The organism is Streptomyces sp. NPDC053432 (assembly GCF_055585365.1).
Genome location: NZ_JBVJKF010000025.1, coordinates 56296 through 113966, shown reverse-complemented (window position 1 = coordinate 113966; position 57671 = coordinate 56296). Strand labels below are relative to the sequence as shown.

Annotated in this window: 29 protein-coding genes (2 of these 29 only partly in view); 24 read left to right on the top strand and 5 right to left on the bottom strand. The window is 73.4% G+C overall.

Going from position 1 to position 57671, the window contains the following annotated elements; translation table 11 throughout:
* Window positions 1-1033, bottom strand: the 5' portion of a protein-coding gene (locus tag ACZ6Y1_RS31680) for a DHA2 family efflux MFS transporter permease subunit (protein WP_469637820.1). It extends 440 nt beyond the left edge of the window; only the first 1033 of its 1473 coding nucleotides appear in the window; its start codon is at window positions 1031-1033; its stop codon lies beyond the left edge, outside the window.
* 214 nt (window positions 1034-1247) lie between these two features.
* Between ACZ6Y1_RS31680 and ACZ6Y1_RS31675 the strand changes: the two genes are divergently transcribed.
* Entirely contained in the window at window positions 1248-2600 is a 1353-nt protein-coding gene (locus ACZ6Y1_RS31675) for an AMP-binding protein (protein ID WP_469637817.1), read from the top strand.
* A 338-nt stretch (window positions 2601-2938) separates the two neighbouring features.
* On the opposite strand, the gene ACZ6Y1_RS31670 is transcribed toward ACZ6Y1_RS31675, so the two are convergent.
* The 4 genes from ACZ6Y1_RS31670 to ACZ6Y1_RS31655 all read right to left on the bottom strand — a co-directional run bounded on the left by ACZ6Y1_RS31670 (window position 2939) and on the right by ACZ6Y1_RS31655 (window position 7937).
* Window positions 2939-3346, bottom strand: coding sequence for a nuclear transport factor 2 family protein (locus tag ACZ6Y1_RS31670; protein WP_469637814.1), 408 nt, complete (start codon window positions 3344-3346; stop codon window positions 2939-2941).
* A gap of 17 nt (window positions 3347-3363) precedes the next feature.
* On the bottom strand, window positions 3364-4287 hold the full coding sequence (locus ACZ6Y1_RS31665; protein WP_469637854.1) for an NAD-dependent epimerase/dehydratase family protein: 924 nt from the start codon (window positions 4285-4287) through the stop codon (window positions 3364-3366).
* A 35-nt stretch (window positions 4288-4322) separates the two neighbouring features.
* Window positions 4323-7094 carry an AMP-binding protein gene (locus tag ACZ6Y1_RS31660; RefSeq protein WP_469637811.1) on the bottom strand — a complete coding sequence of 924 codons (2772 nt, stop codon included), beginning with the start codon at window positions 7092-7094 and terminating at the stop codon, window positions 4323-4325.
* A 246-nt stretch (window positions 7095-7340) separates the two neighbouring features.
* Window positions 7341-7937: a 4'-phosphopantetheinyl transferase family protein gene (locus ACZ6Y1_RS31655; protein ID WP_469637808.1), complete on the bottom strand. Its 597-nt coding sequence runs from the start codon at window positions 7935-7937 to the stop codon at window positions 7341-7343.
* A 607-nt stretch (window positions 7938-8544) separates the two neighbouring features.
* Here ACZ6Y1_RS31655 and ACZ6Y1_RS31650 point away from each other — a divergent pair.
* The 23 genes from ACZ6Y1_RS31650 to ACZ6Y1_RS31540 form a co-directional block, all read left to right on the top strand.
* On the top strand, window positions 8545-9270 hold the full coding sequence (locus tag ACZ6Y1_RS31650) for a DNA-binding response regulator (protein WP_469637805.1): 726 nt from the start codon (window positions 8545-8547) through the stop codon (window positions 9268-9270).
* Window positions 9271-9362: 92 nt separating this feature from the next.
* Window positions 9363-10160, top strand: a complete 798-nt coding sequence (locus ACZ6Y1_RS31645; RefSeq protein WP_469637802.1) for a LuxR family transcriptional regulator — start codon at window positions 9363-9365, stop codon at window positions 10158-10160.
* 240 nt (window positions 10161-10400) lie between these two features.
* Complete coding sequence (locus tag ACZ6Y1_RS31640; RefSeq protein ID WP_469637799.1) at window positions 10401-11342, top strand: ACP S-malonyltransferase; 942 nt, start codon at window positions 10401-10403, stop codon at window positions 11340-11342.
* 36 nt (window positions 11343-11378) lie between these two features.
* A complete protein-coding gene (locus tag ACZ6Y1_RS31635; RefSeq protein ID WP_469637796.1) occupies window positions 11379-12131 on the top strand; it encodes a thioesterase II family protein in 753 nt (250 codons plus the stop codon).
* Window positions 12128-12895, top strand: a complete 768-nt coding sequence (locus tag ACZ6Y1_RS31630; RefSeq protein ID WP_469637793.1) for an IclR family transcriptional regulator — start codon at window positions 12128-12130, stop codon at window positions 12893-12895. The genes ACZ6Y1_RS31635 and ACZ6Y1_RS31630 overlap by 4 nt, the downstream gene beginning before the upstream one ends.
* Window positions 12896-13019: 124 nt before the next feature.
* A complete protein-coding gene (locus ACZ6Y1_RS31625) occupies window positions 13020-13274 on the top strand; it encodes an acyl carrier protein (RefSeq protein WP_469637790.1) in 255 nt (84 codons plus the stop codon).
* A gap of 29 nt (window positions 13275-13303) precedes the next feature.
* Window positions 13304-14569 carry a beta-ketoacyl-[acyl-carrier-protein] synthase family protein gene (locus tag ACZ6Y1_RS31620; RefSeq protein ID WP_469637787.1) on the top strand — a complete coding sequence of 422 codons (1266 nt, stop codon included), beginning with the start codon at window positions 13304-13306 and terminating at the stop codon, window positions 14567-14569.
* Window positions 14566-15717, top strand: a complete 1152-nt coding sequence (locus tag ACZ6Y1_RS31615) for a beta-ketoacyl-[acyl-carrier-protein] synthase family protein (protein WP_469637784.1) — start codon at window positions 14566-14568, stop codon at window positions 15715-15717. The genes ACZ6Y1_RS31620 and ACZ6Y1_RS31615 overlap by 4 nt, the downstream gene beginning before the upstream one ends.
* Complete coding sequence (locus ACZ6Y1_RS31610; RefSeq protein WP_469637781.1) at window positions 15714-16625, top strand: beta-ketoacyl synthase N-terminal-like domain-containing protein; 912 nt, start codon at window positions 15714-15716, stop codon at window positions 16623-16625. The genes ACZ6Y1_RS31615 and ACZ6Y1_RS31610 overlap by 4 nt, the downstream gene beginning before the upstream one ends.
* A 23-nt stretch (window positions 16626-16648) precedes the next feature.
* A complete protein-coding gene (locus ACZ6Y1_RS31605) occupies window positions 16649-17497 on the top strand; it encodes an alpha/beta fold hydrolase (protein ID WP_469637778.1) in 849 nt (282 codons plus the stop codon).
* Window positions 17494-18462, top strand: a complete 969-nt coding sequence (locus ACZ6Y1_RS31600) for an acyl-CoA thioesterase family protein (protein ID WP_469637775.1) — start codon at window positions 17494-17496, stop codon at window positions 18460-18462. Before ACZ6Y1_RS31605 ends, ACZ6Y1_RS31600 begins: the two co-directional genes overlap by 4 nt.
* Window positions 18459-18803: a hypothetical protein gene (locus ACZ6Y1_RS31595; protein ID WP_469637772.1), complete on the top strand. Its 345-nt coding sequence runs from the start codon at window positions 18459-18461 to the stop codon at window positions 18801-18803. The genes ACZ6Y1_RS31600 and ACZ6Y1_RS31595 overlap by 4 nt, the downstream gene beginning before the upstream one ends.
* Window positions 18804-19211, top strand: coding sequence for a hypothetical protein (locus tag ACZ6Y1_RS31590; protein ID WP_469637769.1), 408 nt, complete (start codon window positions 18804-18806; stop codon window positions 19209-19211).
* On the top strand, window positions 19211-19594 hold the full coding sequence (locus tag ACZ6Y1_RS31585; protein ID WP_469637766.1) for a hypothetical protein: 384 nt from the start codon (window positions 19211-19213) through the stop codon (window positions 19592-19594). The genes ACZ6Y1_RS31590 and ACZ6Y1_RS31585 overlap by 1 nt, the downstream gene beginning before the upstream one ends.
* Window positions 19595-19625: 31 nt before the next feature.
* The gene (locus ACZ6Y1_RS31580; RefSeq protein ID WP_469637763.1) at window positions 19626-20729 is read left to right on the top strand and encodes a beta-ketoacyl synthase N-terminal-like domain-containing protein; all 1104 of its coding nucleotides are present in this window, start codon (window positions 19626-19628) and stop codon (window positions 20727-20729) included.
* Between the two features lie 32 nt (window positions 20730-20761).
* Window positions 20762-21010 carry an acyl carrier protein gene (locus ACZ6Y1_RS31575; protein WP_469637760.1) on the top strand — a complete coding sequence of 83 codons (249 nt, stop codon included), beginning with the start codon at window positions 20762-20764 and terminating at the stop codon, window positions 21008-21010.
* The gene (locus ACZ6Y1_RS31570; protein WP_469637757.1) at window positions 21010-21411 is read left to right on the top strand and encodes a 3-hydroxyacyl-ACP dehydratase FabZ family protein; all 402 of its coding nucleotides are present in this window, start codon (window positions 21010-21012) and stop codon (window positions 21409-21411) included. Before ACZ6Y1_RS31575 ends, ACZ6Y1_RS31570 begins: the two co-directional genes overlap by 1 nt.
* Window positions 21408-21890, top strand: coding sequence for a 3-hydroxyacyl-ACP dehydratase FabZ family protein (locus ACZ6Y1_RS31565; protein WP_469637754.1), 483 nt, complete (start codon window positions 21408-21410; stop codon window positions 21888-21890). The genes ACZ6Y1_RS31570 and ACZ6Y1_RS31565 overlap by 4 nt, the downstream gene beginning before the upstream one ends.
* Before the next feature lie 25 nt (window positions 21891-21915).
* Window positions 21916-22662 (top strand): 3-oxoacyl-[acyl-carrier-protein] reductase, encoded by a 747-nt coding sequence (gene fabG / locus ACZ6Y1_RS31560; RefSeq protein WP_469637751.1) that lies wholly within the window; start codon window positions 21916-21918, stop codon window positions 22660-22662.
* A 56-nt stretch (window positions 22663-22718) separates the two neighbouring features.
* Window positions 22719-23360 (top strand): DsbA family protein, encoded by a 642-nt coding sequence (locus ACZ6Y1_RS31555; RefSeq protein ID WP_469637746.1) that lies wholly within the window; start codon window positions 22719-22721, stop codon window positions 23358-23360.
* Between the two features lie 3 nt (window positions 23361-23363).
* Window positions 23364-23576: an MbtH family protein gene (locus tag ACZ6Y1_RS31550; RefSeq protein ID WP_469637743.1), complete on the top strand. Its 213-nt coding sequence runs from the start codon at window positions 23364-23366 to the stop codon at window positions 23574-23576.
* A gap of 365 nt (window positions 23577-23941) precedes the next feature.
* Entirely contained in the window at window positions 23942-45436 is a 21495-nt protein-coding gene (locus ACZ6Y1_RS31545) for a non-ribosomal peptide synthase/polyketide synthase (protein ID WP_469637740.1), read from the top strand.
* Window positions 45436-57671, top strand: the 5' portion of a protein-coding gene (locus tag ACZ6Y1_RS31540; RefSeq protein WP_469637737.1) for an amino acid adenylation domain-containing protein. The gene runs 1897 nt beyond the window's last position; 12236 of the gene's 14133 nt are visible here — the first part of the coding sequence; the start codon lies at window positions 45436-45438; its stop codon lies off the right edge, out of view. The genes ACZ6Y1_RS31545 and ACZ6Y1_RS31540 overlap by 1 nt, the downstream gene beginning before the upstream one ends.

Sequence of the window (57671 nt, the reverse complement as noted above, 5' to 3'; positions counted from 1 at the left end):
CCACCATGCCGGCCGCGTACAGGGTCAGACCCGCCATCAGCAGGTACTTGCCGCCGATCCGGTCGGACAGCCGGCCCGCGAACGGTCCCACCGCCATCGACACCAGGGAGGACGGGGCCAGCACCAGGCCCGCCTTGACCGCGCTCAGGCCGAGCACGGACTGCAGGTAGAGGTTGAAGGGGAGGACCAGTCCGATCATCGCCATCGACACGAGGGCCACCATCACCGTCAGCACGGCGAAGTTGCGGTCCTTGAACAGCGCGAACGGGACGAGGGGTTCGCGGTCCTGACGGCCGCGCTGGTGGAAGAGGAACCCGGCGGCCAGCGCCGCACCCGCGGCCAGCAGCCCCCAGATCCCGCTGCCCCAGTGGTAGTGCTCGCCCTCCTGGAGCGCGAAGGTCAGGCAGAACAGCGCGCCGGTGGCCAGCAGGACGCCGGGGACGTCGAAGGTGCGGGTCCGGCCGGACCGTACGTCGGGCACCACCAGGAAGGTCAGCACCAGCGCGGCGATCCCGATCGGCACGTTCACCAGGAAGATCCAGCGCCATCCGACGGTGGAGACCAGCACGCCTCCCAGGGTCGGACCCGACAGCGTGGCCAGCCCCGCCACCATGCCCCAGACGCCCATCGCCGTACCGCGCCGCGCAGCCGGGAAGACCGACATGATCAGCGCCATCGTCTGCGGCGTGAGCAGTGCGGCGCCGAGGCCCTGTACCCCGCGGGCGGCGATCAGCATCACCGGGCCGGTGGCCAGCCCGCAGGCGATGCTGGCGGCCGTGAACACCACCACGCCGGTGACGAAGAGGTTGCGCGGCCCCCACAGATCGCCGAGCCGGCCCGCCGTGATCAGCAGGACGGCCAGGACGAGGGCGTAGCCGCTGACCACCCACAGGGTCTGGTCCAGGGTCGCCCCCAGCGCGTCGATCATCTCCGGGATCGCGATGTTCACGATCGTCAGGTCCAGCAAGGTCATGAAGAACCCCAGTGACATGGTCACCAGTACCGCCCAGGGATTTCCGGCCCACTTCCGCATGTGTCCACTCCTCTCGCGCCGTCCGCCGGGAGCAACCGTAATGCATCTTTTTTGATGCATCAAGAGGGATGGATATTGGGAGTGGTAGGAGTGGTATCCGGGGCGGGGCGCGCCCCGGCCGGGCTGGCGCGGGCCCCCGGCTTCCGGCAGCCTGTGCCGGGGACCGCCCGGGACCTCCGGGACCGTCCGGGACGACAGACAGGGGAGTGCCATCGTGCTCACGGCACTTGAAGGCGCGTACGGCGACCGCGCGGACGCCGTCACCGTCGCCGGCCGCACCACCTCGTACGAGGAACTGCTCGGCGCCGCCGGAGCGGTGGCCGCGGACGTCGCGGGGGCCCCGGCCTTCGCCGTCACGGCGACGGCCTCGCTGGAGACCGTCGCCGCGGTGGTCGGCGGGCTGCTCGCCGGAGTGCCCTGCGTACCGCTGCCGCCCGACGCCGGACCCGCCGAACGGGAGCACATCCTGCGCGACTCGGGGGCCGCGGAGATCGCGGTCGACTTCGCGCGGCGCGCGGACACCCCCTCCCCGAAGGCCGCCGATGCCGGGGACCCCGCACTGATCCTGTACACCTCCGGCACCACCGGGCCGCCCAAGGGAGTGGTGCTCAGCGCCGCCGCCGTCGCCGCCGACCTCGACGCGCTCGCCGAGGCCTGGCAGTGGAGCGCCGGCGACACCCTCGTGCACGGGCTGCCGCTGTTCCACGTGCACGGCCTCGTCCTCGGCGTGCTCGGCGCCCTGCGCACCGGCAGCCGCCTCGTGCACACCGGCCGGCCGACGCCCGGCGCCTACGCCGCGGCCGGCGGCAGCCTGTACTTCGGCGTGCCGACCGTGTGGTCCCGTATCGCCGCCGAACCCGACGCCGCCTCCGCCCTGTCCGGGTCCCGGCTCCTCGTCTCCGGCAGCGCGGCCCTGCCCGCGCCCGTCTTCCGCGACCTCGAACGCCTCACCGGCCACCGCCCCGTGGAGCGCTACGGCATGACCGAGACACTGATCACCATCAGCGGCCGGGCGGGCGGCGAGGTCCGCCCCGGCACGGTGGGCACCCCGCTCACCGGCATCCGCACACGCATCGCCGCCGAGCCGGGCGCGGGGATCGGGGAACTGCAGCTGACCGGCCCCACCCTGTTCTCCGGGTACCTGGGCCGGCCGGAGGCCACCGCCGCCGCCCACACCGAGGACGGCTGGTTCCGTACCGGAGACATCGCGGCCGTCGACCCGTCGGACGGCGTGCACCGGATCGTGGGCCGCGCCTCCACCGACATGATCAAGTCCGGGGGGTACCGGATCGGCGCGGGCGAGATCGAGAACGCCCTGCTCGACCACCCCAAGGTGCGCGAGGCGGCCGTCGTCGGCGTCCCCGACGCGGACCTCGGGCAGCGGATCGTCGCCTACGTCGTCGCCGACGGGGTCACCGGCGCCGAGCTCACCGACTTCGTCGCCGCGCACCTGTCGGTGCACAAGCGCCCGCGCGAGGTCCGCTTCGTCACGGCGGTGCCGCGCAACGCCATGGGCAAGCCGCAGAAGAAGCTGCTGCTGGAGGGCGACCACGGCGACCGGCCCTGACGGAGCAGCAGAAGGCGGGCGCGTCGCGGCGTGAGTACGCGTGCGGGGGTTCGCCTCCGCGTGGTCGCGCCGAACCGGGGCGAGCAGGGCGTGGATGCGGGCACCGCGGCCGTGATCGTGAACATCGGCCCGATCGTCATCGCCCTGCCCGGCGCCGAGATCTGCCCGGCCGGCGTCGCCGTCTCCCGCGGGCGCGTCTCCCGCGGGCGCGGCCCCTGCAGGTCGGCCCCCGCGGGCGCGGCTCCCGCAGGCGCGGCACCCGCCCGGCCGCGGCGGTCCGGGCCTTCGCCGGATGACCGCCGCCCGCCGGACGGGCCACGCGCCGGGTCGGCTTTCGATCAGCTTTCGATCAGCCGCTGGAAGACCACCGTGTCGAAGATGTCCTCCATCCGGACGGCGATCCCGTCCCGCAGGGTCCACGAGTGGATGAAGGGAAGCGTCTCCGTCGTGCCGCGGACCGAGGTCACCTGCCGGACCCCGAAGACCACGATCCGGTCGTCGGCGGCCACGAATTCCTGGGGCTCCAGGCGCATCCCGCCCAGCACAGCAGGCACGCGCGAGAGGAACTCCCGCACGCCCGCGTGACCGTGCTTGGTGCCGCCCAGGCCGTAGTCGGCCATCCCGTCGGGGTGCACCCACTCCACCTGCGGGTCCAGCGTGTCGAGCAGACCCGCCACGTCACGGTCGTGGAAGGCACGGTAGGCGCGCCGGACCAGGGCCAGGTTCTCGTCGATGCTCGTCGTCATGTCGTCCGTGTCCCTTCTCAGCGGCTCATGTGCTGCGGGTGCAGGGCCCGCAGGGTGCTCTCGATGCCGTCCCGCCAGTCGACCCGGCACGGGCCGGTCAGCCGGCGGCGCAGGGTGGGGTCGAACCGGTACGTCTCCCGGGTGACCTCCTGCGGTACGAGCAGCGCCTCCACGCCCGTCAGCGCCTCGATGTGGCGCAGGCAGTCGGTGATGCCGACCGACTGGTCACCGCCCCAGTTGACCAGCGTCGCCGGGACCGACGCGGCCCCCCACAGCGGCGGGACCTGCGCGACCAGGTCGTCGGTGTGCAGGAGGGAGCACCAGTTCTGCCCCTCCAGCGGCACGGCGATCGGATTCCCGGCCAGCATCTGCTTGAAGTACAGCATCGGGACCCCGCCGTAACTCCCCGGCCCGTACGCGATGTTGAGGCGCGCGATGGTGGTGGGCAGGCCCAGCACCCGGGCGAAGGCGCGCACCGCCCCCTCGGTCGCGAGCTTGCCCATCGGGTAGGCCGGCAGCCAGGCGGCGCTGCCGTCGACCGGGTCGTCCTCGGTGTACGCGTGGTCCAGGGTCTGGCGCGCGTACAGGGCACCCGTCGAGACGAACAGGAACGCCTCGGCGGTCCGGGCGTGGACCATCAGGCGGCCGGTGGCCACCGCGTTGATCTCGGCGGTGGCGTTGAAGTCCCCGTCCTCGCCCCGGTGCACCGCGGAGTGCAGTACGTGGGTGAAGTCCTCGGGTATGTCCTTCAGGGCGTGCTCCGAGGGGTCGCCCATGTCCCAGTGCCGTGTGGTGACGCCCCGTTCGTTCAGCTCGCGCTCCACGCCCGGCGTGCCGAAGCGGCCGATGCACCAGACGTCGTTGTGCTCGGCCAGTGCCTCGGCGACCGGCCGGGCGACCTGCCCGGTCCCGCCGGTGATCAGGATCTTCTTTCCCCGCATGGTGTAGTCCCCCGTCATTTCTGTCATTTCCGGTGTTACCGCCGGGCCGCGATGGCGTCGGCCTCGGCCAGGGTGCGGTCCAGCTCCTGCCGCAGGATCGCCTGGAAGGCCGCCACGTGGCGCGGGCCCATCAGGGTGTAGTGCTCGCCCGGCACCTCCAGGTACCGGTTCGGCTCGGTGCTGTGCTCGTCCCAGCGCCGCAGCTCGTTGTCCAGCCAGTCCTCCTTCGTGCCGCGCAGCGGTATCGCGTGGAAGACGCTCATCGAGCGCACCGTGCCGCTCGGCTCGTAGCCGCGCCCCAGGTCGGTCAGCGTGTTGGCCAGGTCGGCCCACGCGCCGAACTTGTCGGCGTCCAGGTCGAGTTCGGAGAGCCGCTCCCGGGGGGAGATCGCGATGAGGCGGGCCACCTGCTCCTCGCGCGGCAGCCCGCGCAGCGCGTCCGGCAGCTCGATCGACTGCTTCTTGTCGATCAGGTCCAGGAAGAACGCCAGGTTCGCCGCGGTGTCCACGAAGTCCAGCTCGTTCATGCGGTACTTGATGTGCGGCGGCAGGTTGAAGCTGCCGACGAAGTCGACGCGCTCGCCCTCCGATTCGAGGATCTTGGCGATCTCGAACGCCACGGCGGCGCCGTACGAGTACCCGGCCACCGCGTACGGGCCGTGCGGCTGCCGGGCCCGGATCGCCTCCACGTAGCAGTCGACCATCTGCTCGAAGGAGACGAAGGGCTTCTCGCCCTCGTTGAAGCCGCGGGCGCGCAGCGCGTAGAAGGGCCGGTCGCCCGTGAAGTACCGGGCGAGGTTGACGAAGACGAGGACCTCGCCGACACCGGGGTGCACGCAGAACAGCGGGGTCTTCGTGCCACTGGTCTGCATGGGCACCAGCGGGTCGTACGGGCGGGCGCCCGGGCCGTCACCGTCGTCCGCGGTCAGCCGGGCGGCCAGCGCGCGCACGCTCGGCGCGGTCAGCACGGTGACGACCTCCAGGGCCGGGACGCCCAGGCGCTGCGCCACCTTGCCGCGCAGCCGCAGGATGTCGAGCGAGGTGCCGCCGAGGTCGAAGAAGCTGGCGGTGGCGCTGATCGTCGCCGGGTCGGCGCCGAACAGCTCGCCGTAGATCTCCGCGAGCACCCGCTCGGTGGGGCCCTCGGGCGCGGTGTGTCCGCCGAGCATGCGCAGCGTCAGGTCGGCGGCGGCCCGCGCCTGCTCCTCGTACGCGCCCGCCTCCAGCCGGCCGCGCATCAGGGAGCGCTGGATCTTGCCGAGGCTGGTCTTCGGGAAGGCCTCGGCGGGCAGCGGCAGCACCAGGGCCGGACGGAACCCCCAGTGGATGACCACGGTACTGCGGACGGCGCTCAGCGCCTGGTACAGGGCGGCCTCGTCGCCCTCGGGCACCTCGGGGCAGAACGCGATGACCAGCTGCTCGGTGTCGCTGCCGGCCGGCCGGGTGGGGAAGGCCGCGACGAAGCTGCGGGCGACGCCGTCGAGCTGTTCGAGAGCGGCCTCGACGTCGTGGCTGAAGTAGTTGACGCCGTTGACGATGACGCTGTCCTTGCTGCGCCCGACGAGGGTCAGCCGCCCGTCGTCGATGCGGCCGAGGTCGCCGCTGCGGAACCAGCCGTCGGCGGTGAAGGCCTCGGCGGTGGCCTCCGGGTTGTTGTAGTAGCCGGAGGTGATCATGGGCCCGGTGAACTGGACCTCGCCCACCCCGCCCTCGGGCAGCGTCCGGTCCTGCCCGTCCACGACCCGCATTCCCAGCCCCTCGACGGCGGTGCCGAGGTTCGCGAACTCGCGGCCGCGGTCGGCTTCGGGGAAGGCCTTGCGGGAGTAGACGCTCCCGGCGCAGGTCTCGGTCATCCCGAAGGCCGGCCACAGCGCGTCCCGGGCCAGACCGTACGGTGCCCAGTGCTCCAGGAACGCCTCCCCGGTGGCCACCACCACGGCCTCGCCGCCGCTGATGATGTGCCGCAGCCGGCTGAGGTCGAGCGGCTCCCCGGATCCGGCGAACCGCTCCGCGGCCGCGTTGACCAGCCCCAGCAGGAAGTTGGGCGTGAACGTCATCGTCACCCCGTGCCGGGAGACCAGCCGCAGGAACTCCAGCGGGTCGTCGAGCACCACCGGCGCCTCGGCGTGGACCTGCCTGCTGCCCGTCGACAGTGGCAGCAGGTGGCACTCCAGCAGCGCCGCCACATGGTCGAACGAGACCCAGTTCAGCGTGGTGTCCTCGGGGCCGAGGCGGTGGTGGCCGTTCTTGGCGGCCAGGGAGGCGAGCAGGTTGGCGTGGCTCAGCATGACCGCCTTGGCGCTGCTGGTCGAACCAGAGGTCAGCATCAGCACGGCCGTGTCGTCCGGCGCCGCCCGGTGCAGTTCGGCGGCCGGCTCACCGTACAGCTCGTCCAGCGGCGCCACCCGCAGGCCGTCGACCTCGGGCAGGCGCGCGGCGAGGGCGCTGCCGGTGACGACGAGCGGACCGTCGAGCAGGGCGTGGACATGGCGGAGCCGGTCGGCCCAGCGCTCCAGGTCGCCGCTCGGCGGTGCCACCGGGCAGGGCACGAAGCCGCCCAGAACGGCTGCCCAGAATGTGGTCACGAACTCCTGGGAGCCTTCCAGCACCAGTACGATCTTGTCCTGAGGGCGCAGTCCCCGGGCCCGCAGCCCGGTCAGGACCTGGCGGGCCCGGTCCAGGAGTTCGGGGTGGCTCTGGTCGAGGAAGCCGGCGTCCGCGCCGCCCGTGCAGTGGCGCAGGCCCGACTCGGGGAACCGCTCGGCGGCGGTCAGCAGCAAGTCGGTGAGGTTGTTCGACGAATTCACGGTCTCTGTCTCCTGGCCTCGAAAGGCGCGCCGGTGGCCGCGGGGTTGCCGCGTCCCGGTGCGTGCCGGGGAAGGGGAAAGGGGGAAGGGCGGGACGTGATCCCGTCACGCCGGGGCCGCGTGGGGCGCGGCCCCGGGCTTGTGTGGGCGGGGCCCTGGGGGGCTTGTGTGAGGCGGAGCCCCGGAGGGCCTGTGTGGGGGCGGAGCCCCGGCCCCGCGCGGCGGGGAGCCGTGCCGGGCCGGCGCTCAGAGCATGCGCACCGACGGCGGCCGGTCGGCGCCTTCGGGCAGCGCAAGGGCGGCCACCCAGCCTGCCGGGGCGGGGACGGTCGCCATCCGCCAGGTGCTGGGGGAGCCGAGCGCGGAGGTGGTGACCTGGGCCGGGCCCTCGGCCCAGGCCCGGGACTCCAGCGTGGTCAGGTCGGTGGTGATGCCGATCCCGAGGGCCTTGAGCACGGCCTCTTTCCGGGTCCAGCAGCGGAGGAACGCGGTGGTGCGGGCGGTGCCTTCGGGCAGGGCCAGCACGGCCTCGCGCTCGGCCGGTGTGAGGGCGGGCGCCTCCACCTCGGCGACGTCGAGCGGGCGGACCTGCTCGACGTCGACGCCCACGGGGAAGGGCGACAGGGCGAGCATGCCCAGCCCCCGGGTGTGCGCGATGCTCAGCTTCCAGGGAGTGCCCGGACGGACCACGGCGGGAGGGCCGTGCTCGGCACTGCCGCAGCCGGGACACGGGGTCCGGCCGAGGGACACTTCCGCGGCCGGTACTTCCAGGGCTTCCGAAAGCGCTCTCTTCACCGCCGCGCGGCAGGTGATGAACTCCACCCGCGCCTGCGCCGATTTCATTTTCTGAATCCGAGTCAGTTCTGTCTCGTCGAGCAGTTCCAGGTCGCTGTTCAAGTACCGCTCGGTCGGTACCGTCCACCACCAGACAACGGCGTCGGTGGATTCGAAGAGTGGTGCCATTGCGCGTTCAGTGGTCCCCGTGTGGCTTGTGGTCACCGGCTCACCGTAGGCTTGAGGGCCGCTCGAGTGGTCCTGGAGCCGGTCAGGGTTGGCCGGAACCGGACAGGGGTGCCACGGACGGTGAATGCACCGGCGCATCCGGTGACACAAGCGGAAGTGGCGGGTTTCGTTCCGGGGGGCGGGTGCAGCTTGCTGCCAGCGTGGCGGGAAATATTCGCTCAAAGTGGCGGAAAAAAATGAGGGGTTGACATATGCCGGGCTTGTCTTGCGCCCGCCCGGATCTTGTTGACGGGCCCTGGGCAGCGAACTAGGGTCGGCACGCTGGAGAACTGCTCGAATGGCGGCGCAGAGACTTTATCCGCCGAAAAGTTGAAACTCGTTGTACCGCCGGGTTTCCGTGCAGCAGATTCTGGTCAGTCAAGGGGGACATATGACCGGTGCCGCGATTGATTCGCATGGCGTAGAAGGGGTCGAGGACAGGACACCCGTGGACCACGCGACACATGTGGAAGAGGCCCTTTTGAAGGCCCGGGCCCTCATCGAATCCACCGTCTCCCTCCACCGCCAGAGACCCGATCAGGGCCCCGCCGCCCCGCACACGGACGTCGCCGTCCTCGGCGAGGCGCTCGACGACCTCGTACGCGGCGCACGCCACTCCGTCTGCGTCGCGATGACCGGCGACGGCGCCTTCCACCACCTCGCCCACCAGGCCCTGGCCGCGCTGGAATCCGGGCTCGTCGTACGGCTGCTGTGCGCGCCCCAGGTGGCCGACGGCAGCCTCGCCGCCCTCACCCGGGTGCCCGGCGCCCGGTTCGAGATCCGGGTCTCCGAGGCCGAGCTGCGCGACATCGTCGTGGTCGACGGCGCGGCGGCGCTCGTACGGTCGACCACGGCCCACGCCAAGTGCCACGCGACGCAGGTCAACGACCCTGCGGCGGTCCGCGCCCTGGAACTCCTGTTCGCCGGCGCCTGGTCCCGCGGCCGCAAGCTCGACGACCACCTGGCGCTGAGCCCCAAGCTGCGCAGCGAGCTCACCCGCCGGATCCTGGAGCGGCTGCGCGACGGCTTCACCGACGACGCGGCCTCCCGCGACCTCAACGTGTCCCTGCGCACCTACCGGCGCCACGTCGCCGAGATCATGCGTGAGCTCGGCGCCAACTCCCGCTTCCAGGCGGGTGTGCGCGCGGTGGAACTGGGGCTGCTCTCGGAGTAGTACAGCAGTGTGAACGGGGAGACGCGCGGTCCGCGCACGAGCACGGACCGCGTGGAGTTAAGAAACACCAACGGGGAAATGGTGAGTTTGACGTGTCCAACGGACCGGAAGACGAGCTGGAACAAGCACTACTGGAAGTCCGGGCCCTGATCGAATCGACGGTGGCCATCCACCGCGAGCGCAGCCACCGGTCGCAGCAGATATCCACGGTCGAGGGGGGCTACATGCCCGTTCTCCGGTCCGCGGCGGGCCTGATCCGAGGCGCCGTACGGACGATCGACATCGTGGACGCCCGGGCACCGGGACCGGGAGGCGAGGAAGAGCCCGCACGCAGCAGCCGGGCCGAACGCAAACTGCTCTACTCGGCCGGCGAAGGGGTATCGATCCGGCTGCTGGCCAGCCCGGGCCTGGTCGACGAGGAATTCATCCGGGAACAGCTGGCGCTGGAACGCCCGGTGGCCATCCGGGTGGCCCGGGTACCGCCGCTCCAGGCGCTGCTCGTCGACGGCAGCGGCGCCCTCGTGGTGGCCGAGTCGGCGGCCGGCGTGCGGGCCTCGACGATCCGGGCACCCGAAGTCCTGCACACCCTCGGCACCCTCTTCGAGAGCATCTGGCGCAACGCCGTGCCCGCCGGAGAGCGCATCGTCTTCGGCGACCGCGACCGGGCGGCTCTGGCCCGGCAGATCCTCGGCGCGCTGCGCGCGGGCGTCACCGACGAGGTGGCCGCCCGGGAACTCACCGTCTCGGTGCGCACCTACCGGCGCCACGTCGCGGAGATCATGGCGCTGCTCGGCGCCCAATCCCGCTTCCAGGCCGGGGTCAGAGCCGCCGAACTGGGGCTGCTGCCCACGTCCGGGACGGCCGGAGCGGTCAGCGGGACACGGGCCTGACGGTCCGGTCACCAGGGCGCTGGCAGCTTCCTGAAACCTGGGTTGCCGCCCGTCCGGCGCACGCAGTTGTATGGCGCCGGGAAAGGGATTCGGGGCTCCCGGCGAGCCCCTGGAATCCGTCCTGGTGGCATGGAGAAACCCCCGACCTGCATGCCACCGGCGCGCGGGGATCCGTACGTCGCGAAAGTCGGCGACGACGGGTCCCCGTGCCCCCGGTGAATACGTGCGGAAGGCGGATCCATGGATCGAAGGCCGATTGGTCTGGTGTTCCCGGGACAGGGAACGCAGAAGGAAGGAATGGGCGCGCCGTGGCGGAACACCCCGTCATGGAAACTCACCGAGGAAATCTCCGACGTCACCGGGGAGGACCTCGCCGCGCTGCTGCTCGACACGCCCGGTGAGCAGCTCAGGCGTACCGACCTGGCCCAGCTGACCGTGTTCACGGTCGCGGTCGTCGCCCACGCCGAAGCGGTGCGCCGCGGCACGCTGGACGTCCTCGGCGACGTGGTCGCCTGCGCCGGGCACAGCCTCGGCGAGTACGCCGCCCTGACCGCGGCCGGAGCACTGCCCCTGAGCGCCGCGGCGAGACTGGTCGCGGCCCGGGGCCGGGCCATGCGACAGGCCGCGGAGGAACGCCCCGGCACCATGGGGGTACTGGTCGCGGCCCCCCTCGACCTGGTCGGAGAGCTGGCCGAGCGGGTGCGCGCGGAAGGCTTCGACGTCTGGGTCGCCAACGTCAACGCGCCCGGCCAGACCGTGGTCTCCGGATCCGCCGAGGGCATCGACCGCATCGAGGCCGAAGCCCCCTCCATCGGCGCCAAGATGATCCGCCTCAGCGTGGGAGGGGCCTTCCACAGCCCCTACATGGCCCCCGCCGCGGACAGCCTGCGCGCCGCCCTGGAGGGCACCGCCTTCGCCCCCGCGCACCTGCCGGTGGTCGCCAACGCCGACGCCCGGACCTACAGCGGCGACTGCGACTGGCCCGGCCTCGCGACCCGGCAGCTCACCTCGCCGGTGCTCTGGGAGCCCGGCGTGCGCACCCTCGTAGACGGCCTCGGCTGCCGAAGCCTGGTCGAGATCGGCCCCGGCCGCACCCTCTCCGGCCTGATCCGGCGGATCGCCCCCGGCACCGGGGCCGTGGCCCTGGACAGCCCGGCGGCCCTCGACGCCGTCGGCGCCTGAGCACCGCACGCCCCGCCCACAAGGAGACCATCCACCATGCCACTTGGCACCGAGAGCGTCTGGCTGCGCCGGTACGCCACTACGCGGACGCCGCGGCTCCGGCTGCTCTGCCTGCCGCACGCCGGCGGTTCGGCCAGCTTCTTCCACAGCTGGGGCCACGCCTTCGGAGACGACGTCGAAGTGCTCGCCGTACGCTACCCGGGCCGCCAGGAGCGGATCGGCGAGGAGCCCCTGACCGTACTGGAGGACCTGGCCGCCGCCATCACCGGCGAGCTGGAGCCCTACCTGGACCTGCCGCTGGCCGTCTTCGGCCACAGCATGGGAGCCAGCGTCGGCTACGAGATCACCCTGCGCCTCGCGGAACGCCACGCCGCCGCCCCCGCGCTGCTGATGTTCTCCGGCCGCAAGCCCCCGCACCTGCTCACCCCGCGGACCGCCGCCTTCGGCAGCGAGGACGACCTCGTCGAGGAGGTCAAGCGGCTCGGCGGCACCGACTCGGCGCTGCTCGACGACCCGGACCTGCGCGAGCTGGTGCTCCCCGCCATCCGGGCCGACTTCACCGCCGTCTCCGGCTACACGGCGCGCCCCGGCGTCCCGCTGCCCTGCCCGGTCGTCGGGTACGTCGGCGACAGCGACCCCGACGTGCCCGCGTCCGAGGTCGCCGCCTGGGCGGACCTCGCCCCCCAGGGCTTCGAGCTGCGGGTCCTGCCCGGCGGCCACTTCTACCTTGTGGACCGCCATGCCGAACTCGTCGGGGACATCCGCGCACGGCTGGCCGCGCAGCGGTGAGTACGACCACCACCGTCCGGCCGCGGCCGATGTGCGGCGTGGGCGTCCTGGACAAGGCGGCGGTGCTGCTGGAGATCGTCGAGAGCGGGCCGGCCCCCCTGGTCGACCTGGTCGCCCACAGCGGGATGTCCCGCCCCACCACCCACCGCATCGCCGTCGCCATGGAGCGCCTCGGCCTGCTCACCCGCGACGGCCAGGGCCGCTTCGTCCTCGGCCCCCGGCTCGGCACGCTGGCCGTCGAGGTCCGGCACGACCGCCTCGCCGAGGCGGCCGGCCCCGTGCTGGCCGAGCTGGCCACCCGGACCGGACTGGCCGCCCGGCTCTACCGCCGGCGCGGCGCCCTGCAGATCTGCGTCGGATCCTCCGTCGACGCCCTGGCCGACCCCGCCGCCATCGGAACCGCCCGGCCGGCCTCGGCGGGGCCCGGCGCCCAGGTGCTCTACGCCTGGGCCGAGCCGGAGGAACTGTACGAGGGACTGCGGCGCGCCCGGTTCACGCCGGCCCAGCTGGCCGTCGTACGCCGCCGGGGCTGGGCGTACGGCCCCGACCCGGTCGAGCCCCGCGCCGTCTCCTACGCCGTACCGGTGCGCGCCGCGTCCGGCGTGGTGGCCGAGGCCCTGGTGCTGACCGGGACGAGCACCCGCATGCCCGGGGGCCCCGACCGGCAGCTGAGCCGAGCCGCCGCGGACGCCGCCGCGTCGCTCAGTGACGCATTGCTGCGAGGTACCGGGAAGCCGCACCCGGCGGGCCGGGCCGGAAGCTGAATTCACCGGCGGCCGTGGCAGGTTGTTGCAGCCGTCGTTGTGAGAAATTGACCGCGACCGCACCATTTCCAGTGCGAGTAACTCTGCCGCGCTTGTGGCGGCGAATCCGAAAAGGGGAAAAAGCGTGACCACTGCTACGCGCGACGAGCGTCTCGAGACCATCAAGGAAATTGTCTGCGACATTCTCGAGATCGAGGAGGACGAGGTCACCGAGGTCAGCCTTTTCAAGGAGGACCACAACGCCGACTCGCTCCGCGCCATCGAGATCCTCGCGGCCCTCGAGAAGGAATTCAAGGTCGTCATCAACCAGAGCGAGCTGCCCCGCATGGTGAACCTCAAGGGCGTCTACGAGGTCGTGTCGGAGCCGGCCAACTGGTAGTCGCACCGGCGGCGGATGGGGAGGTTGCCATGACGGCGGCAGAGCGCGGCACCGGCCACACCCGGCCGGAGCGGCACCGGGTGGTTCTCACCGGACTAGGAGTGGTGTCCAGCATCGGACTCGGCGCGAAGGAGTTCCTCGAGGGACTGCGTGAAGGCCGCAGCGGTGCCCGGCCCATCTCGGTGTTCGACACGGAGGGTTTCGCCCACGCGAACGGGTGCGAGATCACGGATTTCGACCCGCACGACTGGATCAGCACGCTCGACGTGGAACAGCTCGGCAGGGCCGCGCAGTTCTCGACGGCGGCCGCCCGGATGGCCCTGGAGGACTCGGGACTGGATCTGGCGCAGCTGCGCACCCGGCGCGGCCTGATCTCCATCGGCACCACCGACGGCGAGAGCCACGACCTCGACCAGCTCGTGGAGAGCGAGCTGGCCGGCGGCACCGGAGCCTTCGACCCCACGGCCGCCCGGCGCGTGCCGGCCGGGCGGCTGTCGGTCGCCATCGCCCAGGAACTGGGCCTGACCGACGTGGAGGCCCTCACCATCCCGACCGCCTGCTCGGCCGGCAACTACGCCATCGGCTACGGCTTCGACGCCGTCAGCTCCGGCGAGGCCGACTTCGCCTTCTGCGGCGGGGCGGACGCGATGTGCCGCAAGACCTTCACGGGCTTCTACCGCCTGGGCACCATCGCCCCGGACCGCTGCCAGCCCTTCGACGTCGACCGCAAGGGCATCCTCACCGGCGAGGGCGCGGGCGTGCTCGTCCTGGAGCGGCTGGACTCCGCCCTGGCCCGGGGCGCCACCATCTACGCCGAGGTGCTCGGCTACGGGCTCAACTGCGACGCCCACCACCAGGTCGCCCCCGACCGGGACAGCGTCGCCGAACTGATGCGCCTCGCCCTGGACAACGCCGGGGTCAAGCCGCACGAGGTGGACCTCATCTCGGCGCACGGCACCGGCACCAAGGCCAACGACATCACCGAGGCGGGTGCGATCCGCCAGGTCTTCGGGGACACCCCTCCCCGCACCGTCTCCATGAAGTCGATGCTCGGGCACAGCATGGGCGCCGCCAGCGCCCTGGGAGCGATCGGATGCGCCCTGGCCATCCAGAACCGCTTCATCCCCCCCACCATCAACCACGTCACCACCGACCCCGAGTGCGACGTCGACTGCGTACCGAACCAGGCGGTCGAGGCCGACCTGCGGATCGTCCAGAACAACGGGCTGGCGTTCGGCGGCAACAACGCGGCGGTGCTGCTCGGCCGGTACGACGCGATCAAGGAGGCGTCATGACGATCCGCCCCATCATCGGGATGGGCGCCGTCGCCGCCACCGGCTCCGGTGTCGGTGAACTCTTCGAGAACCTGTGCCGGGGTGTCAGCGGGCGGGCGGAGCTGCGCGGCTTCGACCGCACCAGGTTCCGGGCGCAGCACGCCTACGAGGTCGACGACCGACCAGCCGTCGGCGAGGACGTCCCCGGACGCGCGAGCCGGCTCCTGCACGAGGCGATCGCCCAGGCCGCCGCCGACGCGGGCCTGGGCGAGGACCTGTCCGGCATCCCGATCCTGGTCGGCACCGGACTGCGCGAACTGCGGTCGATGGAGCTGTGGTGGGGTGACGGCACCCCGTTCGCCGACTCCGGGCTGCACTTCGGCACGGGCCTGCGGGAACGTTTCAACGCCGACGTCACGCACACCTTCTCCAACGCCTGCTCCGCCTCGCTGTACGCGCTCGCGCTCGGCAGCGACCTGCTCGACCAGGAGGGCGAGGACGCGCCCGACACCGTCATCATCGCCGGTGTCGACGTCCTGACCGAGTCGATGTACGGGCTCCTGGAGCGCGTCCACCCGACCCCGCCCGACCGGGTACGCCCCTTCGACCGCAACCGCACGGGCGTCCTGATGGGGGACGGCGCCGCCGCGATCGTGCTGCGCCGCACCGAGGAGGGTGCCCCGCAGGTGTACGGCCGGCTGCGCGGCGTCGCCGTCAACTGCGACGCGTACCACGTCACCGCGCCCTCCCCGGAGGGCATCGCCGAGGCCATGCGCACCGCCCACGGGCTGGCCGGCGTCAAGCCGTCCGACGTGGACCTGGTGATGCTGCACGGCACCGGCACCCTGCTCAACGACGAGGCGGAGGCCACCGCCCTGGCCGACGTCCTCGGCGACGACGCCGGCGTGCCCCTGATGACCGCCGTGAAGTCCATGACCGGGCACACCTCCGGGGCGTCCGGACTGATCAACCTGATCGTGGGCGTCCAGGCCCTCAACGAGGGGCGGGTGCCGCCGACCGTCGGTCTGGACGAGCCGGTCGAGGAGGCCGCCCCGTTCCGCTTCGTCACCGGCACCGCGGCAGCCGGCCAGCAGCTGAAGGTGGCGCAGCTCAACGCCTTCGGATTCGGCGGCATCAACGCCGTGGCCATAGTGGAGGGTCCCCGATGACCACGCAAGCCCCGCTGACCGCCCCGCGTACCGGGAGCACCGCCGCCACCGTGGTGGTCACCGGCGCCGCCGTCCTGCTGCCGGGCGCCGACTCCGTACGCGCCCTCGCCGACGGACCCGCCGCCGGCGGCGCCCCCGTCGAACCGGCCGCCCACGTCGGGAAGAAGGGACTGCGCTACAAGGACCGCGCCACCCAGCTCGGCTACGCCCTGACCGCCGCCGCCCTGCGCGACGCGGGCCTGCTCGGCGCCGACGAGAAGGAGGGCGTCAACGTGCCCGCCGCCAGCGTCGGCGTGGTCGCCAGCTCCAACTTCGGCAACCTCGACACCGTCGCCCGGGCCCTGGAGACCATCCGCGCCGAGACCGTCACGGCCACCTCGCCGATGGACCTGCCCAACGCCTCCAGCAACGTCATCGCCTCCTCGGCGGCCATCCGCTACGGGCTGCGCGGCCCCAACCTGATGGTCTGCAACGGGGAGACCTCCGGCCTCGACGCCCTCCACTGGGCGGCCACGATCATCGCGGCCGGGCGCGCCCAGCGGGTCCTGGTGCTCGGCGTCGAGCCCGACAACGAGGTGGTGCGCCGCCTCCTCGGCGGCGGCCACGCGGTCGACGGCGGCGCGGCCCTGGTCGTCGAGGACCGGGCCGCCGCCGCCGAGCGCTCCGCGACGGTGCGCGCCGTGCTCGGCCCGTACCGCAGGGGCGCCGTCCCGGCCGGCCCGGTGGGCCGCCGCTGGGAGCTTCCCGAGCACCTCGGCAAGGCCTCCGGAGCCCTCGGCCTGCTCCAGGTCGCCGCAGCAGTCGGCTGGTTCGACGCCGGCGAGCGCGGCCCCGTCCAGGCCGTCACCGGCACCGCGGCCGACGACGCGAGCGCGGACCTCCTGCTGCTCGCCCCCGAAGCAGCGTGAGCGGCGAGGAGAAGGAGTCAGTCATGAACACCAATGTGGACCTGCGCCCGGTGTCGGTCGAACGGCGGACCGAGGGCACCGGCCCCCGCGTCCTGCTCCTCCACGGACTCGCGGCCAACGACACCGTCTGGGACCGGGTCCTGCCCGAGCTGCCCCCCTCGTACCAGGTGTGGACGGCGCGGCTGCCGTGGCGCACCGAGACCATTGCCGACTGGAACGAGCAGCCCAACCTGCGCGGCTGGCTCGCCAAGGCGCTGGAGGCGGTACCGGGCGGCGCCGAGGTCGTGGTCGCCCACTCCATGGCGGCCAACGTCCTGCTCGACCTGCTCGACCAGAAGAACCGGGGCGGCGTCGACGCGCTGCGCCAGTTCGGTATCCGGGCCCTGGTGCTGGTCTCCACCTTCTACCGGGGCAGCACCGACGAGTTCGACTGGGGCACCATCAGCTACTACCTCAACGACTTCCACCTGATCATGGAGGAGGGGATCCGGGCCCACTCGGGCGGCCGCATCCCCGACGACATCAAGCAGGCGATGGGGGAGCGGGTCCGCGACCGCGTCGGCCCCTACGGCTGGCTGCGCTTCTTCGACCTGTACCTGCGCACCCCCGCCCTGCAGACCGGCCGGATCACCGCCCCCGCCCTGGTGCTGGCCGGCGCCACGGACTTCGCCGCCCGCCCCGAGGAGAGCGCGGCGCTGGCCGAGGCGCTCCCCGACGCGATCGGCTGCGTCCTGCCCGGCAGCGGCCACTTCCCGATGCTCGACGAGCCCGCGGAGTTCGCGACCGCCGTCAGCACGTTCGTCAACTCGACCATGGGCCTGACTCCGCAGCGCGGGGCCGCCCTCCTCAACGCTCTGGAGCCCCTCGCATGACCCTCGTCACGGACACCGCCGTCAAGGCGCTGCTGAACACCGCCACCGCCACCCGGGTCCGGCCCCGCTACGAGGGGTCCAACATCTGCACGTGGATCGGCTTCAAGCACGTCAACTACCTCGTCGAGGAAGCCGTCCTGGAGCACTTCCGCCAGTCCGGGCTGCCCGCCCGCGCGCTGTACGAGGAGCACGGCCTGGGTCTGGACCTGGTCTCCATCGACACCCGCATCCTGCACGCCTTCCACATGGACGACATCGCCGATGCCGAGGTGGTGCCCTGGACGAAGGACGACGACGGGACCATCGGCTTCAAGGTCACCATCCAGTTCGAGCGCGACCACGAGATCCACAAGGCCGTCACCTCCAAGGTCCGCGTCGCCCTGCGGGTCGACACCTACCTGGAGGCGGCCGGCGAGGTCCCGGAGCAGCTCGCCCGCTTCGCCGTTGCCACCCTCGGCGACGACCTCGAACGCGAGCCGGCCACCGCCGCCCCCGCCGAGGAGGAGATCCTCGCCTCCCTGACGGCCGGGCAGAACGCCTACGCCTGGAAGTGGAACATCCCGTACCCGTACTGCCACTTCACCGAGCGCATCCAGATGTCGGGCTACCTGCGCCTGATGGAGGAGGGCAAGGACCGCTTCGTCGCCGACCGCGGCATCTCCATCAAGACGCTGCTGGACGACCGCCGCTGGATCCCGGTCGTGCCCCGCTCCGACATCCGCATCCTCGACGAGGCGCTGATGGAGGAGGACCTCTACACGGTCTACACCGTCGAGGAGGTCTTCAAGGACTTCACCTACACCTCCCGCATGGACTTCTACGTCCTGCGCGACGGCAACCTCGTCAAGACCGCCACCGGCCGCATCGTGCACGGCTACGCCGTCATCGAGAACCGCCGCGACTGGAGCCTGGTCAACTTCGACCAGCGGGTGCTCGACGCGATCAACGGAGTGCCGGCGGCGTGAGCGAGATCTGGGAGAGCGGCACCCCACGGCTGCTGCTCATCGAGAGCCAGGGCCGCGTCGCGCAGGACGCCGGATTCCGGCGTGACGCGGTCACCCAGGTGATCACCGGCCAGTCGGCGCTTCTCTTCCTGGTCCAGGACGGTGTCGTCCTCGCCGTGCCCGGCAGCGACACCGAACTGGACCGGTTCCAGAAGGAGGGCGGCGTGCTCGCCGCCGACAGCTTCTCGCTCGCCCAGCACGGCCTCGACACCGCGGCCCTGCGGCCCGAACTGCGCATCGTCGGCATGGACGTGGTGGCGGGCTGGATCCTCGATCCGGCCGTCAAGGTGGTGTGGCACTAAGTGGCCAGGCAGATCCCGCACACGGACGTGCTCATCACCCTCATGGGCGGCCCCCACACGTCGGACCAGGTCACCACCGCGCTGCGCCTGACCCAGGCCCTCCTGGACCAGAACGCGACCGTGGCGGTGTGGACCTGCGGGTACGCCACGCTGCTCACCCAGCGGGCGCTCGGCTCCACCAAGCCGCGCAACCTGGCGGACTGGAACCGGGAGTACCCCACGACTTCCGGCCTGATCGAGGGCCTGCTGACCACCTACGAAGGCCGGCTCCACTGGTACGGCTGCCGGTTCTGCAGCGACGACCGGGGGGCGGTGGACCACCTGCCCCAGGTGGTGCTCCGCCCGCCCGGCGGCTACGCCGCCAACGTCGCCGCCGCCGACAAGACCCTGCACCTGGGAGGGATCTGATGGACGACCGGGTGCTGGCCATCGTGGAGAAGGGCTACCGGGGAGCGCTGGAGAAGCAGTTCTTCGACGAGCTCTACCTGGCCGTCGAGCTGCACCGGCAGCTCGCGGGCCTCGACATCCTGCTGCGCGGCTCGGCCGTGTCCTACGCCCTGGACGCGGGCCCCGTGCCCGCCCTGCGCATCGGCACGGTGACGGTGGACACCCTCACCGATCCCCGCGAGGGGCTGCGCACCCTCCTCGGCGCGGGAGTCCGCGTCCTGGTGGAGGAACCCGACATCGCGGCACTGCGCTCCCCGTACCCGCTGATCGAGGGCGTCGAGCTCGTCGGCGCGGGCGCGACGGCCGAGCAGTGGAGCGACTACCGGATGGTCTTCTTCCTGTGACCACCATGAACGGAAGGAACACGTGACGGTCATGACCACCCTCACCACGGGCGCCGGACGCCCGGTGATCACCGCCTGGTCGGCCGTGTCGCCGTACGGCATCGGCAGGGCGGCGTTCACCGAGGGCCTGCGCGAACGGCGCGGCACCGTCACCGAACTCGGCCCCGAGCACGGCACCACGCCCGGCGGCGTCGGCCACGTCGTGCCCGGCTTCTCCATCCGCGAGGTGCTCGGCAAGAAGGGGACCCGGTCGATGGACCGGGTCACCGGCCTCGCCGTCGCCGCCGTCGGCTCGCTGCTCGACGACGGGGAGCGCAACCGCGCGGTCGGCACCGGCGAGGGAGCGGCGTTCGCGCTCGGCACCACCACCGGCAGCGCCCAGTCGATGATGGACTTCACCCGCGACTCCCTCACCGGGGAGCAGCCCTTCTTCGTCGACCCGGCCCGGTTCCCCAACACCGTCATGAACTGCGCGGCCGGCCAGAGCGCCATCTGGTACCAGCTCAAGGGCCCCAACGCCACCATCGCGGGCGGCCGCACCGCCGGCCTGCACGCCCTGAACTACTCCCGCCGCCTGCTCGGCGCGGGCCGCGCCCGCACCGTGCTGTGCGGGGCGGCCGAGGAGTTCAGCCAGGCCCGCGCCTGGCTGGAGCACCACACCGGCGACCAGGGCCCCGCCCCGGCGCTGGGCGAGGGCTGCGCGATGCTCCTCGTCGAACCGCACGACCCCGGCGACCCCGGCCAGCCCGTGCTCGCCGAACTCCTCGCCGTGGAGCTCGGTGTCGTCCTCGACGGGGACGTCCGGCCCGCCCTGGTCTCCGCACTGCGCTCGGCGCTGCGCCGGGCCGGCGTCGAGCCCGGCCGGGTGGCCGCCGTCGCCCGCTCCGGCGCACCCGGCCGCGAGGGCCTGGGCGAGGCCGAGGCGGTGCGGGAGGTGTTCGGGACGGGCGAGCACGCCGACCTCACGCCGACCGCCCTGATCGGCGACACCGGCGCCGCCGCGGCCGCCTTCCAGACGGCCGCCCTGCTCTCGTACGCCGAGGACCGGCCCGCCGAGGCGGCCGGCCGGATCGGCGTGATCACCTCCGTGGACCGCACCGGAACCGTCGGCTGCGCCCTGCTGGCCCTGCGCTGATCCCCCGCCCCCACCGAAAGGACCGAAGAACCGTGCTGGACAAGGAAGAACTGCGCGCCGTCGTGGCCCAGGTGCTCGACGTCGACGTGACCGAGGTGACCGACGACGTGCGGTTCGTCGACGACCTCGAGGTCGACTCGCTCATGGCGCTGGAGATCGTCGTCGTCCTGGAGAAGAAGTACGGCGTGAAGCTGCCGGAGTCCGAGCTCAAGCAGATCGTGACCCTGCAGAGCGCCTACGACCTGCTGCTCACCAGGCTCGCCACGGCGCAGGCCGCGTGATGACCGGTGCCAGCCCACTCGGCGGCGCGGTCGAGATCCTGCCCGCCGACGGCGAGCTGACGGGCGCGGCCCGCTTCACCGTCGCGGACACCGAGACCGTGCTGCCCGGCCACTACCCGGGCTTCCCCATCTTCCCCGGCGTCTGCCTGGTGGAGTGCGCCCGGCTGAGCGCCGAGGCGACTCTGCCCGACGAGGCCAAGGGCACCGCGCTGGCCGCCGTGGAGTCCACCCGGTTCACCGGGCCGGTCTTCCCCGGCGACCTCGTCGACATCGACCTGGCGTGGAAGCGGACCCCGGCCGGCGACTGGCAGTGCCGGGCCAAGCTCAGCACCGGGCGCGGCCCCGCGGCCGGCGTCCGGCTGCGCTTCGCCCACCCGTCGGGAGAGGCGGCCGCCGCATGACCGGCCAGCGCGACATCAGGGCCCGGTTGCCGCACCGCTTCCCGATGCTCCTCGTCGACCGCCTCGTCGACGTGGTCCCCGGCGAGCGCCTGATCGCCCTCAAGGCGGTCACCTGCAACGAACCCTGGTACGAGACGCTCGGCCCGGACACCCCGGAGGAGGACTTCGCCTACCCGGCGACCCTGCTCGTGGAGTCCTGGTGCCAGTCCGCCGGTGTCCTCGCCACCTGGGACGACCCCAACCCGGACGTGCTCGACGGACAGGTGATGCTCTTCGGCGGCATGACCGGAGTCGAGTTCCACCGCCCGGTGCTGCCCGGCGAGGTCCTGGAGCACCGGGTCCGCCTGGACCGCAAGGTCGACGACACCCTGCTGTTCGAGGGCGAGACCCGCTCCGCCGGCGAGACGGTGATGACCGTCGGCCGCATCGTCATGGCCTTCCGCCCCGCCGCGGCCCTGCGCCCCGAACCCGCCGCCTGACCGCCCGCCCGAGGAGAAGAGGACCATGTCAGACATCACGAGCCGGGTCGCCCTGGTCACCGGCGGATCCCGGGGCATCGGCCGTGCCACGGTGAAGGCGTTGGCCCGCGACGGGTTCGACGTCGCGTTCTGCTACCGCTCGGACGACGACGCGGCGCGCACCCTGGAGAAGGCGGGCCAGGAGCTCGGCGTCCGCATCGCCGGCACGCGGGTCGACGTCGCCGACGGCGCCGCGGTGCGGGCCTGGATCGAGGCCACCGAGGAGCAGCTGGGCCCGATCGACGCCGCCGTCACCGCAGCCGGCATCACCCGCGACAACCCGCTGGTCCTCATGGAGGACGCGCAGTGGCGCCAGGTGATCGACACCAACCTGGACGGCGTCTACCACACCTGCCGCGCCGTGGTCTTCGGCATGATGAAGCGCCGCGGCGGCGCCATCGTCAACATCTCCTCGGTCGCCGGGGTCTACGGCCACGGCACCCAGACCAACTACTCGGCGTCCAAGGCCGGGATCATCGGCTTCACCCGCGCCCTCGCCAAGGAGACCGGCCGCTCCGGCATCCGCGTCAACGCGGTCGCCCCCGGCTTCATCGAGACCGACATGGTCGCCGAGATGAACGACAAGGCCCGCAAGGAAGCGCTGTCCTCCATCCCGCTGCGCCGCATGGGCACCGCGGAGGAGGTCGCCGACCTGGTCGCCTACCTGGTGTCGGAGAAGGCCGCCTACATCACCGGTGCGGTGCTCCAGATCGACGGCGGCATCACCATCTGAACCCCCGCACCACTCGCTACCACTCGTACCACTCGTACCAACCGTTGGAGGCGGTGATGGCACGTCGAGGACCGCGCTGGTACTTCTCCTTCCGCAGCCCGTACTCCTGGATGGCGTACCGGGACCTGATGGACAGGCACCGGGACGTGGCGGACCGGATCGAATGGCTGCCCTTCTGGGAGCCGGACCAGGTGGCGCAGGACCACCTCGAACGCAGCAACATCCGGCTCCCGTACGTCCGCATGTCCAAGGAGAAGCACCTCTACATCCTCCAGGACGTGCGCCGCCTGGCCCGGGCCCGCGGCCTGGAGATGGTCTGGCCGGTGGACACCGAGCCCCGCTGGGAGGTGTCGCACCTGGCCTACCTGGCCGCGGCCGGCCACGGCGCGGGACCGGAGTTCATCGCCGAGACCTACCGGCGCCGCTGGGAGCTCGGCGAGGACATCTCCCTGCCGGAGACCATGGCCTCCATCGGCAAGGAGATCGGGCTCGAACCCGATGTGACCCGGTACGCCCACGAGGACCCGGAAATCCGCGAGAAGGGCCTGGAGATGCTGGGCTCACTGCATCGGGACGGGGTGTTCGGCGTCCCTTACTTCATCGACGGCTTCGACAGGTTCTGGGGCGTGGACCGCCTCCCCGGATTCGTCGAGGCGGTACGCATCCGCATCAGGAAACAACAAAAGCAGGAAGGCTGAATCATGGCGACGAATCCCTTCGAGGACGACAACGCGAACTACTACGCCCTCGTCAACGACGAGGGGCAGTACTCGCTCTGGCCCGCTTTCGCGGAGGTGCCGGCCGGCTGGACCGTCGCGCACGGCGAGGCGAGCCGGCAGGAATGCCTGGACCACATCAACGAGAACTGGACGGACATGCGGCCGAAGAGCCTCGTCGAGGCGATGGCCGCCTGACCGGACGGATCAGACGTACTCGTACGTACTCATACGTACTCATACGTCCCAGGCGTACCGGCAGGGAGCGACGGGCGTCCGTGTCATCCGCGGACGCCCGTTCCGCATGTCCGGGCGCCGCCGGCGGGTTTCCCGTTGGCAGGAGTCTGTCGGCCCGGCCGGAGGCGGCCGGGTGCCCCGAGCACGCCGCCGACGGTGCTTGGCAGCATGATGCAGGGTCCGTTGTCGGGTTTCCGGGGCGGTGCGAGAGTAGCCGGAAATACGGAGCGGGGGGAGCGCGAAAGGCCTCCGGATATCCCTCTCCGGGTTTTCTCCGCCGTCGTGGCGGAATCCGTGGCGGTCGATCTGCTCAAGGTGGATGAAGAATGATGCTCGGTGGGCACGGGATACCTCTGACCGCAGCGCAGTCGGGAATCTGGTTCGCCCAGCAGCTCGACGCGGATAACCCGGTCTACAACGCCGGTGAATACCTCGAAATCCACGGACCGGTCGACCGGGACCTCTTCGAAGCCGCACTGCGCCGGGTCGTGGCCGAGATGGAGAACCTGCGCGCCACGTTCACCGAGACGCCCGCGGGCCCCCGCCAGACCGTCCACGACGCCCCCGAGTGGGAGCTGGGCCTCGTCGACGTCAGCACCGAGGCCGACCCCCGGGCCGCCGCCGAGGCCTGGATGCGCGCGGACATGGCCCGCCCCCAGGACACCTCCCGGGGACCGCTGTTCCTCTTCGTCCTGTTCAAGGCGGCCGAGGACCGCTGGTTCTGGCTGCACCGCTACCACCACCTCCTCGTCGACGGCTTCACCGTCGCCCTGGTCGCCCGGCGCACCGCCGAGGTCTACACCGCCCTCGTCGCGGGCGAGGAATCGCCCACCCCCTTCGGGCCGCTGGCCGACCTCGTCGCACTCGACGCCGAGTACCGCTCCTCCGAGAAGTTCACCCGGGACCGCGACTACTGGCTCCAGCAGCTGGCCGACCGGCCCGAACCGGTGAGCCTGTCCGCCAAGGAGCCGACCCCGGCCCGCGGCCTGCTGCGCCGCACCGCCCACCTGGACGCCGGCGCCACCGAGAAGCTCCGGGAGGTCTCCCGGGAGGCCGCCGTCCCGTGGCCCTGCCTGGTCACCGCCGTGGTCGCGGTCTACCTGCACCGGCTGACGGGCGCGGACGAGGTGGTCCTGGGCCTGCCCGTCACCACCCGGCTCGGCGGCGCCGCGCGCTCCCTGCCCGGCATGGTCTCCAACGTGCTCCCGCTGCGCGTCGCCGTCTCCGCGGACCTGACGCTCGACGCGCTCCTCACCCGGGTCGCCGCCGAGATGCGCGGAGCCATGAAGCACCAGCGGTACCGCTACGAGGACCTGCGCCGCGACCTCCAGCTCCTCGGCGAGGACCGCCGGCTGACCGGGCCCCAGGTCAACATCATGATGTTTGACTACGACCTGACCTTCGGCGAGCACCCGGCGACCGTCCACAACCTCTGCATCGGCCCCGCCGACGACCTCTCCGTGATCGTCTACGACCGCACGGACGGCAAGGGCCTCCAGATCGACTTCGACGCCAACCCCGACCTCTACACCGGCGACGAACTCGACGCCCACCTCGCGCGTTTCCGCGACTTCCTCTCCGACCTCGCCGACGCCCCGGCGGACCGCCCGCTCGGCCGCATCGACGTGCTCGCCGAGGCCGAGCGCGCCCTCGTCGTACCGGCCGCCCCGGCACCCGCCGCGCACGCCCCGTCGGCGGACACCCTGGTGTCGGTGTTCGAGGAGCGGGTGGGGCAGGCTCCGGACGCGGTGGCGTTGTCGTTCGGTGACGTGTCGTTGTCGTACGGGGAGCTGAACGCGCGGGCGAACCGGCTGGCGCGGTTGCTGGTGGCGCGGGGTGCGGGTCCCGAGGGTTTCGTGGGGCTGGCGCTGCCGCGCGGGGTGGACCTGATCGTGGGTCTGCTGGCGGTGGTGAAGTCGGGGGCGGCGTATGTGCCGATGGACCCGGACTATCCGGCGGACCGGATCGCGTACATGGTCGCGGACGCCTCGCCGGCGCTGGTGGTGACGGTCGGCTCGGTCGACGTGCCGACCGGGGACGTGCCGCTGCTGCTCCTCGACGACCCCTCCGTGGCCGCGGAGCTCGCCGCCGCGGACGACACCGATGCCGCCGTCGACGTCTCGCCCTCGCACCCGGCCTACGTCATCTACACCTCGGGTTCGACGGGCCGCCCCAAGGGCGTGGTCGTACCGCACGGGAACGTGGTGCGGCTGTTCACCGAGACGGAGCCGTGGTTCGGTTTCGGTGCGCAGGACGTCTGGACGCTGTTCCACTCGTACGCGTTCGACTTCTCGGTGTGGGAGATCTGGGGTCCGCTGCTGTACGGCGGGCGTCTGGTGGTCGTGCCGTTCGAGGTGTCGCGTTCGCCGGAGGAGTTCGTGCGGCTGCTGGCCGCGGAGCGGGTGACGGTGCTGAACCAGACGCCGTCGGCGTTCCACCAGCTGATGCAGGCCGAGAAGGACGCCGAGGGTCTGGGCGAACTGGCCCTGCGGTACGTCGTGTTCGGTGGCGAGGCGCTCGACCTGTGGCGCCTGGGCGAGTGGTACGCCCGGCACGCGGACGACGCTCCCGTCCTGGTCAACATGTACGGCATCACCGAGACCACCGTCCACGTCACCCACCTCGCCCTCGACCGGGCCGGCGCCGCCTCCTCCGAGGGAAGCCTGATCGGCGCCCCCATCCCCGACCTGCGCCTCTACGTCCTGGACTCGGCCCTGCGCCCCACCGCCCCCGGTGTCCCCGGCGAGATGTACGTGGCGGGCGCGGGCCTGGCCCGCGGCTACCTGGGCCGCCCGGACCTGACCGCCGGCCGGTTCGTCGCCGACCCGTACGGCGCCCCCGGCACCCGGATGTACCGCACCGGCGACGTGGCCCGCCGGAACCGGGACGGCGAGCTGGAGTACATCGGCCGCGCCGACCAGCAGGTCAAGATCCGCGGCTTCCGCATCGAACTCGGCGAGATCGAGGCGGCCCTCCAGTCCCACCCCGACGTGGCCCAGGCAGCCGTGGTGGTCCGCGAGGACCGCCCCGGCGACAAGAAGCTCGTGGGCTACCTCGTACCGGCCGCCGACCGACCAGCCCCCGGCGCCCCCGCGCTGCGCGAACACCTCGGCGAGACCCTCCCCGACTACATGGTGCCCGCCGCGTTCGTCGCGCTGGAGGCGCTGCCGCTGACCGCCAACGGCAAGCTCGACCGCAAGGCGCTGCCCGCCCCCGAGCTCACCGTCACGGCGGACCCGGGTGCCGCGCCCCGCACCCCCGCCGAGGAGCAGCTGTGCGCGCTCTTCGCCGACGTGCTCGGCCTGCCCCGCGTGGGCGTCGACGACAACCTGTTCGACCTGGGCGGCGACAGCATCGTCTCCATCCAGCTCGTCTCCCGCGCCCGCGCCGCCGGGATGCGGATCACCACCCGCGACGTCTTCAAGCACCGCACTCCCGCCGCCCTCGCCCGCGTCGCCGAGGACGCCGCCCCCGAACCGGCCGCCGCGCACGGCGAGGACGAGCCGGCCGGAGAGCTCGCCCTCACCCCGATCGCCGGGTGGCTCGCCGAACTGGGCGGCTCGCCCGACCGGTACCACCAGTCCACCCTCCTCCAGGTGCCGGCCGGCCTCACCGAAGACCACCTGGTCACCGCAGTACGCACCCTCATGGAGCGCCACGCCGCCCTGCGCATGCGGCTGTCGGCCACCGAGGCGTCGGACTTCGCGTTGGCGACCGCCCCGGCCGCCGCCGCCGGAGACCTCGCCCGGGACGCCGTACGCCGCGTCGACGTGACGGCCGCCGACGAGGCCGCCCTGGCCGACACCGTCTCCCGGCACACCGGGGAGGCCGTGGCCCGCCTCGCCCCCCGCGCGGGCCGGATGCTGTGCGCCGTCTGGTTCGACGCCGGCCCGGACCGCCCCGGACGGCTGCTGCTCGTCGCCCACCACCTGGTCGTCGACGGAGTCTCCTGGAGCATCCTGCTGCCCGACCTCGCCGAGGCCCACCGTGCCGCCGCCGAGGGACGCACCCCCGCCCCCGCGGTCCCCGGCACCTCGCTGCGCACCTGGGCCCGCGAGCTCACCCGGCTCGCCGAATCCCCCGATCGGACGGCGGAACTCCCCTACTGGCAGCAGGTGCTGGCCGCCGTCGAGCCGCGCCTGGGCGACCGGCCGCTGGACCCCGCGGCCGACACCGCCGCCACCCAACGCTCCCTCACCCTGACCCTGCCCGCCGGGGTCACCGAGGCCCTGCTGACCACGGTGCCCGCCGTCTTCCACGCCCGGGTCAACGAGATCCTGCTCGCCGCACTGGTCGGCGCCGTACGCCGCTGGCGTACCGCCCGCGGCGCCGACGCGGCCGATGTGCTCGTCGACATCGAGGGTCACGGGCGCGAGGACGTGCTGCCCGGCACGGACGTGTCGCGCACGGTCGGCTGGTTCACCAGCCTCTACCCGGTGAGGTTCACCGCGGCCGCCGGGGACAGCCCGGCCGCCGTCCTCGCCCGCGTCAAGGAAGAGCTGCGCGCCGTCCCCGACAACGGCATCGGCTACGGCCTGCTGCGCCACACCAACCCGCGGATCCGACCGGAACTCGCCGCGCTCGCCACCCCCCAGATCGGCTTCAACTACCTCGGCCGACTGGGCCGTTCGACCGGCGGGGACTGGACCACCGCCCCCGGCGCGGCCCCGCTGTCCGGCGGCTACGACCCCACCATGCCGCTCACGCACGCCGTCGAACTCAACACGTACACCGAGGACGGCCCCGAAGGACCGCGGCTGACCGCCGTCTGGAACCGGGCCGGCGGCCTCCTCACCGAGACCGAGACCCGCCACCTCGCCGACCTCTGGTTCCAGGAGCTGCGCCGGCTGGCGCAGAGCGCCGCCGAGCCCGACGCCGGCGGATTCACCCCCTCCGACCTGCCCCTGGTCGCGCTCGACCAGCACGCCATCGACCGGCTCACCGCCCTGCACCCCGGCGCGGCCGACATCCTGCCCGTCGCCCCCCTCCAGCAGGGCCTGCTCTTCCACGCCCTCTTCGACGACGCCGGTCCGGACGTCTACACCGTCCAGTTCCTCTTCGACCTCCAGGGCCCCCTGGACACCGCCGCCCTGCGCGCGGCGGCCCGCACCCTGCTGGAGCGCCACCCCAACCTCCGGGCCGGCTTCCACCACCAGGACCTCCCGCACCCGGTGCAGGTGATCCCCCGTGCGGCCGAGCCCGGCTGGGACGAGCGGGACCTCTCCGCGCTGGACGAGGACGCGCGGCGCGAGGAGCTGCTGCGTATCCAGGAGGCCGAGCGCGCCACCCGCTTCGACCTGTCCGCGCCGCCGCTGCTGCGCTTCACCCTCGTCGCCCTCGGCGAGGACCGGCACCGGCTGGTCTTCACCCACCACCACCTGCTGCTCGACGGCTGGTCCATGCCGCTGTACGTGGCCGAGCTGCTGGCCCTGTACACCGGCCGCGACCTGCCCGCCCCCACCCCCTACCGCGACTACCTCGCCTGGCTGACCGAGCAGGACGCCCCGGCCGCCGAGGCCGCCTGGCGCCAGGCCTTCGAGGGCGTCGAGGAGCCCACGCTGCTCGCCGGCGCCGGCCTCGACACCACCGCCCCCGCCGCCCCCGACCAGCTGCTGTTCGACCTGCCCGCCGACCTCACCGCCGCGGTGTCGGCGACCGCGCGCCGCCACGGCCTGACCCTCGCCACCGTGGTGCAGGGCGCCTGGGCGCTCCTGCTGGGCGGGCTCACCGGACGCGACGACGTCGTCTTCGGCGGCACCGTCTCCGGCCGCCCGCCGGAGGTCCCCGGCATCGAGTCGATGGTCGGCCTGTTCATCAACACCCTGCCGGTCCGGGTGAGGCTGAACCCGGCGGAGAGCGCCGCCGAGCTGCTCGCCCGCGTCCAGGACGAGCAGTCCCAGCTGCTGCCGCACCAGCACCTCGGCCTCGCCGACGTCCAGCGCATCGCGGGGATCGGCGAGCTGTTCGACACCATCACGGTGCTGGAGAACTACCCCCTCGACCCCGAACGGCTCTCCGAGCCGGGCCTGGCCGTCACCGGCATCGACGGCCGCGACGCCACCCACTACCCGCTCAGCCTCGCCGTGATGCCCGGCGAGCGGCTCCACCTGCGCCTCAACTACCGCCCCGACGCCTTCGACGCGGAGGCCGTGCAGCGGATCGTCCGCCGCTTCGAGACCGTACTGCGGTTCGTCGCGGAGCAGGCGCACGAGCCCGTCGGCCGCCTGACGCTGCTGCTCGACGAGGAGCGCGAGCTGCTGGAGGCCGCCAACGACACGGGCGCCGCACCGGCGCCGGCCGACTTCCCCGCCCTGTTCGCCCAGCGGGTCGCCGCCGCCCCGGAGGCCCCCGCCCTGCTGTTCGGCGCGACGGAGCTGACCTACCGGCAGCTGGACGACCGGGCCGCCGAGCTGGCGGGCCGGCTGGCCGCCGCCGGGGCCGCCCCCGAGGAGATCGTGGCCGTCGTGCTGCCGCGCTCCGTCGACCTGGTCGTCACCGTCCTCGCGGTCCTGCGGACCGGCGCCGCCTACCTGCCGGTCGACCCGGCCTACCCGGCCGAGCGCATCGCCTACATGCTCGACGACGCGCGGCCCGCGCTCGCCGTCACCACGGCCGCCCTCGCCCCCACCCTGCCCGGACAGGTGCGCACGTACCTCCTGGACGGAGAGCACCCCGCGGCGGACCCCCTGACGCAGAGCGCCGTACCCCGCCCGGACTCGCCCGCGTACGTGATCTACACGTCGGGTTCGACCGGGCGTCCCAAGGGCGTCGTCGTCACGCACGCCGGTGTGGCCGCCCTGGTGGCCTCGCAGGTGGAGCGGTTCGAAGTGGGTCCGGGAAGCCGCGTCCTGCAGTTCGCCTCGCCGAGCTTCGACGCGGCCTTCTGGGAGCTGGTCATGGGCCTGCTCACCGGCGCCACCCTGGTCGCCGGCAGCCCGCAGGAGCTGACGCCCGGCCCGGCGCTCGCCGCCTTCACCGCACGCCACGGCATCACCCACGCCACCCTCCCGCCCGTCGTCCTCGGCGCCGCGGCCCCCGGCGACCTGGCCTCCCTGACCACCCTGGTGGTCGCGGGCGAGGCGACCTCCGGCGAGGTGGTCGAGCGCTGGTCGGCCGGACGCCGCATGGTGAACGCGTACGGGCCCACCGAGTCCACGGTCTGCGCCACCATGTCCGGCGCGCTCTCCGGCGGCGGTGTGCCGCCGATCGGCGGCCCGGTCGTCGGAACGCGGGTGTACGTCCTGGACGGCGCCCTGCGCCCGGTCCCGCCGGGCTCGGAGGGCGAGCTGTACATCGCGGGCGCCGGTCTGGCCCGCGGCTACCTGGGCCGTCCCGGGCTGACCTCCGACCGGTTCGTCGCCAACCCGTTCGGTGCGCCCGGCAGCCGCATGTACCGCTCCGGCGACGTGGTGCGCCGTACCGCCGACGGCGAGCTGGAGTTCGTGGGCCGGGCCGACGACCAGGTCAAGGTCCGCGGCTTCCGCATCGAACCCGGCGAGATCGAGAACGTCCTCGCCCGCCACCCGCAGGTCGCCCAGGCGGCCGTCGTCGTCCGCGACGACCCGGGCGGCCGGCGGCTCGCCGCGTACGCGGTCCCCGCCGGCTCGGCCGCCCCCGACCCGGCCGAGCTGCGGGCCCACCTCGCCGGATCCCTGCCCGACCACATGGTCCCCGCCTTCGTGATCGTCCTCGACGCGCTGCCGCTCACCCCGAACGGCAAGCTCGACCGCAAGGCCCTGCCCGCCCCCGACCTGGCACCGGCCGGCACCGGGCGCGCTCCGTCCACGCCGCAGGAGGAGATCCTCTGCGCCCTGTTCGCCGAGGTCCTGCGGCTGCCCGCGGTCGGCGTCGAGAGCAGCTTCTTCGACCTGGGCGGCGACAGCATCGTCTCCATCCAGCTGGTCGCAAGGGCCCGCGCCCGCGGCCTGGTGATCACCCCGCGGGACGTCTTCAAGGCCCGTACGGTCTCGGCGCTCGCCGCCGTGGCCCTGACCTCCGACACCTCCGACGAGGAGAACGACGACCAGATGACCGACGACGGTCTGGGCGCGGTTCCGCTCACCCCGATCATGCACTGGCTGCGCGAACGCCAGGGCCCGGTCGACGGGTTCAGCCAGTCGGTGCTCCTCCAGGTGCCCGCCGGGGCCGTGGAGGGCCACCTCGCCGCCGCGCTCCAGGCGGTCCTCGACCGGCACGACGTGCTTCGCCTCAAGCTCACCCGGCGCGGCCCGATCTGGGGCCTGGAGGCCCGCGAACGCGGCTCCGTGACGGCGGCTTCCGTACTGGACCGCGTCGCCGTCACCGCCGAGGACGCCGGCCGGCTCGCCGAACTCGTCGCCGAGCGCGCCGAGTCCGAGCGGCAGGCGCTCGCACCCGAGGCGGGCACCGTGGTCCGCGCCGTCTGGTTCGACCTCGGCCCCACCGCCCCCGGACGGCTGCTGCTGACCGTCCACCACCTCGCCGTCGACGGCGTCTCCTGGCGCATCCTCCTGCCGGACCTGCAGAGCGCCTGGCAGGCCGCCGCCTCCGGCACCCAGCCGCGCCTGCCCGCCGTCGGCACCTCCTACAAGCGCTGGGCCGAACACCTCACCGCCCGCGCACAGGACCCGGGCCTGCTCGACGAACTGGAGCTGTGGACCGGCATGCTCGCCGAGCCCTCCGCCCCGATCGCGCGGCGGCCCCTCGACCCGCGCCGGGACACGGTCGCGACCGCCCGCAGCCTCTCGCTCACCCTGCCCGCCGCACAGACCGGCCCGCTGCTCACCACCGTCCCCGCCGCCCTGCGGGCCGGCGTCACCGACGTCCTGCTCGCCGGACTCACCGTCGCCGTCACCGAATGGCACCGCCGGCACGGCCGGGACGCCTCCACCGGGCTCCTGATCGACCTGGAGGGCCACGGCCGCGCCGAGACCGACGGCACCGACCTGTCGCGCACCGTCGGCTGGTTCACCTCGCTGCACCCGCTCCGCCTCCCCTCCGGCACCTGGCAGGATCCGGCCGCCGCCGTCCGCGACGTCAAGGAACGGCTCCGGGCCGTCCCTGACAGCGGCCTCGGCCACGGCCTGCTGCGCCACCTCAACCCCCAGACCGCCCTCGCCCTTGCCGGCTTCGCCGCACCCGAGATCGGCTTCAACTACCTGGGCCGCTTCGGCCGCCCGGACGGCACCGACTGGGCCCCGGCGGCCGAGACCGGCGTCATAGGCGGCGGCGCCGACGCCGCCATGGCGATGCCGCACCCCGTCGAGCTCAACGCGCTCGCCGAGGACGGCCCCGAGGGCCCCGCCCTCGTCGCGACCTGGACCTGGGCCGGTGAACTCCTCGACGAGGACGACGTACGCGAACTCGCCGGACTCTGGTTCGAGGCGCTGACCCGCCTCGGCGGGAACGAGACGCGCACCTCCGGCGGACTCACCCCGACCGACCTGCCGCTCGTCCGGCTCTCCCAGCAGCAGGTCACCCGCCTGGAGGCCGAAGTCCCCGGCCTGGCCGACGTGCTGCCGCTCGCCCCCCTCCAGGAGGGCCTGCTCTTCCACTCGCTGCTGGACACCGGCGCCCCGGACGTCTACACCGTCCAGCTCTTCGCCGACCTCCAGGGACCCCTCGACACCTCCGCCCTGCGCGCCGCGGCCGCCGGCCTGCTGCGCCGCCACCCCAACCTGCGCGCCGCCTTCCGGTACGAAGGCCTGGAGCACCCCGTGCAGGTGGTGCCGGCCGAGGTCGAACTCCCCTGGAAGGAGACCGACCTCTCCCACGTCGACGAGAACGGCCGCGCCGCCGCCCTGGAGGACCTCCTCGCGGCCGACCGCGCCGACCGCTTCGACATCACCGCCCCGCCGCTCGTCCGCTTCCACCTCGTCAAGCTCGCCGACGACCGGCACCGGCTGCTCTTCAGCAACCACCACGTCCTGCTCGACGGCTGGTCGATGCCCGTGCTGGTGCAGGAGCTGTTCGCGCTGTACGGCACCGGCGGCGACGACCGCTCCCTGCCGCCCGTACCCCCCTTCGAGGCCTATCTGGGCTGGCTGGACGGGCTCGACCGGGACGCCGCCGCCGACGCCTGGAAGCGGGCGCTCGCAGGGCTCGACGAGCCGACCCTGGTCGCCCCCGGCGCCGTACCGGACACCTCGGTGCAGCCGGAACGGGTGACGGTCACCCTCTCCCCGGAGCGCACCACCGCGCTCACCGCCTTCGCCCGCGCCCGCGGCCTGACCCTCAACACCCTGCTCCAGGGCGCCTGGGCGGTCCTCCTCGCCCGGCTCACCGGCCGCGACGACGTCGTCTTCGGCGCCACCGTCTCCGGACGGCCCGCCGAGATCAGCGGCGTGGAGACCATGGTCGGCCTCTTCATCAACACGCTGCCCGTCCGCGTCGCCCTGCGGCCGCAGGAGAGCGTCGCCGACCTGCTGGCGCGCATCCAGGACGAGCAGAGCGACCTGATGGACCACCAGCACCTGGGGCTCCCCGCCATCCAGGAACTGGCCGGCGTCGGCGAACTGTTCGACACCCTGGCCGTCCTGGAGAACTACCCGCTCGACCCGGAGATGCTGCGGGCGCCCGGCGACCTGACCGTCACCCACATCGACGGCCGCGACGCCACCCACTACCCGCTGACCCTCGTGGTGCTGCCCGGCGAGCGGATCGAGATCCGCCTCAACCACCGGCCCGACGTGATCGCGCCCGCGCTCGCGCAGGCCCTCGCCGCACGCCTGGAGCGGCTGTTCACCCTCCTCACCGAGGAGCCCGAGCGACCAGTGGGCCGCCTCGACGTCCTCACCGCCGCCGAGCGCGCCCAGGTCCTCGCCGACTGGAACGACACCGCACGCGAGGTCCCCGCCGCCACCTTCCCGGCACTCGTCGAGGCCCAGACCCGGCGCACCCCCGACCGCACGGCCGTCGCCCACGAGGGCGGCAGCCTCACCTACGCCGAACTCGCCGACCGGTCCAACCGGCTGGCCCACTGGCTGATCTCCCGGGGCGTGGGCCCCGAGCGGATCGTCGCCCTGCTGCTGACCCGCTCCGTGGACATCGTGGTCGCCCAGCTCGCCGTACTGAAGGCCGGCGCCGCCTACCTCCCCGTAGACCCGGACTACCCGGACGAGCGCATCGCGCACATGCTCACCGACGCGGGCCCCGCGCTGGTCCTCACCGTCACCGGGCTGGCCCCGCAGGCGCCCGTCGCCGACCCCGTACTCCTCGACCGGCTGGACCTGTCGGGCTCCCCGGCGACCGACCCCACCGACGCCGACCGGCACGCCGCCCTCGCCCTGAAGCACCCGGCGTACGTCATCTACACCTCGGGCTCCACCGGACTGCCCAAGGGCGTCACCGTGACCCACGCCGGCATCGCGACCTTCTCGGCCACCCAGATCGAACGGTTCGCCGTCGACGCCGACAGCCGGGTGCTGCAGTTCGCCTCGCCCAGCTTCGACGCCTCGGTCCTGGAACTCACCATGAGCCTGCCGGCCGGCGCCACGCTGGTCGTACCGCCGCCCGGCCCGCTCGCCGACCAGGAACTGGCCCGCGTCCTCGCGGAGTGCCGGATCACCCACGCGCTGATCCCGCCCGCCGCACTGGCCACCGTGCCCCCGTCCGCCCTGCCCGACTTCCGCTGCCTGCTCGTCGGCGGAGACGCCACCAACAGCGCGCTGGTGGACCGCTGGGCGCCCGGCCGCACGATGATCAACCTCTACGGGCCGACCGAGTCGACCGTGGCGGCCACCCTCAGCGCACCCCTCGCCGCGGGCACCGGCACGCCGCCGATCGGCAAGCCCATCGAGAACACCCGCGTGTACGTCCTCGACGGCAGCCTGCGCCCCGTCGGCCCCGGCACCGTGGGAGAGCTCTACCTCGCCGGACACGGCCTGGCCCGCGGCTACCTCGGCCGGCCCGGACTGACCGCCGAACGGTTCGTGGCGAACCCGTACGGAGAGCCGGGCGAGCGGATGTACCGCACCGGCGACCTGGTCCGCTGGACCGCGGACGGCAGCCTCGACTACCTCGGACGCTCCGACGGCCAGATCAAGCTGCGCGGCTTCCGCATCGAGCTCGGCGAGATCGAGTCCGTGCTCGCCGGCCACCCCCGGATCGACCAGGCCGCCGTCGTGCTCCGCGAGGACCGCCCCGGCGACAAGCGCCTCGTGGCCTACGCCGTCGCGGCCTCCGGCCGCCCCGTCGAACGAGCCGAGCTGAAGGCCCACACCGCCGACTCGCTGCCGGACTACATGGTGCCCTCGGCGTTCGTGCTCCTGGACGAGCTGCCGCTGTCGCCCAACGGCAAGCTCGACCGCAAGGCCCTGCCGGCGCCCGACTACGCCGACGCGGTCTCCGGCCGCGGACCCCGCACGCCGCAGGAGGAGATCCTGTGCGCGCTGTTCGCCGACGTCCTCGGCGTGCCCGCGGTCGGCATCGACGACGGCTTCTTCGACCTCGGCGGCCACTCCCTGTCCGCGACCCGGCTCGCCGGCCGCATCCGCAACGCCCTCGGCGTCGAACTCCCCGTCCGCACGGTCTTCGAGCGGCCCACCGTGGCCGGACTCGCCGCCCTCCTCGCCACCGCCGACGGCGCCCGCGCCCGGCTCGCCCGGCGCACCCGCCCCGCGCAGACCCCCCTCTCCCACGCCCAGCAGCGGCTGTGGTTCCTCGGGCGCCTCGACGGTCCCGGGGCCACGTACAACCTGCCGCTTGCGCTGCGCTTGACCGGTGAGCTGGACGCGGACGCGCTGCGCGCCGCGCTCGGCGACGTCGTCGCCCGTCACGAGAGCCTGCGCACCGTCTTCCCCGACACCGACGGCCGGGCCCGGCAGCAGATCAAGGCCCCCGCCGAGGCGGAGGTACCGTTCGAGGTGCGCCGCGTCGCGGCCGACGACCTGCGGGCGGAGCTGGCCGGCCACGTCACGCGCGGCTTCGACCTCGCCGTACAGCTGCCGCTGCGGGCGACGCTGTTCGCGCTGGGCGCGCGGGAGCACGTCCTGCTGCTGGTGGTGCACCACATCGCGGCCGACGGCGCCTCGCTGGCCCCGCTGGCCCGGGACCTGTCACAGGCCTACGCGGCGCGGCGGACCGGAGGGGCACCCGGCTGGGAGCCGCTGCCGGTGCAGTACGCGGACTACGCGCTGTGGCAGCGCGAACTCCTCGGCGAGGACGCCGACCCGCAGAGCCTGAGCGCACGCCAGATCGCCTACTGGGACAAGGCCCTGGCCGGGATCCCGGAGGAGCTGCGGCTGCCGGCCGACCGGCCCCGCCCGGCGCGTGCCGGCCACCGGGGCGACGTCGTCCCCTTCGAGATCGGCGCCGAGGCCCACACCCGGCTCACCGAGCTGGCCCGGGAGCACGGCAGCACGCTCTTCATGACCCTCCAGGCCGCCCTCGCCTCCTTCCTGACGGCGCTGGGTGCGGGGACGGACGTGCCGGTGGGTACGCCGGTCGCCGGTCGTACGGACGAGGCGCTGGAGGACCTGGTGGGGTTCTTCGTGAACACGCTGGTGCTGCGGACGGACGTGTCGGGTGATCCGACGTTCCGTGAGCTGGTGGCGCGGGTGCGGGAGACGGACCTGGCGGCGTACGCGCATCAGGACGTGCCGTTCGAGCGGCTGGTCGACCTGATCAGCCCGGAGCGTTCGCTGGCCCGCCACCCCCTCTTCCAGGTCATGCTCACCCTGGAGAACGACCCCGGCCTGGAGTTCGAGACGGCCGGGCTGAGCGGCGAGCTGATGCCCCTCGGAACGGGCGCGGCCAAGTTCGACCTGGCGGTCAGCTTCGGCGAGCGCTGGGACGAGGAGGGCCGGCCGGCCGGGCTCGGCGGCTTCATCGACTACAGCACCGACCTCTTCGACCGCGCGACCGCCGAAGACCTGGTCGAACGGCTCGGCCGCTGGATCGAGGCACTGTCCGCGGGCCCCGACACCCGGGTCTCCGGGCTGGACCTGATGTCCCCGGACGAGCGCCTGCGGGTGCTGGGGGAGTGGAACGCGACCGCCCGCGAGGTGCCGTCGGGTCCGCTGGGCGCGCTGTTCTCGGCGCGGGCGGCGAAGACCCCGGACGCGCTCGCGGTGGTCTCGGAGGAGGTGGAGCTGTCCTTCGGTGAGCTGGAGGCGCGGGCGAACCGTCTGGCGCACCGGCTGGTCGCCGAGGGTGTGGGTCCGGAGAAGGTGGTGGCGCTGGTGCTGCCGCGTTCGGTGGACCTGGTGGTGGCGCAGCTGGCCGTGGTCAAGGCGGGCGGCGCGTTCCTCCCGGTGGACCCGGCGTATCCGGCCGACCGGATCGCGTACATGCTCACCGACGCCGCGCCGGCCCTGGTGATCCGTGAGGACGACGACCTCGACGCCTCCGGCCGCCCCTCGACGCCCCCCGCGGTCGAGGTGTCGGCGGACCATCCGGCGTACGTGATCTACACCTCGGGCTCCACGGGCCGTCCCAAGGGCGTCGTCGTCTCCCACGCGGGCCTCGGCAATCTGGCCGCGGCGCAGATCGAGCGGTTCGCCGTCGAGGCGGACTCCCGCGTCCTGCAGTTCGCCTCGCCGAGCTTCGACGCGTCGGTGTCCGAGCTGCTGATGGCGTGGCTGGCGGGTGCGGCGGTGGTGATCGCGAGTGCTGACCGGCTGCGTCCGGGCCCCGAGCTGGCGGGCGTGATCGAGCGCCTGGGTGTCACGCACGCGACGATTCCGCCGGTGGCGCTGGCCGCGATGGAGGACGTCGAACTGCCCGGTGTCGAGTCCCTCGTCGTGGCGGGTGAGGCCGTCTCCGGCGCCGTGGTGGACCGCTGGTCGGCAGGCCGGCGGATGGTCAACGCGTACGGTCCGACGGAGACCACGGTCTGCGCGACGATGTCGCGGCCGCTGGCCCCGGGTGGCGGTGTGCCCTGCATCGGCGGTCCGATCGCCAACACGCGGGTGTTCGTCCTGGACGAGTGGCTGCGGCCGGTGGTCCCGGGTGTGGTCGGTGAGCTGTATGTGGCGGGTGCGGGTCTGGCCCGTGGTTATCTGGGCCGGCCGGGGCTGACCTCGGAGCGGTTCGTGGCGAACCCGTACGGCGCTCCGGGTGAGCGCATGTACCGCACGGGCGACCTGGCGCGCTGGAACCGGGGCGGTGAGCTGGAGTACGCGGGCCGGGTCGACGACCAGGTCAAGCTGCGCGGCTTCCGCATCGAGCTCGGTGAGGTGGAGGCGGCGCTGACCGCGCACGAGCTGGTCTCGCAGGCCGCCGTCGTGGTCCGCGAGGACACCCCCGGCGCCAAGCGCCTCGTCGGCTACGCCGTCACCACCGGCGAGGTCTCCGGCGACGCGCTGCGCTCCGCCGTCGGCGGGCTCCTGCCCGACCACATGGTCCCCGCGGCCGTGGTGGTCCTGGACCGGCTGCCGCTGACGGTTCACGGAAAGCTCGACCGGCGCGCCCTGCCCGCCCCCGACTACGGCACGGCCGCGTCCTCGGGCCGTGCTCCGCGCACCCCGCAGGAGCAGATCCTGTGCGACCTGTTCACCCAGGTCCTCGGTGTCACCGTGCCCGGCGTCGAGAGCAGCTTCTTCGACCTCGGCGGCGACAGCATCGTCTCCATCCAGCTCGTCGCCAGGGCCCGCAAGGCCGGCCTGGTCCTCACCGCCCGCGACGTGTTCGAGCAGAAGACGGTCGGCGCCCTCGCCGCGGTCGCCGCGACCGCGAGCGGCACCGAGGCCGAGGATCCGGACGCCGGTACCGGCGAGGTGGTCCCGACACCGATCGTCCGCTGGCTGGCCGCGCTCGGCGGGCCCGTGGACCGCTTCAACCAGTCGGTACTGCTGGAGACCCCGGCCGGGCTCACCGAGCCCACCGTCACCGGGGCCCTCCAGGCGCTGCTCGACCGGCACGACGCACTGCGGCTGCGCCTCGGCGGCACCGGGGACGACTGGCGCCCGGAGGTCCGCCCCCGCGGCTCCGTGAGCGCCGCGGGACTCGTCCTGCGGGTGGACACCGCCGGGCTCACCGGGGACGCCCTGCGCTCGGCCGTCGCCGAGCGGGTGGAAGCGGCGCAGGCCGCGCTCGCCCCCCGCGACGGCGACGTGCTGCGGGCCGTGTGGTTCGACGCGGGCGCCGGGAACGCGGGACGGCTGCTGCTGGTGGCCCACCACCTGGTGGTCGACGGAGTCTCCTGGCGCATCCTGATCGACGACCTGGCCACCGCGGCCCGGGCCCTCGCCGAGGGCCGCCCGGCCGTACTCGACCCGGTCCACACCTCCCTGCGGACCTGGGCGGAGCGGCTCACCGCGACCGCCGCCGGCCGCGCGGACGAACTGCCTTTCTGGCAGGACGTCCTGGACGGCGCGGGCACCCCGTTCGGCGACCGGCCGGCGGACCCCGCCACCGACACGATGGGCAACGCCCGCACCCTCACGCTGGTGCTGCCCGCCGGTGACACCGCCGCCCTGCTCGACACCGTCCCCGCCGTCTTCCACGCCGGACCCGACGAGGTGCTCCTCGCCGGGTTCGCCCGGGCCGCCGCGGGCTGGCGCGAAGGCGCCGCGACCACCGGCTCCGCCCTGGTGATCGACGTCGAGGGCCACGGCCGCGAGGACGTGCTCCCCGGCGCCGACGTCTCCCGTACGGTCGGCTGGTTCACCAGCCTGTACCCGGTGCGCCTGACCACCGGCAGCGCCGGTGAACAGCCGGGCGCCGCGCTCAAGCGGGTCAAGGAGGAGCTGCGGGCCGTCCCCGGCCACGGCATCGGCTACGGCCTGCTGCGGTACGCCGACCCGCGCACCGGCGACGCCCTGGCCGCCCTCGGCACCCCGCGGATCGGGTTCAACTACCTGGGCCGCATGGGCGCCGCGCAGGGCGGGGCGTGGACGCCGGCCCCCGAGTCCGACCTGCTGGTCGGCACGGGGACCGCCGACGCCGCCATGCCGCTCCCGCACCCGCTGGAGATCAGCGCGGTGGTGCGCGAGGAGGCGGCCGGCCCCGAGCTGACGGTCACCTTGATGTGGCCCGAGGGCCTCCTCACGGAGGACTCCGTACGCGACCTCGCCGACCGGTGGTTCACGGAGCTGCGCGGGCTGACCGCGGACGCGGCCCGGCCCGGAGCCGGCGGTTTCACCCCCTCCGACCTGCCGCTGGTCGGCCTCACCCAGGAGCAGATCGACCGGATCGAGGCGGCCCACCCGGCGGTCCGCGACATCCTCCCGGTCGCCCCGCTCCAGGAGGGACTGCTCTTCCACGCGCTGTTCGACGAGGGCGCGCCCGACGTCTACAGCGTCCAGTTCAGCTTCGACCTCGACGGGGCGCTGGACGCGGGGGCCATGCGGGCCGCCGCCCGCACCCTGCTGGACCGGCACGACAACCTGCGGGCAGCCTTCCACCACGAAGGCCTGGAACGGCCCGTCCAGGTGGTGCCCGCCGAGGTCGAACTGCCCTGGACCGAAGCCGACCTGAGCGGTCTCGACGGGGCGCGGCAGCAGGCCGAGGCCGAGCGGATCCTCACCGAGGACCGCTCCCGCCGCTACGACCTGACGGCCCCGCCGCTGATCCGGTTCACCCTGGTCCGGCTGGCCGCGGACCGGCACCGCCTGGTGCTGAGCAACCACCACATCCTGCTGGACGGCTGGTCGATGCCGCTGCTCGTGGGCGAGCTGTTCGCGCTCTACGGCACCGGCGGCGACGGCCGGGACCTGCCCCGCGTCACCCCGTACCGGACCTACCTCGCCTGGCTCGACGGCCAGGACCGGGAGGAGTCGGAGAACGCGTGGCGCCAGGCCCTCGCGGGCGTCGAGGAGGCCACCCTGCTCGCCCCCGAGCGGGAGGCCGGCGACGACGCGCACGGCGCGCTGCCCGACAGCCACTCCTTCACGCTGGGCGAAGAGCTCACCGCCCGGCTCCAGGACCGGGCCCGCACGGCCGGCCTGACCCTCAACACCGTGGTGCAGAGCGTCTGGGGCCTGCTGCTGGCCCGGCTCACCGGACGGGACGACGTGGTGTTCGGCGCCACCGTCTCCGGCCGTCCGCCGGAGGTCCCCGGCATCGAGTCGATGGTCGGCCTGTTCATCAACACCGTCCCGATCCGGGTCGACCTCGACCCGCACGAGAGCGTCGCCGCCCTCATCGAGCGGGTCCAGCGCCGGCAGACCGACCTGATGGCCCACCAGCACGTCGGGCTGGCCCGCATCCAGGCCCTGGCCGGTGTCGGCGAGCTGTTCGACACCCTCACCGTCTACGAGTCGTACCCCGTCGACCCGGGCGCCCTCGACCTGCCCGGCGGCCTGGCCGTCTCCGGCGTCGGCGGCACCGACGCCACGCACTACCCGCTCACCCTGGCGGCGCTGCCCGGGCCGACCAGCCTCGGGCTGCGGCTGGAGTACGCGGCCGACCGGTTCTCCGCGGCGCAGATCGCGGTGCTCGCCGACCGGCTCACCGCGCTCTTCGAGACCGTGGCCGACCGGCCCGGCACCCGCATCGGACAGCTGGACGTCCTCACCGCGGACGAGCGGACCGCCGAGGCCGCCCGGCAGCCGGTGACGCAGGACGTGCCGCCCACCCTGGTCCACGAACTGCTGGAGCAGTGGGCGGCCGGCACCCCGGACGCCACCGCGGTGGTCTTCCGAGGCGTCCGCACCACCTACGCCGAACTCGACGAGCGCGCCAACCGGCTCGCCCACCTGCTCGCCGCCCGCGGCATCGGCCCCGAACGGATCGTGGCCATCGCGCTGCCGAGGTCCACGGACGTCCTGGTCGCCATGTTCGCGGCGCTGAAGGCGGGAGCGGCGTTCCTCTCGGTCGACCCCGACTACCCGGCGGACCGCATCGAGTACATGCTGGGCGACGCGGACCCGGCCCTGCTGATCACCGACCGCGACGTACAGCGCCGCTGGTCGCGGTGGTCGAGGGGCGAGGCCGTCGACACCGGCTCCCTGGAACTGCTGGTCCTCGACGACCCGCGGGCCGCGGCCGAGCTGGCCGGACTGCCCGCGACCGCCCCGACCCAGGGCGAGCGCACCGCACCGCTGACGCCCGCCGCACCCGCGTACGTGATCTACACGTCCGGCTCCACCGGCCGGCCCAAGGGCGTCGTCGTCCAGCACCGCAACCTGGTCAACCTGTTCCACGGCCACAAGGAGACGCTGTTCGACCCGCACACCGCGACGGCCGCCACGGCCCGCTTCCGGGTGGCGCTGACCGCCGTGTTCTCCTTCGACACCTCGTGGGACGGCGTGCTGTGGATGCTGGACGGCCACGAACTGCACCTCGTGGACGACGACACCCGCAGGGACCCCGAGGCGCTCGCGGCCTACATCGACCGTGAGGCCATCCAGTTCCTCGACCTGACCCCGTCGTTCGCCCAGCAGCTGCTGACCGCCGGGATGCTCGCCCCCGGACGGCACCACCCCGCGGTGCTGATGCTCGGCGGCGAGGCCCTCGGCCAGACGCTGTGGAGCGAACTGCGCTCCGCCCCCGGCACCGTCAGCTACAACTTCTACGGGCCCACCGAGGCCACCATCGACACCCTGTACGCGCCGCTCGCCGACAGCGAGCGCCCGCTGGTCGGCCGCCCCGTGCGCAACACCCGGACCTACGTCCTGGACGCGCACCTGCGGCCCGTGCCCGACGGGGTCACCGGCGAGCTGTACCTCGCCGGCGACCAGCTCGCCCGCGGCTACCTGCGCCGCCCGGGCCTGACGGCGGAGCGGTTCCCCGCCGACCCGTACGGCGAGCCCGGCACCCGGATGTACCGCACCGGGGACCTGGTCCGCCGCACCGGGCAGGGACAGATCGAGTACATGGGCCGGGTCGACGACCAGGTCAAGGTGCGCGGCTTCCGCATCGAACTCGGCGAGATCGAGTCGGCGCTGACCGCCCACCCGGACGTCGCGGCCGCGGCGGTCGTCGTCCGCGAGGACACGCCCGGCGTCAAGCGGCTCGTCGGCTACGCCGTCCCGGACGGCACGGCCGCACCCGACCCGGTGGAGCTGCGCGCCTTCGCCGGCCGCACCCTGCCCGAGTACATGGTCCCCGCCGCCGTCGTCGTCCTGCCCCAACTGCCGCTCACCGCCAACGGGAAGCTGGACCGCAGGGCCCTGCCCGCCCCCGACTTCACCGCCCTGGCGAGCGGCGGCGAGAGCGACGACCCCGTCGAGCGGACCCTGTGCGAGCTGTTCGCCGAGGTCCTCGGACTGCCCCGGGTCGGCGTCGAGAGCAGTTTCTTCGACCTGGGCGGCGACAGCATCGTCTCCATCCAGCTCGTCGCCAAGGCCCGCGCCGCCGGACTGGTCTTCACCCCCAAGGACGTCTTCCGCCTCAAGACGGTCGGCGCCCTCGCGGCGGTCGCCCGCACCGCGCAGGCCCCCGAACCGGAGGACCCGGACGCCGGGATCGGCGAGCTGCCGCTCACCCCGATCATCGGCTGGCTCGCCGGACACGGCGGCCCCGTCGACGGCTTCGTCCAGTCGATGCTGGTGCAGGTCCCCGCGGAACTCGGCGAGGAACCGCTGACCGGCGCGGTCCAGGTCCTCCTGGACCACCACGACGCACTGCGCATGCGGCTGGACCGCGGCGCCGGCGACGGCAGGTGGCGGCTGGAGATCCCGCAGCGCGGCTCCGTGCCGGCCGCGGAGGTGGTCCGGCGGACCGACGTCGCGGGCCTCACCGCCGAGAAGTTCGAGACCACGCTCGCCACCGAGGCAGAGGCCGCCTGGCGGCGCATCGACCCGGAGGCCGGGCGGATGCTCCAGGCCGTCTGGTTCGACGCCGGCCCCGACCGTCCCGGACGCCTGCTGCTCACCCTCCACCACCTGGTGGTCGACGGGGTGTCCTGGCGGATCCTGCTGCCCGACCTCGCCGAGGCCTGGCAGGCCCTCGCCGAAGGCGCGGAGCCCGCCCCGGCACCGGTCGGCACCTCGCTGCGGCGCTGGGCCGAGCAGCTCGTCGAGGAGGCGCGGAGCCCCCGGCGCGAGGCCGAGTTCGAGCGCTGGGACGAGACGGCCGCCGCGGAGGAACCCGTCCTCGGCAAGCGGCTGCTCGACCCGGTGAAGGACACCGCCGCACGGGCCAGGTCGCTGACCCGGACCCTGCCCGCGGACCGCACCGAGCCGCTGCTGACCAGCGTCCCGGCCGCGTTCCACGGCGGTGTCAACGACGTCCTGCTGACCGCCCTCGCGGTGGCCGTCTCGCACTGGCGGCGCAGGCGGGGCCTCGGGGACGAGGGACCCGTCCTCGTCGACCTCGAAGGCCACGGCCGCGAGGACGTCGTCGAAGGGGCCGACCTCTCCCGCACGGTCGGCTGGTTCACCACCGTCCATCCCGTACGGCTCGATCCCGGACAGCTCGACTGGGACGAGATCTGGTCGGGCGGCCCGGCCCTCGGCCGGGTCCTGAAGCGGATCAAGGAGCAGCTGCGCGCCGCGCCCGACAACGGCATCGGCCACGGCCTGCTGCGCCACCTCAACCCGCGCACCGAGCCGCTGCTCGCCGGCCGGGCCGAGCCGCAGATCGGCTTCAACTACCTGGGCCGCATGGCGACCACCGCCACCGGCGGGGACTGGACCGGCGCCCCGGAGGCCGCGGCGCTCACCGGGGCCGCCGCCGGCGACCCGGACGTACGCCTCGCGCACGCGCTGGAGATCAACGCGGTGGCGAACGACCTGCCGGGCGGTCCCGAGCTGAGCGTCACCTGGACCTGGCCCGACGGCCTGCTCGCGGAGCGGGACGTCGACGACCTGGCCGAGACCTGGTTCAGGGCCCTGGAGGCCCTGGCCGCACACGCTGTCGAACCCGAGGCCGGCGGCCACACGCCGTCGGACATGTCCCTGGTGTCGCTGTCCCAGGCGCAACTCGATCTTCTGGAAAGCAAGTGGAGGGTGTCGTAATGATCGGTACGGGGCTGGAGGACGTCCTCCCACTGTCGCCGTTGCAGGAAGGTCTGCTGTTCCACGCGCTCCTCGACGAGCAGGAACTCGACCTGTACGCCGGCCAGCTGGCCTTCGACTTCGAAGGCACGCTGGACGTCGAGGCGCTGCGCATCGCCGCCGGGGCACTGCTGCGCCGCCACGCCAATCTGCGGGCCGGCTTCGTCCACGAGGGCTTCGACAAGCCGGTGCAGATCATCCCCCGGGCGGTCGAGCTGCCCTGGGAGGAGATCGACCTCTCCGACGGCGAGGACGAGGAGGCGCGCCAGGCCGCCCTGGCGGCCGTGATGGACGCCGACCGCGTCAAGGGCTTCGACCTGACCGCGCCGCCGCTGGTCCGCTTCACCCTCGTCCGCCTCGGCGGGCAGCGCTTCCGCTTCATCCTGACCAACCACCACATCCTCCTGGACGGCTGGTCGATGGCCGTCCTGCTGCGCGAGCTGTTCACCCTCTACGTCCAGCGCGGCGACGACACGGGCCTGCCCCGCGTCACCCCCTACCGCGACTACCTCGGCTGGATCGCCGCCCAGAGCCGTGACGACGCCCTCAAGGCCTGGGCCTGCGCCCTCGAGGGCGTCGAGGAGGCGGCCCTCCTGGTCCCCGACCGCCGCGGCGCGGCCGTCGAAGCGCCGCACTACCTCGGCCACGAGCTGTCCGAGGAGCTCACCTCGGCCGTCGCCGACCTGGCGCGCCGCCACGAACTGACCGTGAACACCGTGGTCCAGGGCGCCTGGGGCATCCTGCTGGGCCGGCTCACCGGCCGCGACGACGTCGTCTTCGGCGGAACCGTCTCCGGCCGCCCGCCGGAGATCCCGGGCATGGAGAACCTCGTCGGCCTCTTCATCAACACCCTGCCCGTCCGCGTGAAGCTCGACCCCGCCCGCTCCCTCCTCGACCTGCTGCGCAACCTCCAGGACCAGCAGGCCGACCTCATGAACGCCCAGCACATCGGGCTCACCGACATCCAGGCCCTGGTCGGCGTCGGCGAACTCTTCGACACCATCACCGTCTCCGAGAACTACCCCGTGGACGCCGAGGGCTTCTCCGAGCCCGTCGAAGGCCTGCGCGTCGTCGGCGTGCACACCACCGACGACAACCACTACCCGCTGAGCCTGGCCGTGCTCCCCGGCACCCGGATGCACCTGCGCATGGGCTACCGCTCCGACCTCTTCGACCGACCAGCCGTCGAGCTGATCGCGCAGCGCCTCCAGCACATCCTGGAAGCAGTCGTCGCCGAGCCGCAGCTGCTCCTGGGCCGCCTCGACGTGCTCACCGACGCCGAGCGCGGCAGCCTCGCCGACGGCACCGCGCCCCGCCGGGTGCCCGCCGCCACCCTGCCCTCGCTCTTCGAGGCCGTCGTCGCCTCGGACCCCGGCGCGGACGCCCTCCGCTTCAAGGACACCGTCCTGACCTACGAGCGGCTCAACGCCGACGCCAACCGGCTCGCCCGGGAACTGGCCGACCGGGGCGTCGGCCCCGGCGCGTTCGTCGCGCTCGCCCTGCCCCGCTCACCGGAACTGGTCACCGCCCAGCTCGCCGTCGTCAAGGCCGGCGGCGCCTACCTGCCGGTCGACCCCGACTACCCGGCCGAGCGCATCGCCTACATCCTGGAGGACGCCGCCCCGGCGCTCCTGCTCACCGACTCCTCCGTGACCCTGCCGCAGGAGGCCGCCGCCTCCGTGGCCGCCCTGCGCCTGGACGACCCGGCGTTCGCCGCGTCCGTCGCGGCCCGCGCCGACGGCGACCTCACCGACGCCGACCGCACCGGGCCCACCGCCGCCGCAGACGCCGCGTACGTCATCTACACCTCGGGTTCGACCGGGCGTCCCAAGGGCGTCGTCGTCACCCACGCCGGTGCGTCGAGCCTGGTGGCCGCGCAGATCGAGCGGTTCGAGGTGGGTCCGGGAAGCCGGGTCCTGCAGTTCGCCTCGCCGAGCTTCGACGCGGCGTTCTGGGAGCTGGTCATGGGCCTGCTCAGCGGCGCCACCCTCGTCGTGGCCCCCGCCGAGGACCTGGCCCCCGGCGAACCCCTCGCCGCCACCGTCGAAGGCCACGGCGTCACCCACGCCACCATCCCGCCGGTCGCCCTCGCCGTGATGGACCCCCAGGACCTGCCGACCGTCTCCACCCTGGTGGTGGCGGGCGAGGCGACCTCCGGCGAACTCGTCGAGCGCTGGTCGGCCGGGCGCCGCATGGTCAACGCGTACGGGCCCACCGAGTCCACGGTCTGCGCCACCATGTCCGGCGCGCTCTCCGGCGCGGGCACCCCGCCCATAGGCACCGAGGTCACCGACACCCAGGTGTACGTCCTGGACGGCGCCCTGCGCCCGGTCCCGCCCGGTGTGGCGGGCGAGCTCTACATCGCGGGCGCCGGTCTGGCCCGCGGCTACCTGGGCCGTCCCGGCCTGACCTCCGACCGGTTCGTCGCCAACCCGTTCGGCGTGCCCGGCAGCCGCATGTACCGCTCCGGCGACGTGGTGCGCCGCACCACCGACGGCGACCTGGAATTCCTCGGCCGCGCCGACGACCAGGTCAAGGTCCGCGGCTTCCGCATCGAACTCGGCGAGATCGAGAGCGTCCTCGCCCGCCACGACGCGGTCGCGCAGGTCGCCGTCGTCGTCCGCGAGGACCGTCCCGGCGACAAGCAGATCGTCGCCTACGTGGTGCCCGCCGGCCAGGACCTGCCGCGGCCCGCAGCGCTGCGCGCCCACGTGGCGGCCGACCTGCCCGACTACATGGTGCCCGCCGCGTTCGTCACCCTCGACGTCCTGCCCGTCACCCCCAACGGCAAGCTCGACCGCAAGGCCCTGCCCGCCCCCGACCTCTCCGCGCTCGCCGCCGGACGCGCCCCGCGCACCCCGCAGGAGGAGATCCTGTGCGGCCTGTTCGCGGAGATCCTCGGCCTCCCGAGGGTCGGCATCGACGACAGCTTCTTCGACCTCGGCGGCCACTCCCTCCAGGCCACCCGCCTGGTCAGCCGCATCCGCTCCGTCTTCAACGCGGAACTCCCGCTGCGCAGCCTGTTCGAGACCGCCACCCCGGCCGGTCTGGCGACCCTGCTGCGCGAATCCGGCAGCGCCCGCCGCACCGTGCGCGCCGCCGAGCGGCCCGCCGAACTCCCGCTCTCCTTCGCCCAGCGCCGGCTCTGGTTCCTGAGCCGCTTCGAGGGCTCGGGCGCCGGATACAACATCCCCCTCGCCCTCCGGCTGACCGGCACCCTCGACCGGCAGGCCCTGGGCGCCGCCCTCGGCGACGTCACCGCCCGCCACGAGAGCCTGCGCACCGTCTTCGCCGACCGCGACGGCCGCCCGTACCAGGTGATCCTCGACGCCGACCGCGCCCGCCCCGCCCTCGACGTCCGACCAGCCACCGAGGCGGACCTCGAACAGCAGCTCACGCGGGCCGCCGCCCACGGCTTCGACCTCGCGGCCGAAACCCCTCTGAAAGCCACCCTGTTCACGCTCGGCGAGGACGAGCACGTCCTGCTCCTGCTGCTCCACCACATCGCCGGTGACGGCTGGTCCCTCGCCCCGCTCGCCCGGGACCTCTCCATCGCCTACGCCGCCCGCCTCGACGGCGAGGCCCCGGGCTGGGAACCCCTCCCCGTCCAGTACGCCGACTACGCCCTGTGGCAGCGCGAGCTGCTCGGCGACGACGGCGAGGACACCAGCGAGGGCGCCGCCCAGCTCGACCACTGGCGCACCGCGCTCGCGGACCTCCCGGAGGAGCTGAACCTCCCCACCGACCGGCCCCGGCCCGCCCAGGCCACCCTCCGCGGCGACATCGTGCCGTTCACCCTCACCCCGCAGCTGCACGCCAAGCTGTCCCAGCTCGCCCGGGACAGCCACACGAGCCTGTTCATGGTGCTCCAGGCCGGTCTCGCGGCCCTGCTCACCCGGCTCGGCGCAGGCACCGACATCCCGCTCGGCACCGCCATCGCCGGCCGGACCGACGAATCCCTGGACCAGCTCGTCGGCTTCTTCGTCAACAACCTGGTCCTGCGCACCGACACCAGCGGCGACCCCACCTTCCGCGAACTCCTCGCCCGGGTGCGGGAGACGGACCTCGCCGCCTACGCCAACCAGGACACCTCCTTCGAGCGCCTGGTCGAGGTCGTCAACCCCGGCCGGTCCCTCGCCCGCCACCCGCTGTTCCAGGTGATGCTCACCCTCCAGAACAACGAGCGCGGCGAACTCGCCCTGCCCGGCCTGCGGGTGGCCCCGTACGGCGTGCAGACCCACTCCTCCCGCTTCGACCTCGCCCTGGAACTGGGCGAGAAGCGCGGCGACGACGGCGCCCACCAGGGCATCGACGGCGTCGTCGAGTACAGCACCGACCTGTTCGACCGCGGCAGCGTGGAGAAGCTCACCAGCCGCTACGTCCGGCTGCTGGAGGCGGTCGCCGCCGACGCCGACCGGACCATCGGACGCGTCGACGTCCTCGGCCCGATCGAGCGCCACGAGCTGGTGGTGCGCTACAACGACACCGAGCACGAGGTGGCCCCCGCCACCCTGCACGCCCTCATCGAGGCGCAGGCGTCGGCCACGCCCGACGCCACGGCCGTCCTCTTCGAGGACGAGGGCCTGACCTACCGCGAACTCGACGAGCGCGCCAATCGGCTGGCCCACCGCCTCCGCCGGGAGGGTGTCGGCCCCGAGCGGACCGTCGCGGTCAGCGTGCCCCGCTCCCTCGACCTGGTGGTCGCCCTGGTCGCCGTGCTCAAGGCCGGCGGCGCCTACCTGCCGGTCGACCCCGACTACCCGGCCGAGCGCATCGCCTACGTCCTCGGCCACGCCGCCCCCGCCCTGCTGCTCACCGCCTCCGGAGCCGGCCTCCCCGACACCGGCACCCTGCCGCGCCTGGTCCTTGACGACGAGACCCTGCGCGCCGAGATCGCGGGCCTGCCCGCCACGGCCCCGCAGGTGACCGTGGAGCCCAAGTCCCCCGCGTACGTCATCTACACCTCGGGCTCCACCGGCCGCCCCAAGGGCGTGCTCGTCCCGCACGCCGGCATCGTCAACCGGCTCCAGTGGATGCAGCACGAGTACGGGCTCACCGCGGACGACCGCGTGCTCCAGAAGACCCCCGCCGGGTTCGACGTCTCGGTGTGGGAGTTCTTCTGGCCGCTGATCACCGGCGCCACCCTGGTCGTCGCCCGGCCCGAGGGCCACCGCGACCCCGCCTACCTGGCCGCGCTGATCCGCGACGCGGCGATCACCACCGTGCACTTCGTGCCGTCGATGCTCCAGGCGTTCCTCGCCGAGCCGGCCGCCTCCGGCAGCGGGGCGTCGCTGCGCCGCGTGATCTGCAGCGGCGAGGCACTCCCCGTCGAGCTGCGGACCCGCTTCTTCGAGCTCGTCGACAGCGAACTGCACAACCTGTACGGCCCCACCGAAGCCTCCGTCGACGTGACCGCCTGGGCCTGCGCGCCCGACGGGGAACGGCGTACGGTGCCCATCGGCCGCCCCGTCTGGAACACCCAGGTGTACGTCCTCGACGAGCGGCTGCGCCCCGTGCCGCACGGCGTCCAGGGCGAGCTCTACCTCGCCGGACACCAGCTCGCCCGCGGCTACCTGGGCCGCCCGGACCTCACCTCCGACCGGTTCGTGGCCAACCCGTTCGGCGAGCCGGGCGAGCGGATGTACCGCACCGGCGACCTGGTCCGCTGGGCCTCCGACGGCGCACTCGAATACCTGGGCCGCACCGACCACCAGGTCAAGCTCCGCGGTTTCCGCATCGAGCTCGGTGAGATCGAGTCGGTCCTCGCCGCCCACGACGGCGTCGACCACGCCGTGGTGCTGCTGCGCGAGGACCAGCCCGGCGACCAGCGGCTCGTCGGCTACGTGGTGACCGGCGCCGGGGCCACGCCCGACCCGCAGGCGCTGGGGGCCCACGCGGCAGGCGCGCTCCCGGAGTTCATGGTGCCCTCGGCGTTCGTGTTCCTGGACGAGCTGCCGCTGTCCCCCAACGGCAAGCTGGACCGCAAGGCCCTGCCGGCGCCCCGGCACGCGGACGCGGCCGCCGGCCGGGCCCCGCGCACCCCGCAGGAGGCCACCCTCTGCCGCCTGTTCGCGGAGGTGCTCGGCATCCCGCGGCCCGGAGTCGACAGCAGCTTCTTCGAGCTCGGCGGCCACTCCCTGCTCGGCACCCGGCTGATCAGCCGGATCCGCACCGAGCTCGGCGCCGAACTCCCCGTGCGGACCCTCTTCGAACAGCCCACCCCCGCGGGTCTGGCCGGCCTGCTGGAGCAGGCCGCCGCGGCCCGTCCGGCACTGGTCCCGATGGAGCGGCCCGAGCCGCTGCCCGTCTCCTACGCCCAGCAGCGGCTGTGGTTCCTCGGGCGCCTCGACGGTCCCGGCGCCACGTACAACCTGCCGCTGGCGCTGCGGCTGACCGGTGAGCTGGACGCGGACGCGCTGCGCGCCGCGCTCGGCGACGTCGTCGCCCGTCACGAGAGCCTGCGCACCGTCTTCCGCGAGGTGGCCGGCACCCCCGTCCAGATCGTGCTCGACGCGGCGGCCCACGCCCCCGCGCTGCCGGTCACCGCCACCACCGAGGAGGCCCTGCCCGCCGCCCTCGCGCGGGCCGCCGCCACCGGCTTCGACCTGGAGCACGAGATCCCGCTGCGGGCGACGCTGTTCGCGCTGGGCGCGCGGGAGCACGTCCTGCAACTGGTGGTGCACCACATCGCCGCCGACGGCGGCTCGCTGGCCCCGCTGGCCCGGGACCTGTCACAGGCCTACGAGGCGCGCCGGTCGGGCACCGCACCGCGGTGGGAGCCGCTGCCGGTGCAGTACGCGGACTACGCGCTGTGGCAGCGCGGACTCCTCGGCGACGAGACCGACCCCACCAGCGTGATCTCCCAGCAGCTGGCCTACTGGAAGTGGGTGCTCGCCGGGATCCCGGAGGAACTGCGGCTGCCGGCCGACCGGCCCCGCCCGGCGCGCCCCAGCTACCGCGGCGACGTCGTCCCCTTCGCCTTCGACGCCGACGTGCACGCCGCCCTCACCGCAGTCGCCCGCGACAACGGGGCGAGCCTCTTCATGGTGCTCCAGGCCGCCCTCGCCTCCTTCCTGACGGCGCTGGGTGCGGGGACGGACGTGCCGGTGGGTACGCCGGTCGCCGGTCGTACGGACGAGGCGCTGGAGGACCTGGTGGGGTTCTTCGTGAACACGCTGGTGCTGCGGACGGACGTGTCGGGCAATCCGACGTTCCGTGAGCTGGTGGCGCGGGTGCGGGAGACGGACCTGGCGGCGTACGCGCACCAGGACGTGCCGTTCGAGCGGCTGGTCGACCTGATCAGCCCGGAGCGTTCGCTGGCCCGCCACCCCCTCTTCCAGGTCATGCTCACCCTCCAGAACAACCGGGCGGCCGAGCTCGACCTCGCGGGCCTCTCCGCCCGCGCCGAGGACACCGACCTCGGCGCCGCCAAGTTCGACCTGGCGGTCAGCTTCGGCGAGCAGTGGGACGAGGAGGGCCGGCCGGCCGGGCTCGGCGGCTTCATCGACTACAGCACCGACCTCTTCGACCACGAGACCGTCGAATCGCTCGTCGGACGGCTGGGCGACTGGCTGAAGGCCGTGTCCCGGGCCCCCGAAGCCCGGGTCTCCGAGGTGTCCCTGCTCTCCGACACCGAGCGCCTGCGGGTGCTGGGGGAGTGGAACGCGACGGCCCGTGCGGTGCCGTCGGGTCCGCTCGGCGCGCTGTTCTCGGCGCAGGCGGCGAAGACCCCGGACGCGCTCGCGGTCGTTTCCGAGGAGGTGGAGCTGTCCTTCGGTGAGCTGGAGGCGCGGGCGAACCGTCTGGCGCACCGGCTGGTCGCCGAGGGTGTGGGGCCGGAGAAGGTGGTGGCGCTGGTGCTGCCGCGGTCCGTGGACCTGGTGGTGGCCCAGCTGGCCGTGGTCAAGGCGGGCGGCGCGTTCCTCCCGGTGGACCCGGCCCACCCCGCCGACCGGATCGCCTACATGCTCGCCGACGCCGCACCCGTGCTGGTCGTCGACGACGCGTGGCTCGCGGCGGCGGACCTCACCGGGCTGCCGGACACCGCTCCGCAGACCCGGGTGGACCTCGCCCACCCCGCGTACGTGATCTACACCTCGGGCTCGACGGGCCGTCCCAAGGGCGTCGTCGTCTCCCACGCGGGCCTCGGCAATCTGGCCGCGGCGCAGATCGAGCGGTTCGCGGTCACGCCCGCCAGCAGGGTCCTGCAGTTCGCCTCGCCGAGCTTCGACGCGTCGGTGTCCGAGCTGCTGATGGCGTGGCTGGCGGGTGCGGCGGTGGTGATCGCGAGTGCTGACCGGCTGCGTCCGGGCCCCGAGCTGGCGGGCGTGATCGAGCGTCTGGGTGTCACCCACGCGACGATCCCGCCGGTGGCGCTGGCCGCGATGGAGGACATCGAACTGCCCGGCGTGAAGTCCCTCGTCGTGGCCGGTGAGGCCGTGTCGGCGGCGGTGGTGGACCGCTGGTCGGCGGGCCGCCGGATGGTCAACGCGTACGGTCCGACGGAGACCACGGTCTGCGCGACGATGTCGCGGCCGCTGGCCCCGGGTGGCGGTGTGCCCTGCATCGGCGGTCCGATCGCCAACACGCGGGTGTTCGTCCTGGACGAGTGGCTGCGGCCGGTGGTCCCGGGTGTGGTCGGGGAGCTGTATGTGGCGGGTGCGGGTCTGGCCCGTGGTTATCTGGGCCGGCCGGGGCTGACCTCGGAGCGGTTCGTGGCGAACCCGTACGGCGCTCCGGGTGAGCGCATGTACCGCACGGGCGACCTGGCGCGCTGGAACCGGGGCGGTGAGCTGGAGTACGCGGGCCGGGTCGACGACCAGGTCAAGCTGCGCGGCTTCCGCATCGAGCTCGGCGAGGTCGAGGCGGCGCTGACCGCCCACGAGCTGGTCTCGCAGGCCGCCGTCGTGGTCCGCGAGGACACCCCCGGCGCCAAGCGCCTCGTCGGCTACGTGGTGGCCACGGGCGACGTCAGCGCCACCGGACTGCGGTCGCTGGTCGGTGACGTGCTCCCGGACTACATGGTCCCCGCGGCCGTGGTGGTGCTCGACCGGCTGCCGCTGACGGTTCACGGAAAGCTCGACCGGCGCGCCCTGCCCGCCCCCGACTACGGCACGGCCGCGTTCTCGGGCCGTGCTCCGCGCACCCCGCAGGAGCAGATCCTGTGCGACCTGTTCACCCAGGTCCTCGGCGTGCGCGTGCCCGGCGTCGAGAGCAGCTTCTTCGACCTCGGCGGCCACTCCCTGCTCGCGACCCGACTGGTCAGCCTCGTGCGCGCCGTGTTCGACGTCGAGCTCCCCGTACGCGCCCTGTTCGAGGCGCCGACCGTCGCCGCCCTCGCCGGGCTGCTGGACGGCGCCGACCGGGCCCGTACCGCGCTCAGGCCCGTCGAGCGGCCGGAGGTCGTGCCGCTCTCCTTCGCCCAGCGCCGCCTGTGGTTCCTGAACCGCTTCGAAGGCGCCAACGCGACCTACAACATCCCGCTGGCCCTGCGGCTGGACGGCGACCTGGACCACACCGCGCTCACCGCGGCCCTCGCCGACCTCGTCGGCCGGCACGAGGCCCTGCGCACGCTGTTCCCGGAGACCGACGGAACGCCGCGCCAGCAGATCCTCGCCGCCGAGGCCTCGGTCCCGGTTCCGGCCGTGGTCGAGGTGGGCGAGAAGGAGCTGCCCGAGGCGCTCTCCGCGGCCGCCGGTTACGCGTTCGACCTGTCGGCCGAACTGCCCCTGCGCGTCACCGTCTTCCAGACGGCCGCCGACCGGCACGTCCTGCTGCTCGTCGTCCACCACATCGCGGCGGACGGCTGGTCGCTCACCCCGCTGGCCCGCGACCTCTCGCAGGCCTACGCGGCACGCCGGTCGGGCGCCGCACCGCACTGGGAGCCGCTGCCGGTGCAGTACGCCGACTACACGCTCTGGCAGCGTGAGGTGCTCGGCGACGAGGACGACCCGGGCAGCCCGATCTCGCAGCAGCTGCGCTACTGGCAGGACACCCTGGCCGGGATACCCGAGGAACTGCCGCTGCCGCTCGACCGGCCCCGCCCGGCCCGCGCGAGCAACCTCGGCGACGTGGTCCCGTTCACGGTCGACGCCGCACTGCACGGTCGGCTCACCGCCCTGGCCCGCACCACCGGGACCAGCATGTTCATGGTCATGCAGGCGGCGACCGCGGCCCTGCTGCGCAAGCTGGGCTCCGGTACGGACATCCCGATCGGCACCCCCGTCGCGGGCCGCACCGACGCGGCGCTCGACGACCTGATCGGGTTCTTCGTCAACACCCTGGTGCTGCGCACCGACACCTCGGGCGCACCCACCTTCCCGGAGCTGCTGGCCCGGGTCCGCGAGACCGACCTGGCGGCCTACGCCCACCAGGACGTTCCGTTCGAGCGGCTGGTGGAGGTCATCAACCCCGAGCGCTCCACGGCCCGCCACCCGCTGTTCCAGGTCAACCTGACCTTCCACAACACGGCCTCCGCCGAGCCCGGCCCGGTGCTCCCCGGCCTCACCGCGGGCGCCCAGGAGATCGACCACACCGTCGCCAAGTACGACCTGTCGCTCAGCCTCACCGAGCGGCACTCCGCCGACGGCGCGGCGGCCGGGATCGACGGCGGCGTGGAGTTCGCCACCGAGCTGTTCGACCGGGAGACCGTCGAACTCCTCGCCGCACGCCTGGGCCGGCTGCTCGCGCAGTGGGCCGAGGACCCGGAACTGACCCTCGACGACATCGACGTCCTCGAAGGAGCCGAGTGGGAAAGGGCCCTGGCGGCCCCGGAGACCATCGGGGACGCCTCCCCCGCCCGGACCCTGGTGTCGGTGTTCGAGGAGCGGGTGGGGCAGGCTCCGGACGCGGTGGCGTTGTCGTTCGGTGACGTGTCGTTGTCGTACGGGGAGCTGAACGCGCGGGCGAACCGGCTGGCGCGGTTGCTGGTGGCGCGGGGTGCGGGTCCCGAGGGTTTCGTGGGGCTGGCGCTGCCGCGCGGGGTGGACCTGATCGTGGGTCTGCTGGCGGTGGTGAAGTCGGGTGCGGCGTATGTGCCGATGGACCCGGACTATCCGGCGGACCGGATCGCGTACATGGTCGCGGACGCCTCGCCGGCGCTGGTGGTGACGGTCGGCTCGGTCGACGTGCCGACCGGGGACGTGCCGCTGCTGCTCCTCGACGACCCCTCCGTGGCCGCGGAGCTCGCCGCCGCGGACGACACCGACCTGTCGGTCCCGGTCTCGGGCGGCCACGCGGCGTACGTCATCTACACCTCGGGTTCGACCGGCCGCCCCAAGGGCGTCGTCGTCACGCACACCAACGTCGTGCGGCTGTTCTCGCAGACCGAGCGGTGGTTCGAGTTCGGTGCCGGTGACGTGTGGACGCTGTTCCACTCGTACGCGTTCGACTTCTCGGTGTGGGAGATCTGGGGTCCGCTGCTGTACGGCGGGCGTCTGGTGGTCGTGCCGTTCGAGGTGTCGCGTTCGCCGGAGGAGTTCGTGCGGCTGCTGGCCGCGGAGCGGGTGACGGTGCTGAACCAGACGCCGTCGGCGTTCCACCAGCTGATGCAGGCCGAGAAGGACGCCGAGGGTCTGGGCGAACTGGCCCTGCGATACGTCGTGTTCGGTGGCGAGGCGCTCGACCTGTGGCGCCTGGGCGAGTGGTACGCCCGGCACGCGGACGACGCTCCCGTCCTGGTCAACATGTACGGCATCACCGAGACCACCGTCCACGTCACCCACCTCGCCCTCGACGCCGCCACCGCGGCCACCGCCAACGGCAGCACCATCGGCGGCCCGATCCCCGACCTCCGCGTCCGGGTCCTCGACGAGCGGCTGAAGCCGGTCCCCGTCGGCGCCGTCGGCGAGATGTACGTGGCGGGCGCGGGCCTGGCCCGCGGCTACCTGGGCCGCCCGGACCTGACCGCCGGCCGGTTCGTCGCCGACCCGTACGGAGCCCCCGGCACCCGCCTGTACCGGTCGGGTGACCTCGCCCGCTGGAACCGGGACGGCGAGCTGGAGTACGTCGGCCGCGCCGACCAGCAGGTCAAGATCCGCGGCTTCCGCATCGAACTCGGCGAGATCGAGGCGGCCCTCCAGTCCCACCCCGACGTGGCCCAGGCAGCCGTCGCCGTCCGCGAGGACCGCCCCGGCGACAAGAAGCTCGCCGGCTACCTGGTGCCGCGGGCCGGGACGGCCGCGCCCACGGCCGCGGC

What these genes read in the sequence shown, in the direction of transcription:
- ACZ6Y1_RS31670 (WP_469637814.1), bottom strand. Translation starts at nt 3,346, where the DNA reads ATGACGACGAGCATCGACGAGAACCTGGCCCTGGTCCGGCGCGCCTAC.
- ACZ6Y1_RS31665 (WP_469637854.1), bottom strand. Translation starts at nt 4,287, where the DNA reads ATGCGGGGAAAGAAGATCCTGATCACCGGCGGGACCGGGCAGGTCGCC.
- ACZ6Y1_RS31655 (WP_469637808.1), bottom strand. Translation starts at nt 7,937, where the DNA reads ATGAAATCGGCGCAGGCGCGGGTGGAGTTCATCACCTGCCGCGCGGCG.
- ACZ6Y1_RS31640 (WP_469637799.1), top strand. Translation starts at nt 10,401, where the DNA reads ATGGATCGAAGGCCGATTGGTCTGGTGTTCCCGGGACAGGGAACGCAG.
- ACZ6Y1_RS31635 (WP_469637796.1), top strand. Translation starts at nt 11,379, where the DNA reads ATGCCACTTGGCACCGAGAGCGTCTGGCTGCGCCGGTACGCCACTACG.
- ACZ6Y1_RS31620 (WP_469637787.1), top strand. Translation starts at nt 13,304, where the DNA reads ATGACGGCGGCAGAGCGCGGCACCGGCCACACCCGGCCGGAGCGGCAC.
- ACZ6Y1_RS31615 (WP_469637784.1), top strand. Translation starts at nt 14,566, where the DNA reads ATGACGATCCGCCCCATCATCGGGATGGGCGCCGTCGCCGCCACCGGC.
- ACZ6Y1_RS31610 (WP_469637781.1), top strand. Translation starts at nt 15,714, where the DNA reads ATGACCACGCAAGCCCCGCTGACCGCCCCGCGTACCGGGAGCACCGCC.
- ACZ6Y1_RS31605 (WP_469637778.1), top strand. Translation starts at nt 16,649, where the DNA reads ATGAACACCAATGTGGACCTGCGCCCGGTGTCGGTCGAACGGCGGACC.
- ACZ6Y1_RS31600 (WP_469637775.1), top strand. Translation starts at nt 17,494, where the DNA reads ATGACCCTCGTCACGGACACCGCCGTCAAGGCGCTGCTGAACACCGCC.
- ACZ6Y1_RS31585 (WP_469637766.1), top strand. Translation starts at nt 19,211, where the DNA reads ATGGACGACCGGGTGCTGGCCATCGTGGAGAAGGGCTACCGGGGAGCG.
- ACZ6Y1_RS31580 (WP_469637763.1), top strand. Translation starts at nt 19,626, where the DNA reads ATGACCACCCTCACCACGGGCGCCGGACGCCCGGTGATCACCGCCTGG.
- ACZ6Y1_RS31570 (WP_469637757.1), top strand. Translation starts at nt 21,010, where the DNA reads ATGACCGGTGCCAGCCCACTCGGCGGCGCGGTCGAGATCCTGCCCGCC.
- ACZ6Y1_RS31565 (WP_469637754.1), top strand. Translation starts at nt 21,408, where the DNA reads ATGACCGGCCAGCGCGACATCAGGGCCCGGTTGCCGCACCGCTTCCCG.
- fabG (WP_469637751.1), top strand. Translation starts at nt 21,916, where the DNA reads ATGTCAGACATCACGAGCCGGGTCGCCCTGGTCACCGGCGGATCCCGG.
- ACZ6Y1_RS31555 (WP_469637746.1), top strand. Translation starts at nt 22,719, where the DNA reads ATGGCACGTCGAGGACCGCGCTGGTACTTCTCCTTCCGCAGCCCGTAC.
- ACZ6Y1_RS31550 (WP_469637743.1), top strand. Translation starts at nt 23,364, where the DNA reads ATGGCGACGAATCCCTTCGAGGACGACAACGCGAACTACTACGCCCTC.
- ACZ6Y1_RS31545 (WP_469637740.1), top strand. Translation starts at nt 23,942, where the DNA reads ATGATGCTCGGTGGGCACGGGATACCTCTGACCGCAGCGCAGTCGGGA.